38 protein-coding genes (2 of these 38 only partly in view) are annotated in these 57,671 nt (G+C 63.5%); 16 read left to right on the top strand and 22 right to left on the bottom strand.

What is annotated here, in order from left to right:
* Positions 1 to 10 carry the 3' end of an ABC transporter ATP-binding protein gene (locus RAS12_RS07645; RefSeq protein ID WP_306946882.1) on the top strand. The gene continues 1,733 nt to the left of window position 1, outside the view, so only the last 10 of its 1,743 coding nucleotides appear in the window; its start codon lies beyond the left edge, outside the window; its stop codon occupies positions 8 to 10.
* 36 nt (positions 11 to 46) lie between these two features.
* Here the strand turns inward: RAS12_RS07645 and RAS12_RS07640 are convergent, their stop codons facing one another.
* On the bottom strand, positions 47 to 8,776 hold the full coding sequence (locus tag RAS12_RS07640) for a glycoside hydrolase family 94 protein (protein WP_306946880.1): 8,730 nt from the start codon (positions 8,774 to 8,776) through the stop codon (positions 47 to 49).
* A 203-nt stretch (positions 8,777 to 8,979) separates the two neighbouring features.
* Between RAS12_RS07640 and pgi the strand changes: the two genes are divergently transcribed.
* The 4 genes from pgi to RAS12_RS07620 all read left to right on the top strand — a co-directional run bounded on the left by pgi (position 8,980) and on the right by RAS12_RS07620 (position 12,738).
* Positions 8,980 to 10,647, top strand: coding sequence for a glucose-6-phosphate isomerase (gene pgi / locus RAS12_RS07635; protein WP_306946878.1), 1,668 nt, complete (start codon positions 8,980 to 8,982; stop codon positions 10,645 to 10,647).
* An 81-nt stretch (positions 10,648 to 10,728) separates the two neighbouring features.
* On the top strand, positions 10,729 to 11,049 hold the full coding sequence (locus RAS12_RS07630) for a hypothetical protein (RefSeq protein ID WP_306946876.1): 321 nt from the start codon (positions 10,729 to 10,731) through the stop codon (positions 11,047 to 11,049).
* Between the two features lie 217 nt (positions 11,050 to 11,266).
* On the top strand, positions 11,267 to 11,995 hold the full coding sequence (locus RAS12_RS07625) for a Crp/Fnr family transcriptional regulator (protein ID WP_306946874.1): 729 nt from the start codon (positions 11,267 to 11,269) through the stop codon (positions 11,993 to 11,995).
* A 20-nt stretch (positions 11,996 to 12,015) separates the two neighbouring features.
* A complete protein-coding gene (locus tag RAS12_RS07620) occupies positions 12,016 to 12,738 on the top strand; it encodes a Crp/Fnr family transcriptional regulator (protein WP_306946872.1) in 723 nt (240 codons plus the stop codon).
* Here RAS12_RS07620 and RAS12_RS07615 read toward each other — a convergent pair.
* From RAS12_RS07615 to RAS12_RS07595, 5 genes are read right to left on the bottom strand one after another with little or no spacing between them, the layout of a single operon-like run.
* The gene (locus RAS12_RS07615; RefSeq protein WP_306946870.1) at positions 12,733 to 13,581 is read right to left on the bottom strand and encodes an ABC transporter ATP-binding protein; all 849 of its coding nucleotides are present in this window, start codon (positions 13,579 to 13,581) and stop codon (positions 12,733 to 12,735) included. The genes RAS12_RS07620 and RAS12_RS07615 overlap by 6 nt on opposite strands.
* Positions 13,578 to 14,579: an ABC transporter ATP-binding protein gene (locus tag RAS12_RS07610; RefSeq protein ID WP_306946868.1), complete on the bottom strand. Its 1,002-nt coding sequence runs from the start codon at positions 14,577 to 14,579 to the stop codon at positions 13,578 to 13,580. The genes RAS12_RS07615 and RAS12_RS07610 overlap by 4 nt, the downstream gene beginning before the upstream one ends.
* Positions 14,579 to 15,397 carry an ABC transporter permease gene (locus RAS12_RS07605; RefSeq protein ID WP_306946865.1) on the bottom strand — a complete coding sequence of 273 codons (819 nt, stop codon included), beginning with the start codon at positions 15,395 to 15,397 and terminating at the stop codon, positions 14,579 to 14,581. Before RAS12_RS07605 ends, RAS12_RS07610 begins: the two co-directional genes overlap by 1 nt.
* Positions 15,394 to 16,317: an ABC transporter permease gene (locus RAS12_RS07600; RefSeq protein WP_306946863.1), complete on the bottom strand. Its 924-nt coding sequence runs from the start codon at positions 16,315 to 16,317 to the stop codon at positions 15,394 to 15,396. Before RAS12_RS07600 ends, RAS12_RS07605 begins: the two co-directional genes overlap by 4 nt.
* Positions 16,318 to 16,324: 7 nt before the next feature.
* Positions 16,325 to 17,854 carry an ABC transporter substrate-binding protein gene (locus RAS12_RS07595; protein WP_306946862.1) on the bottom strand — a complete coding sequence of 510 codons (1,530 nt, stop codon included), beginning with the start codon at positions 17,852 to 17,854 and terminating at the stop codon, positions 16,325 to 16,327.
* Positions 17,855 to 18,045: 191 nt separating this feature from the next.
* Between RAS12_RS07595 and RAS12_RS07590 the strand changes: the two genes are divergently transcribed.
* From RAS12_RS07590 to RAS12_RS07555, 8 genes are all read left to right on the top strand, one after another.
* Positions 18,046 to 19,215, top strand: a complete 1,170-nt coding sequence (locus tag RAS12_RS07590; RefSeq protein ID WP_306946860.1) for a M20 aminoacylase family protein — start codon at positions 18,046 to 18,048, stop codon at positions 19,213 to 19,215.
* Between the two features lie 12 nt (positions 19,216 to 19,227).
* Entirely contained in the window at positions 19,228 to 21,516 is a 2,289-nt protein-coding gene (locus RAS12_RS07585) for a molybdopterin-dependent oxidoreductase (protein ID WP_306946859.1), read from the top strand.
* 184 nt (positions 21,517 to 21,700) lie between these two features.
* The gene (locus tag RAS12_RS07580; RefSeq protein ID WP_306946857.1) at positions 21,701 to 23,179 is read left to right on the top strand and encodes an ABC transporter substrate-binding protein; all 1,479 of its coding nucleotides are present in this window, start codon (positions 21,701 to 21,703) and stop codon (positions 23,177 to 23,179) included.
* A complete protein-coding gene (locus RAS12_RS07575; RefSeq protein WP_306946854.1) occupies positions 23,166 to 24,113 on the top strand; it encodes an ABC transporter permease in 948 nt (315 codons plus the stop codon). Before RAS12_RS07580 ends, RAS12_RS07575 begins: the two co-directional genes overlap by 14 nt.
* Positions 24,110 to 25,054 (top strand): ABC transporter permease, encoded by a 945-nt coding sequence (locus RAS12_RS07570; protein WP_306946852.1) that lies wholly within the window; start codon positions 24,110 to 24,112, stop codon positions 25,052 to 25,054. The genes RAS12_RS07575 and RAS12_RS07570 overlap by 4 nt, the downstream gene beginning before the upstream one ends.
* Positions 25,051 to 26,040, top strand: coding sequence for an ABC transporter ATP-binding protein (locus RAS12_RS07565; RefSeq protein ID WP_306946850.1), 990 nt, complete (start codon positions 25,051 to 25,053; stop codon positions 26,038 to 26,040). The genes RAS12_RS07570 and RAS12_RS07565 overlap by 4 nt, the downstream gene beginning before the upstream one ends.
* Positions 26,037 to 27,038, top strand: coding sequence for an ABC transporter ATP-binding protein (locus tag RAS12_RS07560; RefSeq protein ID WP_306946847.1), 1,002 nt, complete (start codon positions 26,037 to 26,039; stop codon positions 27,036 to 27,038). Before RAS12_RS07565 ends, RAS12_RS07560 begins: the two co-directional genes overlap by 4 nt.
* A gap of 25 nt (positions 27,039 to 27,063) precedes the next feature.
* On the top strand, positions 27,064 to 27,531 hold the full coding sequence (locus tag RAS12_RS07555; RefSeq protein WP_306946845.1) for a YybH family protein: 468 nt from the start codon (positions 27,064 to 27,066) through the stop codon (positions 27,529 to 27,531).
* A 391-nt stretch (positions 27,532 to 27,922) separates the two neighbouring features.
* Here the strand turns inward: RAS12_RS07555 and RAS12_RS07550 are convergent, their stop codons facing one another.
* A complete protein-coding gene (locus RAS12_RS07550) occupies positions 27,923 to 28,888 on the bottom strand; it encodes an alpha/beta hydrolase (protein ID WP_306946843.1) in 966 nt (321 codons plus the stop codon).
* 196 nt (positions 28,889 to 29,084) lie between these two features.
* Between RAS12_RS07550 and RAS12_RS07545 the strand changes: the two genes are divergently transcribed.
* Positions 29,085 to 29,675, top strand: coding sequence for a DUF4202 domain-containing protein (locus RAS12_RS07545; RefSeq protein ID WP_306946841.1), 591 nt, complete (start codon positions 29,085 to 29,087; stop codon positions 29,673 to 29,675).
* Positions 29,676 to 29,740: 65 nt separating this feature from the next.
* On the opposite strand, the gene RAS12_RS07540 is transcribed toward RAS12_RS07545, so the two are convergent.
* From RAS12_RS07540 to glgA, 11 genes are all read right to left on the bottom strand, one after another.
* Positions 29,741 to 30,517, bottom strand: a complete 777-nt coding sequence (locus RAS12_RS07540) for a ProQ/FinO family protein (protein ID WP_306946840.1) — start codon at positions 30,515 to 30,517, stop codon at positions 29,741 to 29,743.
* A gap of 134 nt (positions 30,518 to 30,651) precedes the next feature.
* A complete protein-coding gene (locus RAS12_RS07535) occupies positions 30,652 to 32,124 on the bottom strand; it encodes a hypothetical protein (protein WP_306946838.1) in 1,473 nt (490 codons plus the stop codon).
* A 27-nt stretch (positions 32,125 to 32,151) separates the two neighbouring features.
* Entirely contained in the window at positions 32,152 to 33,291 is a 1,140-nt protein-coding gene (locus tag RAS12_RS07530; RefSeq protein WP_306946836.1) for a metallophosphoesterase, read from the bottom strand.
* A 166-nt stretch (positions 33,292 to 33,457) separates the two neighbouring features.
* Positions 33,458 to 36,136 carry a malto-oligosyltrehalose synthase gene (gene treY / locus RAS12_RS07525; RefSeq protein ID WP_306946835.1) on the bottom strand — a complete coding sequence of 893 codons (2,679 nt, stop codon included), beginning with the start codon at positions 36,134 to 36,136 and terminating at the stop codon, positions 33,458 to 33,460.
* Complete coding sequence (gene malQ, locus RAS12_RS07520) at positions 36,133 to 38,256, bottom strand: 4-alpha-glucanotransferase (RefSeq protein ID WP_306946833.1); 2,124 nt, start codon at positions 38,254 to 38,256, stop codon at positions 36,133 to 36,135. Before malQ ends, treY begins: the two co-directional genes overlap by 4 nt.
* The gene (gene treZ / locus RAS12_RS07515) at positions 38,253 to 40,052 is read right to left on the bottom strand and encodes a malto-oligosyltrehalose trehalohydrolase (RefSeq protein WP_306946831.1); all 1,800 of its coding nucleotides are present in this window, start codon (positions 40,050 to 40,052) and stop codon (positions 38,253 to 38,255) included. Before treZ ends, malQ begins: the two co-directional genes overlap by 4 nt.
* Complete coding sequence (gene glgX / locus RAS12_RS07510) at positions 40,049 to 42,160, bottom strand: glycogen debranching protein GlgX (protein ID WP_306946829.1); 2,112 nt, start codon at positions 42,158 to 42,160, stop codon at positions 40,049 to 40,051. The genes treZ and glgX overlap by 4 nt, the downstream gene beginning before the upstream one ends.
* A 4-nt stretch (positions 42,161 to 42,164) precedes the next feature.
* A complete protein-coding gene (gene glgB / locus RAS12_RS07505; protein ID WP_306946827.1) occupies positions 42,165 to 44,372 on the bottom strand; it encodes a 1,4-alpha-glucan branching protein GlgB in 2,208 nt (735 codons plus the stop codon).
* Positions 44,369 to 47,725 carry a maltose alpha-D-glucosyltransferase gene (gene treS / locus RAS12_RS07500; protein WP_306946824.1) on the bottom strand — a complete coding sequence of 1,119 codons (3,357 nt, stop codon included), beginning with the start codon at positions 47,723 to 47,725 and terminating at the stop codon, positions 44,369 to 44,371. The genes glgB and treS overlap by 4 nt, the downstream gene beginning before the upstream one ends.
* 21 nt (positions 47,726 to 47,746) lie before the next feature.
* Positions 47,747 to 50,977, bottom strand: a complete 3,231-nt coding sequence (locus RAS12_RS07495) for an alpha-1,4-glucan--maltose-1-phosphate maltosyltransferase (RefSeq protein WP_306946822.1) — start codon at positions 50,975 to 50,977, stop codon at positions 47,747 to 47,749.
* Between the two features lie 11 nt (positions 50,978 to 50,988).
* Complete coding sequence (glgA, locus tag RAS12_RS07490; protein ID WP_306946820.1) at positions 50,989 to 52,560, bottom strand: glycogen synthase GlgA; 1,572 nt, start codon at positions 52,558 to 52,560, stop codon at positions 50,989 to 50,991.
* A 298-nt stretch (positions 52,561 to 52,858) separates the two neighbouring features.
* On the opposite strand from glgA, the gene RAS12_RS07485 reads away from it, so the two are divergent.
* Positions 52,859 to 53,197, top strand: coding sequence for an ElaB/YgaM/YqjD family protein (locus RAS12_RS07485; RefSeq protein WP_306946818.1), 339 nt, complete (start codon positions 52,859 to 52,861; stop codon positions 53,195 to 53,197).
* A 78-nt stretch (positions 53,198 to 53,275) separates the two neighbouring features.
* Positions 53,276 to 53,674 (top strand): PRC-barrel domain-containing protein, encoded by a 399-nt coding sequence (locus RAS12_RS07480; RefSeq protein ID WP_306946816.1) that lies wholly within the window; start codon positions 53,276 to 53,278, stop codon positions 53,672 to 53,674.
* A 44-nt stretch (positions 53,675 to 53,718) separates the two neighbouring features.
* Here the strand turns inward: RAS12_RS07480 and RAS12_RS07475 are convergent, their stop codons facing one another.
* The 4 genes in view from RAS12_RS07475 to clsB are tightly spaced (at most 39 nt apart) and all read right to left on the bottom strand, a layout consistent with a single transcriptional unit that may run on beyond the window.
* Positions 53,719 to 54,477: an alpha/beta hydrolase family protein gene (locus RAS12_RS07475; RefSeq protein ID WP_306946814.1), complete on the bottom strand. Its 759-nt coding sequence runs from the start codon at positions 54,475 to 54,477 to the stop codon at positions 53,719 to 53,721.
* Entirely contained in the window at positions 54,461 to 55,612 is a 1,152-nt protein-coding gene (locus tag RAS12_RS07470; RefSeq protein ID WP_306946812.1) for a DUF3182 family protein, read from the bottom strand. Before RAS12_RS07470 ends, RAS12_RS07475 begins: the two co-directional genes overlap by 17 nt.
* 39 nt (positions 55,613 to 55,651) lie before the next feature.
* Positions 55,652 to 56,653: a lysylphosphatidylglycerol synthase domain-containing protein gene (locus RAS12_RS07465; protein ID WP_306946810.1), complete on the bottom strand. Its 1,002-nt coding sequence runs from the start codon at positions 56,651 to 56,653 to the stop codon at positions 55,652 to 55,654.
* On the bottom strand, positions 56,650 to 57,671 hold the 3' portion of the coding sequence (gene clsB / locus RAS12_RS07460; RefSeq protein WP_306946808.1) for a cardiolipin synthase ClsB. The gene runs 181 nt beyond the window's last position; 1,022 of the gene's 1,203 nt are visible here — the last part of the coding sequence; the start codon falls outside the window, past its right edge; its stop codon occupies positions 56,650 to 56,652. Before clsB ends, RAS12_RS07465 begins: the two co-directional genes overlap by 4 nt.

Genomic DNA, 57,671 nt, shown 5'->3' with positions numbered 1-57,671 from the left:
GCAGCCGTGATGCGGACTGCAACCGCCGTGATGTGCAAGCCGGTCTTTAGCCGGGCAGCACAATCAGCACTTCGCGGTCTCGGCCGTCGTCCAGCAGGTCGAGGATGGCGTCTTCCTGCAACACGCCATCCACCGACACTTGCTGCGCGGTACCGGCCATGCCTTGCCCGCGCTGCACGGTGACGTAGTACGCGGAGCTGCCGTGCCGATAGCGCAGCGTGAACGCGGGCCAGTCCGCAGGCATGCACGGGTCGAAGCTCAAAGAGTTACCTCGCAGCCGCATGCCCAGCACCGATTCCAGGATCAGCCGGTACATCAGCCCCGACGACCCGGTGTACCAGGTCCAGCCACCGCGGCCTTCCTGCCCCGGTGTCGTATAGACATCCGCCGCCATCACATAGGGCTCGACCTTGTAGGTGGCGGCTTTGTCAGGGCTGTCGGCGTGGTTGATGGGGTTCAGCATGGGCAGAAGCCGTCCGATGCGCGTCTCGTCGCGCAAACCGCAAAACGCCATGGCCGTCCAGATGGCGGCATGGGTGTATTGGCCGCCGTTTTCGCGTACGCCCGGCACATAACCGCGGATATAGCCCGGATTCATCGGCGCGGTATCGAAGGATGGCGTCAGCAGCCGGATCAGGCCCAGATGATCGTCGACCAGACGGTCGTCTACTGCCTGCATGGCGATTTTTGCCCGGTCAGGGCGTGCAGCGCCTGACAGTACGGCCCAACTTTGCGAGAGCGAATCGATCTGGCATTCCAGATTCTGCGCCGAACCCAGCGGCGAGCCGTCATCGAAATAGGCCCGGCGGTACCAGCCCCCGTCCCAGCCCGCCTTTTCCAGGCTTGCACGCAATTGTCCGGCAGCCGCATCGCATTGCGCGGCGAATGGCTCGTCCGCCTGGGCGCGGGCCAGCCGGGCAAAGCGGATCAGGTTGTCGTACAGGAAGAAGCCCAGCCAGACGCTTTCGCCCCGGCCGGCTTCACCGACCTTATCCATGCCATCGTTCCAATCGCACGAGCCGATCAACGGCAGGCCATGGGCGCCCAGCGCGTTCAGCGACAGTGATAAGGCGCGCGTGCAGTGCAGGTACAGACTGGCGGAGTCACGCGACGGCGTGGGGTGATCGTAGTTGGACATCTCGCCGGGGTTAAGCGGGCGTGCTTCGATAAAGCCTGCTTCTTCGTCCAGCACGGCCATGTCGCCTGTCACGTCCACATAATGACTGACGGCAAACGGCAACCACAGGTAGTCATCCGAGCAGCGGGTGCGCACACCCCGGTTGGATGGCGGATGCCACCAATGCTGCACATCGCCCTGGACGAACTGATGGGCGGCGCTACGCAGCAGATGTTCGCGGGCCAGGGCAGGGCGGGCCACGGTCAGCGCCATGACGTCTTGCAATTGATCCCGAAAGCCATAGGCGCCGCCGGATTGATAATGGCCGCTGCGTGCCCACAGGCGGCATGCCAAGGTCTGGTAAAGCAGCCACCCGTTGGCCAGCGTGTTGACAGCGCTATCGGGGGTATCGATACGCACAACGCCCAGGGTTTCCCGCCAGTAACGCCTGACCGCGCGGAGTTCTTCCTGGGCTTCGCCTGCCTCGCGGTATTTGCGCACCAGCTCTCTGGCGTGTTCCAGACCCAGGGGCGACGCGCCCAGGTGAAACATCACTTGCGTGTCCTGCCCATCTTCCAGCGTCACGGGCACCTGAATTGCCGCGCATGGGTCCAGGCCCGCGCCGGAGCGGCCCGACAGCCGGCTGCGGCGCAGCGCGCGCGGCTGACGCAGCGTGCCGTTCCTGCCAATGAATTCCTTGCGGTCGCCGGTTACCGTTCGCGTGGGGCTGCGGGTGTCAAAGTAGGCCACGTGCTGGCCGAAGTCTGCATTAAAGGTGTTGCGCGCAAACAGCGCGCCCGTCTCGGGATCAATCTCAGTCGTGACGTGCATAGACGATTTGGCACGCAGATCACCCAATATCCATTCGACGTAACCGGTGGCCGACAGCCGCCTGCGGCGCCCGGACCGGTTGCGCACCGACAGGGTGTAGAACTTGACGGGTGAATCCAGGGCCACGTGGATGCAAAGCTCGGATTCGATGCCGTCCTCAATATGCTCGAACACCGTGTATCCGAATCCGTGGCGGGTCACGTAGGCCGAAGCGCCGCCTGCGGGATACGGCGTAGCCGACCAGCAATGGCCGCTGATTTCGTCGCGCAGATAAAAGGCCTCTCCGCAGGCGTCCGAGACGGCATCGTTAAGCCAGGGCGTCAGGCGGAATTCATGGGCATTGCCGCTCCATGTGTAGGCTTGCCCGCTTTCAGACACCACAGTGCCAAAGTTGGCGTTGGCGATGACGTTAACCCACGGCGCTGGCGTGCGCTGATCTCCGGTAGTGGTGATCACGTATTCCTCGCCATCTGGCGTGAACCCGCCCAATCCGTTGTCATGCAGCAGGCCCGGCGGGGCGGTTGCGCTGGGCGTCTCCGCGATGGGGGGCAGCGGCTGCGCGGAAATGACCAAAGGCGCGATGCGGTTTTCCGGCAGCGCCAAACGGTTGACCTGATTCGACAGGGTGCCCAGCGCATCACTGAGCGATACGCGTGAGACGGCCAGCAACAGGATGCGGTCTTCTTCAGAGATCTGGTCTCCGGGCCTGACAAAAATGCCGCCCGGGCGGTCGATGATGTGCGCTTCAACACCCGCGGAAATGAGCCCCACCATGCGGTCTTGCAGAATCTGCCGGTAGTTGCCTGTGTCTTCGTTCCAGATAACCAGATCGACCGCCACGCCTTTCTGGCGCCAGTACGCATGTGCCTGCACCATCTGGCGTACCAGCTCGAAATTGGCCGGGTCCTTGATGCGTAGCAAGACGATGGGCAGGTCGCCCGAAATGGCATAACCCCACAGGCCCGATTGTCCGCGCCGGTTCTTCAGCAAGGTGGCCGCGTCCGCACGCATGGTTGGGTTCTGGTAGATGATGGCGTTGGCCAGGCGGGCATACAGTTGGGCGTCGGCCTCTGTCACGTTCAGCTGGCGCACCGTCACTTGCGCGTGGGTCCAGGATAGTTCCAGCGCCCGGTCCGCCAGATGGCGGTCCTGGTATTTGCTGATCAGGTTCAGGCAGGTGTTGCGGCTATCGCCCACGCCCTGCACGAGGTCAACGATGACAGTTTCTTCGGGTTCAAGCGTGATCTCGCAGCGGATGGCGGCCACGGGGTCCAGCACGGACCCCTGGCTGTTGGACAGCGCGCCTTGGAAGGCCATTGCGCGTGGGGTTGCGACCGAGCCGCCTCGGCCCAGGAACAAGGCCCGGTCGGTTTCATACGACGCTGCGCCGGTCTGTCCGCCATGGATAGCCAGCAGCTGGAACATCCACGGCTGATTGTCTTCAGGGCTGCGGCCGCGCCGTGTGCTCAGAATGGCGCGCTCATCCGCCAGGATCTCGGTCTGCACAAACAGATTGCTGAAGGCCGGATGCAGCTCGTCGGCCATGGCGGGCGCGATCACGACTTCGGCATAGGTGGTGAATTCCAGCGTGCGGCGTTCGCGGCTGCGGTTTGTCAGCCGGCAGCGGCGTAATTCAATATCGTCTTCGGGCGACACGACAATTTCTGTGTGCGTGTCGATTTGGTGGTCCGTGCGTCGGAACTCCGCGCGTCCTTCCGAGAAGATGACCTCGTAATGATCGGGCCGTTTTAACGTCGGTTGATGGGACGTAGACCAGACCTTGCCGCTGCCCGTGTCGCGCAGATAGCAAAAAGTGCCCCAGTTGTCGCATGTGCCGTCTTCGCGCCAGCGGGTGACGGCCAGATCTTTCCAGCGGCTGGAACCTGCGCCGCTGTTGGTGACCATGACGTGGTAGCGCCCATTGGATAGCAGCTGCACTTCCGGGATCGGAGTGTCGGCCGTATCCAGCACGCGTACCGACACTTCGGCCTGGCCCGGCGCGATGGTTCGAATGACGGACAGTTCGGCCGCCTTGGCATAGGCGGCCGAGGCGCGCGGAACCCGTTCCTGCAACAGCAGCATCGTGGCCTGAAAGGACGGGTCTGCTTCGAAACGGGCTTGCATCGTGCGGCCCAGCAATACGCTGGCAATGGATAGAAAGCCCATGCCTTGATGGTGCGCCATATATGAGTACACGATGGCGCTGCTTTTGCCAGGCGGCAGACGGCGTGGGGTGTAGTCGACCGCTTCGTACAGTCCGTAGCGGCCCATCAGATTGTCGCGGGCCAGCCGTTGCAGGTTGCGGACGGCATCTTCGGGCGCCACCATCAGCGCCATCATGGACGCATAGGGGGCGACGACCACGTCATCACCCAGCCCGCGCTTAAGCCCCAGCCCCGGCACGCCAAAGGCGCGGTATTGGTAGTTCAGGCTGATGTCGTACAGGTTGTAGGCGCTTTCGGACATGCCCCAGGGAATGCCCAGCTTGTTGCCATATTCAATTTGCGCGCGCACGGCGGACTGGCAGGTCTGGTCCAGCAAGGTGTGGGCATAGGACGGCATGACCAGGCGCGGCATCAGGTATTCAAACATTGACCCGCTCCAGGACAGCAGCACCGGGCCGCCCGGGGAGTTGTTGAGCTGACGGCCCAGCGCAAACCAGGTTTCCTGCGGCAGTTGCCCCTGCGCGATAGCCACGAAACTGCCCAGCCGGGCCTCGGACGCCAACAGGTCGTATAGCCCTTCGTCGCGCCGGCGCTCGGTCAGGTTGTAGCCTATGGCCAGCAGGCGGCTGCCCTTGTCGTATAGAAATCCATATTCCGCGACTGCCATCTCGGCCAGCGTGTCGGCCAAGCGCAATAGCGCGGCACTGCGATCGGCTGCCCGTTCGCCCGCCACAACTACCGCAAGCTCTGCACCCAGCAGCCAGGCTCGTTCTTCTTCAGACGCATCAGGGTCCGCCATCCGTGCGCGTAACTCGGGCAGCAAAGTGGCGCGCTGGCTTGCGACCTGTTGCAGCGTGGGCATGGCGCGCAGTTGCGGGAAGTCTTGCCAAGGCGCGTCGGCCGGCTGATCGTGCCAGGGGGCCAGCAGCGCCAGCTCGTCACTGGCATCTTCGCATTGGCGCAGCAGTGCCCGGCAATGCCAGAGCGGTTCGGCGTGGGCCGGGGCAGAAAATTCTTCAAGCAGTCCGTAGGCCAGCGTGCGTATCTGATCCAGATGCTGGCGCGTTTGCGCCAGCGTCATGGGATGGGGCAACGCGTCATTCAGGGATGCTTCAAGCTGATCCAGTTCAGGAAATTTATGGCCGGCCACGCTTTCTTGCAGTACCGCCAGTGCGTCCGCCATGCCTTGGAACGTGCGCGGATGCAGGATTGGGGCCTGTGCCAAGGCCAGCAGGCCAGGGCGCAGCGTCAGCAGATGGCCGGCAAGATTGCCGCTGTCCACCGTCGAGATATAAAGCGGCGGCAGGGGCTTGAGCGTAATCGTGTCGTACCAGTTGTAGAAATGCCCCAGGTAGCGCTCAAGCTTGCCCATGGTGCTTAAGGTTGCTTGGGTCCGCTCCAGCAAACGGCCGGTTTGGATGTAGCCAAAGTCGTAGGCCGTCAGATTGGATAGCAGAGCAAGGCCAAGATTGGTGGGTGACGTGCGATGCGCGGTGAGGGGCGCGGGCCGGTCTTGGATGTTGTCGGGTATCAGCCAGTTGTCTTCCGCGCCGCCGTGCCCGTCAAAGAAAGACCACGTCTTGCGCGCCAGCAGCCGTAGAAACTGTTCCTGGTTGGGCGACAGATTTACCTTGGCCGCAACCGGCGCGCGGCTTAAACGCAGCGCGATCAGGGGCATCAGCATCCACAACGCCAGGATCGGCAAGGCGGCAGGCCAGGCGGACGGGTTTACGCTCAAGACGCATGCGCCGATCACGAGCGCCAGGACCGGTGATCCCCAAATCGACTGTAGCGGCGGACCGCCGCGCTTGGCGCCGTCGCGGTTGGTAATGCTGGACGGCTTCCATTCCAGCAGCCGCCGTCGCGATATCGTCAGCCGGTACAGCGTGCGCAGGATGGCGTCCAGGCTGTAGAGGGTTTCGTGTGCCAAAGTGGCCAGCGCAAACGCGGCCCGGGAAAACTGCCGCAGGGTCGCAGGAATCCATCCGACCAGATGCTGGGCCAACACCACGTTCTCTTCTTTTCTGACTGCGCCCATGGCCGATGCAAACAAGGCCGGCAGAACCAGGATCAGCAGGGCAGCCGTCGTCCAGACCCAGGGATAGGGCGATAGCGTCCAGCCCAGCGTCAGGAGCAGAACCAGGGCGGGCGACACAACGCTACGGCGCAGATTGTCCAGAATCTTGCAGCGCGCCAGCCACGACATGGGGGGGCCGCCGGCCGTGCCCGGCACCTTGGGCGGTCGGCCAAACAGCCAGCCCAGCAATTGCCAGTCGCCGCGAATCCAACGGTGGCGGCGGCTGACGTCCGCCGTATAGCGCGCGGGATGCCCCTCGATCAGTTGCACATCGCTCAGCAAACCCGAGCGCGCGTAGCAGCCTTCCAGCAGATCGTGGCTGAGCACCCGGTTGTCAGGAAAACAATCTTTCAGCGCCGCTTCAAACGCATCCACGTCGTAGATGCCTTTGCCGACAAAGGAGCCTTCTTTGAAGATGTCCTGATACACGTCGGACACGGTGTTGGTGTAGGGGTCGATACCGGGGTCGCCGCCATGCAAACGGGCGTACGCGGATGCCGTCAGATCGGCCAGGCTGACCGCCACTCTGGGCTGCAAGATGCCGTAGCCGCGCGTGACTTTCTGAGTGGCCGGATCGAACTGCGCCTGATTCAGCGGATGGGCCATCGTGCCGACCAGTTTCCAGGCGGTCTCCCGGGGCAGATCGGTATCCGTGTCCAGCGTAATCACGTACTTCACATCGGCCAGCGTATCGGCCTGACCGACCACGCAGGCAAATGCGCCGGCGCCTTGGCCGCGAAGCAAACCATTCAGGTCGGCCAGCTTTCCTCTTTTTCGCTCATAGCCCATCCAGACGCGCTCTTGCGCATTCCAGCGGCGCGGCCGATGGAACAGAAAAAATGGACTGCGGCCAAGGCGGCGGTACTTATGATTCAAGGCCTGAATGTGTGCAGTGGCGCGTTCCAGCAACAGGGCGTCCGCCGGCATATGTTCAGTGGGCGCATCGGCAAAATCCGTCAACAGGCAAAAGCTGAGGTTTTCCCCGGGGTTGGCCAGAAACCGGATTTCCAATGCTTCGCTCAACTGTTCGCCGTCGTCGGAGTCGATCAGCATGGATGGCACGGCGACCAGCGTGCGGGCGGAGTTGGGAATGCGCTTTGCGTAGTCCATCCGAGGCAGGCGCTGCGGCCGTATCAGCCAGGTCAACGACCAATTCAAGATCGCCACGGCCAGATGGCTGGCCGCAATCACCGACAACACTGCGAAACCCACCAGCGGCCAGAATCCGATATCTCCCGCCCGGGCTATCAGCACCAGTCCGGCGGCCAGCGCGCCTGTCAATAAGACAATCGCGCCTGCGTAACCCGCCAATGCAGCACGGGGTGATAAGCGGGCAAGTTTGTCCTTCAGGCTCAAGCGCACTTTTGCGAGCTTTACCAATTCCGCCTGGCCTTGATCGATCAAATAAAAACCGACGTGTTGCCTGCGCGGATCTGCGAGGGGGGCATCGGCGGCGGCCGCGCTGGCGGCCAGCTCAATGGCCATGGACGCAAGCTCTATTTCCGTGCGCTCAGATTTTCTGGCCAGCCGTTCGACCCGATGGCGATAGCGGTCGCGCGTGGGGAAGTCCATGTCGGCGTAGACCTCAGCCGGGTCCATCCGCAACGTCTGCTCCACGATGCTGATGCCTTCAACGAATTCATTCCAGTTCGTGGTCGACAACGCGCGCAGGCTGCCGATGCTGTTGCTGATGGACACCTGATCTGCGGCTTGCTGCTGGTTTTCTGCAACCACCATCTGTTCGATGGTCAGGTTGGATTGGGCCAGACGCTGCTCAAACCACGTCAAAGGCAAGGCCAAGGCGGGCCCATGGCCCTGAAGCCGTCTGGCCAGTTCGGCGACAAATGCCCCGTCGATCGGAGGATTGGAGCGCGCCATGTTGGCAATGACCAGTATCAGGCCGGTCGGATCTTCTTCGGCCGACTGCCGCATGGTGTCGGCCCAGGTGTCCGCCAGACCCCGGTTCTGGTTGGCATACGCCAGCCGGATGGCGACGCGGCGCAGGTTTTCGATCAGCGCCAGGCGCATCATGATCGGGATGGCCCATAGTTCGCCCAATTGCAGCGGCTCGATCCGCTGATAGGCGGCCACAAACGCGCTGATCCCCGCGGAATCTATCCGCGCATCGCTGTGCGAGATCATTTCCAGCGCAATGTCGTAGACCCGTGGCAGCCCTGCGGAAGGGCCTTCGGCCAGTTTGGGCAGGCTGCGGCTATAACCTTTGGGCAAATGCCGTTTGGCCAGCCGGATCTGCTCTTCAATCAGGTAAAAGTTGTCCAGCAGCCATTCGTCCGCCGGCGTGATCTGGCGGTTCTGCCGCATTGACTCGATCAGCAGCGCGCAGACCTGGGCCAGCAGCGTTTGGTTCTCGGTCAGGCGCGGCAACAGGCTGTCCTGCATGCGAGACGCGCCGATGGCATGACCATGCGCCAAGGCTTGGCCATGCTGTTCCATCTGCAAGGCGCTGAAAAGCTCCGCGCGCAGCGGCGGTTCACTTTTGGCGGAGCTGAGTGACGCTTTGCTACGTGCGAACAGGTCGATCCACTCGGGCGCAGCCTCGAGTGAGGGCCAATCTATGCGTTTCATTGATTCTGGGCCATGGGGGATTCGTTGCGACAAGGCGCCGCCCGGGCTGGCGGCGTCCCCCTATAGATTGACCATGAGCGCGCTTGCGCTCTGTACGCTACCGCACGGACGGGGGCGGCCTGCTTATGCAATAACCACCCGAACCGCGACATTCCGAGGCGCGATCCTGCGGCGCCTCAAGAGCCGGTTGGAGGTCGATTGCAATGGATAGGCAAGAATCAGAGCAGCAGGGCGGCTTATTGAGCACGCATGCCTGGGAGGCCTTGGCTGGCCACCTGGAAGAAATGCGTCATTTGCATTTGCGGGACCTGTTCATGGATGATCCGGCGCGTGCCGAGCGGATGAGCCTGAACGAGGCGGGCTGGTATTTGGACTACTCCAAAAACCGGGTATTGCCCAGAACGCTTGAATTATTGGTGCAGCTGGCCAAGGAATGCCATCTGCCCAACCAGATTGACGCCATGTTCAACGGCGGCAAAATTAACACCAGCGAAGCCCGGCAGGCCTTGCATGTCGCGCTGCGCATGCCGCCGGGAAACGGCGTGCAAGTTGATGGGCATGATGTGCTGCCTGACGTGTTGCGGGTGCTGAGGCGGATGGAAGCGCTTGCGGAAAAACTGCATAGCGGCGCTTACACGGGCGGTACCGGCAAAACAATACGAAATGTCGTCAACCTGGGCATAGGCGGGTCAGCGATCGGGGTGTCGATGGCTAGCGCGGCGTTGCAGCACTATGCGCGGCAAGATATGCGTTTCCGGTTTGTCTCCAATGAGGATGACGCCGATTTTCTTCAAGCCACGCGGGATCTGGACCCCCGGGAAACGCTGTTCATTGTGTGTTCAAAGACCTGGAATACGGCCGAAACGCTGCACAACGCAGCATCCGCACGCGCCTGGTGTTTGGATGATCTACAAGACGAGGACGCCATACAAGCGCATTTCGTCGCGGTCACCGGTAACCGCGAAGCAGCCATTAAATCGGGCATCGCGGCAGAACGCGTGTTTGAAGTCTGGGATTGGGTCAATGGCCGCTATTCCCTGTGTTCGGCCATGGGGCTGGCGCTGATGGCGGCGATTGGGCCAGCGGGGTTTCGCGAGATGCTGGCCGGCTGCCACGACATGGACACCCATTTCAGGAGTGCGCCGCTGGAACGCAATCTGCCCGTTTTGCACGGCTTGATGGCCATTTGGAACAATAATTGCCTGGGCTCGCGCACCGCTGCGGTTCTGCCCTATGACCACGCGCTGCGGCAGTTTCCCAGCTATGTGCAGCAGCTGATGATGGAAAGCAACGGCAAATCCGTGACCCAGCATGGCGATGCGGTGCGGTTGCAGACCAGCCCCGTCTACTGGGGCGCTTGCGGTACGAATGGCCAACACTCATTCCACCAGCTCTTGCACCAAGGCACGCAAGAAGTGCCTTGCGATTTCATCGGATTTCTTTCCCCGCTGGCGGCCTCGCCAGCGCGGCACCGGGACTTGCTGGCGAATATGTTCGCGCAAGCCGAAGCCTTGGCGTTCGGCCAGTCATTGGCGCAAGAAAGCGCCGGCATGGGGGCGGCGCGGCATCGCCATGTCCCGGGTAACCGGCCCACCAATACGCTGCTGGCTGCACGTCTTACGCCTCGCAGCCTGGGCGCGCTTGTCGCGCTTTATGAGCACAGCGCATTCACGCAGGGCGTGATCTGGAACATCGACTCGTTTGACCAGTGGGGGGTGGAACTGGGTAAGACGCTGGCGCGCCGCATCGCTGGCGAACTGGACACCGGCGCCGACAGCATGAAAGAGCACGACAGTTCCACGCGCGCGCTGATGCAGAAGTACCTGGACGCCAGAACCGGCACCCTTATGTGCGACGCCGCACAGACCTGAGTGCCAAGCCCGCCTACCGTGATGTTTCTTGCTGGCCGCCTCGCGCCAGCGCATCACACTGCGCCGCCAAGGACCCCAGCCATGACATCCCATCTGAAAAAGAGTTATTCCCGGCTTGAGCCATTCAGTGCCCACGTCCACGCATCCATCCTTGATTTCCAAGGGACGATGCCCTTCAGCACCTATGGTTCGCGGGCGGTCGATGCGCGGCAGGGCCGGGAGGGATCGCATCCCGGCTTGCCCATTGGCGATAGGGGGCCGGTCGGGCAGGCCGTGTCGTTGTGGGAGGCCGAAGGGGGCAGCATTCTGAGCTTTGCCGGGGTGTCGCGGCCCTTCGTATTGGGCAATGACGGTTCAATGGTGCATTGGCCAGTGCTTGCCTGGAAGAGCGAAGAGTCATGATTGTGTGCGAGCGCGGGTTCGCGCTGGCTCAACAGCCGTGGCCAAACGGGGGACATGGGCGGGCGCTGATAATGCGCTACCCTGGAAGATCTCCGTTCGGTAGCGCACATAAGCCCTGCCGATTACCCCCGCCGAGGGGGTAAGGCCTGTCGGAGCCCCTTCGGATTGCGGCCCCGCCTTCAGGCGCTGCAATGACGCGTGTTGCAGGGAGCCCACCATGGCTGATTTCTACGAACCCACCCAGAATCATCTGCTGGCGGCGCTGCCGCCGCAAGAGATGGACCGGCTATTTCCCCAACTGGAACGTGTTTCCTTGCCTTTGGGCAAGGCGTTGTACGAATCGGGCGGCCGCATGCGGCACGTCTATTTCCCGGTGGATTGCATTGTTTCCTTGCTGTGCGTCATGGAAGATGGCGCCTCTACAGAAATTGCCGTGGTCGGCAAGGAAGGCATCGTCGGCATTTCTTTGTTCATGGGTGGAGAAACCACGCCCAGCCGGGCAATCGTGCAAAGCGCCGGGTCGGCCTACCAACTGAAAGGCCAGGCCCTTAAGGACGAGTTCGACCGGGGCGCCGCGATGCAGCACCTGCTGCTTCGGTACACGCAGGCGCTGTTGACGCAAATGGCGCAAACCGCGGTGTGCAACCGGCATCACTCTTTGGATCAGCAACTGTGCAGATGGCTGCTGCTTAGTCTGGACAGGCTGCGCTCCAATGAAATCGTCATGACCCAGGAGCTGATCGCCAACATGCTGGGCGTGCGGCGCGAAGGTGTGACCGAGGCCGCCGGCCATTTGCAAGAAGACGGGCTTATCCGATACCGCCGCGGCCATATCGAGGTGCTCGATCGTCCGGGCCTGGAAGCCCGGGTCTGCGAGTGTTACACGGTGGTCCGGCAAGAATATCTACGTTTGCTGGGCCAGCCCGCCGAAGCCATGCGCGTCTGAGACAGAACCAGGAGTACAACTTGTTGAATTCCCATCCGGTGCTTGACGGCGGAACCAACCGCTTGCTCAACGCCATGCCCGACCACGAGCGGCCCGGCTTGCTGGCGCGTTTTGAACCAGTCGATCTGATCTTTGGGCAGTGCCTGCTGCAACCCGGGGAACGCATGAAGAATGTTTACTTCCCAACGCAGAGCTACATCTCTCTGATACTTCCCATTAAACGGGGCACGTCGCTGGAAGTTGGGCTGATTGGCAATGAGGGGATGTGGAGCGTGGATGTGCCGCTGGGTACGGATACGTCGCCGTTGCGGGCGGTGGTGCAGGGGACCGGCGCGGCGTTGCGGATGACCACAGCGCTTTTTCGCCAGGAGATGCTGGCAAGTATGGCGCTGCGCGAGCTGATCAACCGCTACACCGTGGTGATCTTGCAGCAGCTGGCGCAAAGCTCCGTGTGTATGCATTCCCATCTGGTCGAGGGACGGCTTGCCCGATGGTTGCTGATGACGCAAGACCGCGCCCACGCGGACACCTTCCATCTGACGCATGAATACCTGGCTCACATGCTGGGCGTGCGGCGTGTGGGCGTGACGGTGGCAGCCTCGGCGTTGCAGCAACGCAAGCTTATCGCCTACCACCGCGGCAATATCGAAATCCTGGACCGGCGGGGGCTGGAAGTCGCTGCATGCGACTGTTACGAGGCAGACCGTCTAAGTTATTCCCGGATGGGGGCCGCAGCGCTATAGGGCTGACAGCGCCGGCTCTTGCTGGCGGACTGCTGATGGCCGTCCCTGAACCTCAAGCACTGACGCGAACAGCCGTTGCGTGTAGGGGTGTTGAGGGGCGTCGAACACCTGCGCCGTGGCGCCGTCTTCCACAACTTTCCCATGCTGCAATACATACAGCCGGTCCACCATGTGGCCGACTACGCCCAGGTTGTGGCTGATCAGCAGCAAGGCCAGGCCCAATTCCTGACGCAGGTCCTGCAGCAAGTTCAGAATCTGAGCCTGCACCGACACATCCAGCGCGGACGTGGGTTCGTCGCAGATCAAAAGCTGCGGCTGAACAGCCAAGGCGCGTGCAATGGCGACGCGCTGCCGTTGGCCGCCCGACAGCGCATGCGGGTAAACGCCGCGTGTGCGCGCTGGCAACCCCACCTGTTCCAGCAGGCGAGTGGTTTCCAAAGGGATATTCACTGCGCTGCCCCGCGCGGCGCGTAAGCGCAGCGGCAGGGCAAGCAAGCGTTCGACGGTATAGCTGGGATTCAGCGAGCCGTACGGGTCCTGAAACACCGGCTGCACGATGCGGGCAATGCGTTGGCGCGGCAGGGCGTTGATGGAGTGGCCCGCCAGCTGGACGGTGCCTGCGCTGGGCGCGTCCAAACCCAGCAAGAGCTTGGCCAGTGTGCTTTTGCCTGAACCCGATTCACCCACGATGCCCACGGCTTCACCCGCATCAACATGCAGTGATACAGAGTCCAGCGCGGTGTGTACCTGCGGTGCACGCCAGAAAGCGGCGCGGTGGGTATAGCGGCGAGTCAGGCCATTGGCCTGCACCAAGCGGGGGGCTGCTGTGTCGATTTGGGTCATACGAGCTCCTCGAACGGTGCGTGGCAGCGGCGCTGTCCGTGCGTGCCATAGGGCAGCAGCAGGGGCGGCGCGCCCTCGCAAATATCCGCGGCGTGGCGGCAACGGGGCGCAAATACGCAGGCTTCTGGCGTCTGCGTCAAAGCTGGGACTACGCCCGGAATGATGGGCAGCCGCTGCGACGCTGTGCGATGCGTCACTTGCGGAATGCTGTCCAGCAAGCCGCGCGTGTAGGGATGCCCGGGTTGAGCCAGCACGTTCGCCGTAGGGCCGGCTTCCACAATCTGGCCTGCGTACATCACCGCCACATGGTCCGTGTAGTGCGACACCACGCCCAGATCGTGCGTGATCAACAACACGGCCAGGCCCATTTCCTGTTGCAAGGTCTTCAGCAGTTCCAGAATCTGCTTCTGGATGGTGACGTCCAGCGCGGTGGTCGGCTCGTCGGCCACGATCAGTTCAGGCCCGCACATCAGGGCCATGGCAATCAGCACCCGCTGCCGCATGCCGCCAGACAGTTCATGCGGATACTGATCCAGCCGCGCTGCGGCGTTGGCGATGCCGACGCGGTCCAACAGATACAGCGCGCGCGCCCTTGCGGCTGCTGCGCCATCGGGGCGATGGCTGCGGAACACCGTCATCAGTTGCTGGCCGATGGTGAAGGTGGGATTGAGCGCAGTCATCGGTTCTTGAAACACCATGGCGATGCGGTCGCCACGCAGCGCGTTCATGCGGCGGGCGCTGACATTGCGCAGGTCTTCTCCGTCAAACGCCAGCTTGTCCGCCGCCACGCGTGCGCCAGCCGGCAGCAAGCGCAGCAGGCTCAGGGCCGTCAGAGACTTTCCGCAACCGCTTTCACCGACCAGACCCAAGGTGGCGCCGCGTTCGATGCGCAGGTCGATTCCGCGCACGGCTTGCAACATGCCGGAACGGGTGGGCAGCGTGATGCGCAGGTTCTGCACGTCCAGCACCGGCGCCGGGGCGTTCGTGTTTGGCTGCATCAGGATTCCCGCCGCGTGCGCAGGCCATCGCCCGTCAGATTGATGCCCAGCACCAGCAATAACAGGGCGGCGCCGGGCAAAGCGATCAGCCAGGGGCTGAAGAACATGAACGACTTGGCTTCAGACAGCATCAAGCCCCACGAGGGATACGGCGCGGGTACACCCAGCCCCAGAAAGGACAAGGCGGCTTCCACCAGGATGGCGTGCGCCATCTCGACGGTAGCGATGACCAGTAGCGGGCCGCGGATATTGGGCAAAATTTCGCGGACCAGAATATGAAAGTGGGTGCAGCCCAACGCGCGCGCAGCTGTCACATAGTCTGCGCGGCGCAACTGCATGGCGGCGCTGCGCGCCACCACTGCAAAGTGATCCCACAGCAGCAGCCCCAGCACCAGCACCACGGTCGTCAGCGAATTCCCCGTGACGGACACGATGGCCAACGCGGCCAGCACGATAGGCATGCTGATGCGCGTGTTGATGATGAAGCTGATGATGGCATCCGGCACGCCGCCGGCGTAACCCGCGATCAATCCTAGCGTAATGCCGATAAAACCTGACACGAACACCACCGCAAAGCCGATCGCCAGCGAAATCCGCGCGCCGTACACAAGCCGCGCCAGATAGTCGCGGCCCAGCTGATCGGTGCCGAGCAGGTGCGCGGGCAGCGTCTTGTCATGCCAGAACGGTTGGGCCAGGCGCTGGCCCAATGATTGCGTGAACGGGTCGTTGGGCAGAAGCATCGGCCCGAACAGTGCGATGAGCGCCAGCGCGGCAATGATCGTTATGCCGAAATAGAATCCAAACCGGCGCGGCATCATGAGGCCGCCCGTTTCAAACGCGGGTCCAGCATGGTGTTCAGTACATCGGACAAAAAGGTCAGCACGATATAAGTCAGCGAAATCATCAGGACGACGGCCTGAATGACGGGCATGTCGGAACGGATCATGGACTGCCACGCCAGATAACCGATGCCGTGAATGGCAAAGATGGATTCAATAACGATGGAGCCGCCCAGCATGAAACCGAACTGCACCGCGCCCAAAGACACGACGGGCAGCAAGGCGTTGCGCAAGGCGCTCTTGAACAGGATGATGCGGGCAGGCAGGCCCATCGCGCGTGCCGTGCGGATGTAGTCAGACTCCAGCGCTTGCACCATGCCGCTACGGGTCAGCCGGGTCAGTGCCGGCAGCGCGTACAGACTTAGCGCAATGGTAGGCATGACGTAGTGCGCCAGGGTGCCGCTGCCCGATATCGGCAGCCACCGCAGCTTGACGCCAAAGAAGATGATCAGCAGCAGCGCCGCCCAGAAGCTGGGCATGGCTTGCACCACGGCAGTGATGAACGAAACCACCCGGTCTGTCCATCCGCCGCGATGCGCCGCCGCCATCACCCCGGCGGGCACCGCAATCGCAAGCGCGACGAGAATCGCCGTGAGCGCCAGAAGCGCGGTCACGCCGACCCGGTCGCGCAGCATGTGCGACACGGGTTCGCCCGTCAGCTGCGAGGTGCCCAGGTCGCCCGCCAGAAGACGCCCCAAATAGGCCGCGTAGCGTTCGGGCAATGGGCGGTCCAGCGCGTAGCGCACGCGCAGCGCTTGCAGATCGGCTTCGGTGGGGCTGTCTCCTGCCAGCGCCAGCGCAGGATCAACCGCAACGTTGGACAGCACAAAACACAGCATGGAAACGGTAAGCGCGACCATGACCGCCAGGCCGGCGCGCCGCAAAAGCAGAACAAGCATGACAGCCTTACTTACCGGACCAGCCGACCTGATAGAAGCGCGGGATGCCATCCGGCGACGGCTGATACGCCAGGCGCTTGTCCGTGGCGTAGCCGACGACGATGGTGTGCATCGGCACGAAGTACGCGCGTTCCGCCGCCAGCTTGATGGCGCGGGAATACTCGGCGCGGCGTTCCTTTTCGTCGATGGCGTTGTCGGCGCGCTTCAGGATGTCGCGCAGTTCGGCATCTTGAAAACCGTCTTGCGGGCTGAAGTTGAAGAAGGCGCTCAACGATGCTGACGTATCGAACATGGACGACGAGCCCCAGTCGCCATACCAAAGGTCCAGCTTGCCTTCGCGCCATTTGCTGAAGCTGGCGCGGGATTGCAGCATTTCCAGATTGGCGTCGATGCCAACGGCGGCCAGATAGGCTTTGACGGCTTCGGCGCGCGGACGGTCGCGGAAGGACGATAGGCTCACCTTGAAACCCTTGGGGTAACCGGCTTGTGCCAGCAGTTCGCGCGCACGGGCCGGGTTGTAGTCGTACACGACGGCTGACGCTTCGTCGCAGCCAAACTGCAACGGGTGGCACAAGGTGGCCAGCTGTTTGCCTTCGCCGCCCAGCAGGGTGTCTACGATTTTCTTGCGGTCGATGGCGTGGTTGATGGCCTGGCGCACGCGCACGTCTTTCAACGGGCTGTTTTCACCGCTGGCGCGTCCGCGCGCATCCAACAAGATGGTGGCGATGGTCAGCGTGGATCCGAATTGGGCCTGAATGGTCGGTACGGCCTGAAGCTGCGGGATCTGGTCGGCGGACAGGTTCCACGTCCAATCGACGCTGCCGCCTATCACTTCGGCGATACGCGTGGCCTCGTCGGGAATAATGCGGACTGTCACGCGGTCAAGCTTGGCCAAGCCCTTGGCGCCGCCAAAATACGCCTTGTTTTTTTCCAGTACGTACTCATTGCCGCGCGCGGCCGCCAGTTTGAACGGGCCGGTGCCCACGGGCTGCTTGCCAAAAGCCTGTTGCCCGACCTTTTCAAAATACGCCTTCGGGAAGATGGCCAGCGAGCCGGAAACGAATTCCAGCGCTGCGGGGAACGGCGCCTTGGACGTGATGCGCACCTGATGGTCGTTGACCTTCTCAACGCTTGCAATCCAGTCCAGCCAATTGGCCGAGCGTGCGCCCGATTCCGGCTTGCTGTAGTACTGCAACGTGAAGACCACGTCATCGGCCGTAAAGGGGTCGCCGTTGTGGAAGGTGACGCCAGGGCGCAGATCGAATTCCCAGGTTTTGGCGTCGATACGGCGCCAGGCAGTCGCCAGCGACGGCTCGTACTCGCCCGTGGCCAGATTGCGTTCGATCAGCGTGTCATACAGTTGCCGCGACGCCACAATGCCTTCACGCGCGGTACTCAGGTAAGCGTCGAAGCTGGGCATCTCTTCAGTCAACGCAATGACGGCCGTGTTGTCTTTCGGGCCTGCGTAAGCGGGGTAACTCAGAACGAACGCAGCTGCGAGCGCACAACGAACTGCCGACTTGCCTAACGAGAACATGAGACTGACCAGTTGAATTTTTAAGACGAGCGATGATAGAGGAGCCTGCGCGCGCGTCTTAGCTGCATTTGCTATGTCCTTATGTCGAATCAATCCGCTGGCTTTCCTGTGGTTCAAGACATAATCCGCGTCTTGAAAAAATGCCGGGGCCGTCGTGTTGCACGGTCCGCAGGGCCAATGAAGGAATAAGCATGTACGCAGTTGGAGAGACGCTGGACGAGGCAGTTGCCGAGGCCGGCGTGTGGCGCCGTCACTTCCATGCCGCGCCAGAGTTGCGCTATGAAGAGCACGCCACGGCGGCATTCATTGCTGAAAAGCTTAGGGAATTCGGCTTTGATCGGGTGGAAACCGGGATCGGAAAAACCGGTGTCGTGGGCCTGTTGACCGGCCGGCGTGCGGGCCCAGGGCGCAATGTAGGCTTGCGCGCAGACATGGATGCCTTGCCAATTCACGAAGCCAATGACGTCGCTCACAAGTCGCGCCACAAAGGCATCATGCACGCCTGCGGCCATGACGGACACAGCGCCACCTTGCTGGCGGCTGCCCGGCATCTGTCGGTAAGCCGGGATTTTGCCGGTACCGCCGTGTTCATTTTCCAACCGGCGGAAGAGGGCGGCGCGGGCGGCAAAGCCATGATCGACGACGGGCTGTTCACGCGCTTTGACGTGGACGAGGTGTATGGCCTGCACAACATGCCCAACCTGGCCTTGGGTAAATTCTCAACAACCGTCGGCCCGGTGACGTCGGCGTCCGACCGCTTCACGATCGATATCGAAGGCCGCGGCAGCCATGCGTCGCGGCCGCAAGAAGGCGTGGACACCGTTATCGTTGGCACGCAGATCGTCAATGCGTTGCAGACCATTGTGTCGCGCAACGTGCATCCGCATGAAAGCGCGGTGGTCTCGATCACCATGTTCCATGCGGGCGAGACCGACAACGTGATTCCGCAGAAGGCGCAACTGCGCGGCACGGTGCGCACCTTCAACCCGGTGATCCAGGATACGGTGCAGAACCGGATGAAAGAGGTGGTGGCTGGAATCGCGGGCACTTTCGGCGCCAAAGCCACCTTGACCTATCTGCGCGATTACCCGGTGACCTTGAATCACGCCGAAGAAACTGCGCATGCCGTGCGCATTGCACGTGAGCTGGTTGGTCACGACCAGGTTGTCGACAATATGAAACCGGTGATGGGCGGCGAGGATTTCTCCTTTATGCTTCAGGAAAAGCCCGGCGCGTTCCTCTTCTTTGGCAACGGCCCATCGTTCGGGCTGCACACGCCCAATTACGACTTCAATGACCATGCCATCAGCTTTGGCGCCGCGTTCTGGGTCCGGCTGGTCCAGGACCGCACCGCTCCTTAAGCGGAGCGCGCCATGACCCGTACCCGCCACCCCTCGCTTGCGCACTGGGGCGCTTTTACTGCCGTGGTCGATGAGGGCAGGGTGGTTGACTGTGAGCCATTCGGCCCGGACCCGTCGCCATCGCCCATGCTGGGCTCGATTGCAGAGATGCTGCATTCGCCGCTGCGCATCCAGCGCCCATCCGTGCGCAAAGGCTGGCTTGCCGGCAACCGTGACCGCGAGGGCGACGAATACGTCGAAGTGTCCTGGGACCATGCCCTGGATCTGGTGGCAAAAGAGTTGGCGCGGGTGCGTGAAGAGTCGGGGCCGGCGGGTATCTTTGGCGGGTCGTATGGCTGGTCGTCTGCGGGCCGTGTGCATCATGCACGCAGCCTGATCCGACGCTTTCTATTCCAGGGCGGCGGCTGCGTGGACCAGGTAGGCAACTACAGCTGGGGCGCAGCGCAGTTCCTGCTGCCGCACGTGATTGGCACGACCAGCCCGGTCAGCGGCGACGTGACGGACTGGGAAAGCGTGCTGGCAAACACCCGGGTCATCGTGGCGTTCGGCGGCATGCCCATCAAGAATAGCCAGGTCACGTCGGGCGGCGCGGGTCTGCACAATCTGCCGGGTTGGCTTGAACGCGCCCAGGCGGGGGGCATCCGCCTGGTCGTGGTCAGCCCGACGCGGGCCGACATTCCGGAAGGTATAGCCGCCGATTGGATTCCCATCCGGCCGAACACCGACACCGCTCTGATGCTGGGCATGGCGCATACCTTGCTGGCCGAAGGGCTGCACGACTCGGAATTTCTGGACCGCTATTGTCAGGGGTTTGCGCGTTGGGCCGCATACCTGACGGGCGCCACGGACGGCCAACCCAAAAACGCGCAGTGGGCTGCGGCCATTACTGGCGTTTCCGCCGACACCATCGTGTCGCTTGCGCGCAGCATCGCACGCGAACGCAGCCTGCTGACCGCAGCGTGGGCCTTGCAACGGGCGCAGCACGGCGAGCAACCGTACTGGGCAGTCATCGGCCTGGCGGCGATGGTGGGGCAGATCGGGTTGCCGGGCGGCGGCTTTGCTTTTGGCCACGCCTCGTTGAACAGCATCGGCCAGCCGCGCCGGCAGGTGCCCGGCCCCGAAGTGCCGGTGCCGAAGAATCCCGCGCAACTGGCCATTCCGGTGGCGCGCATTACAGACATGCTGCTGGCGCCGGGCGCTGAATATGAATTCAACGGCGCGCGTCACACCTACCCGGATATCAAGCTGATTTATTGGGCGGGCGGCAATCCCTTCCATCATCATCAGGATCAAAACCGTTTTCGGCAGGCGTGGCGTAAACCCCAGACCGTGATCGTGCATGAATCCTGGTGGACGCCGCTGGCCCGCCGCGCCGACATCGTGTTGCCCGCCACCACGTCGCTAGAGCGTTGCGATGTGGGCGGATCGGCACGCGACCCTTACGTATTCGCCATGCACCGCGCTGTGGCGCCGCAAGGCGAAGCCCGCAACGACTTCGATATCTTTGCAGAACTGGCACGCCGCGCCGGGTTTCACGAGGCCTATACCGCCGGGCGCGACGAGATGGGCTGGTGCCGTCACGTGTACGAGGGCATGCGCGCAGGCTGCGCCGAAAAGGGCGTGACACTGCCTGGCTTTGACGAGTTCTGGGCAAATGGCCACGCGGAGCTGCCGCCGCCCGATTCCCAGTATGTGCTGTTTGAAGCATTCCGGCGCGACCCTCAGGCGCATCCGCTGCGTACGCCATCGGGCAAGATCGAGCTGTATTCGCAGGAGATAGCCGGCTTTGGCTACTCGGACTGCCCCGGCCATCCGGTCTGGCTCGCCCCTTCGGAATGGCTGGGCGCGGCGGGCGCCGGGCAGTGGCCTTTGCACTTGCTGACCAACCAGCCACGCCACCGGCTGCATAGCCAATTGGACCCGGCGGCCTTGTCGCGTTCGGGCAAGATTCAGGGCTGTGAACCCATTGCCATGCACCCCGATGATGCTGCCGCCAGACAGATTCAGGACGGCGACCGGGTGCGGGTCTTCAATGCGCGCGGCGCGTGTCTGGCAGGCGTGAAGCTGGATAGCGGGCTGATGCCGGGCGTGGTCGTGATGTCTACAGGCGCCTGGTCCGATCCGGATGGCGATCTGGACCGGCATGGCAATCCCAATTCCTTGACAGCAGACATCGGTACGTCTCGGTTGGCGCAAGGCCCCAGCGCACAGACGGCCCTGGTGCAAGTCGAGCGCGACACCGGTCCGGCGACTCCTCATCGCGCATGGGAAAGCCCCTTGGTGCATGCGGCTACGGCCTAGTGGCGGGGCGCGGGCGGTGCTCGCGCCTTATGACTTTTCGCATCGATAAACGCCGCGTCAAGTATTTCCAAGGCATATGAATAGAACGGCACGTTCTTATTTCTCGCGGCAAACTTCGGATTCCTAAGTTACCGACTGCGACATGGTTTCCCCTTGCGCATGTCCCTTTGATCCGGAGTGCGCAATGATTCAGAAACGCTACCTAGGCTTGGTCCTGTTTGCGTCCGTCTTCACCGCCGCTCACGCGGCCGATATCACGTTGGCGCTGGGCACCGAGCCCTCGACGCTGGACCCGCAGACCGCGCAAGATGGCTCCGAACGCGCCGTGTCGCGCAACATCTTTGAAACGCTGATCACCCGCACCCCCAAGGGCGAGTTGGTGCCGCAGCTGGCTACCGCCTTGCCGCGCCAGATTGACGCCGCCACGTGGGAAGTCACGTTGCGCCCCAATCTGAAGTTCAGCGACGGCCAAGCACTGGACGCGGCGGCGGTTGCCGCCAGCATCAACCGCATCGTCGACCCCAAGACCGCATCGCGTCAGCGTCCGTTCTTCTTGGGCATCAAGAGCGCCGAAGCCGTCAACCCCACCACGGTGCGCGTGCTGACCAATGGCGCGGACCCCGCCTTGCCCGCGCGCCTGTCGTGGCTGACCATTGTGTCGCCCGCGGCGGCCGCAGATGGCAGCCTGGGCCAGAAGCCCGTAGGCAGCGGCCCGTATGTGCTCACGGAATGGGCCAAGGGCAACCGTATCGTCCTGAGCAAAAACCCCAATTACTGGAACCCTTCGGCCGTCGGCAATGTGGATCGCGCCACGTATCGTTTCGTGGCGGAGCCGGGCACGCGTCTGTCGGGCCTGCGCGCGGGGGATTTCGACTTCATCACCAATGTGCTGCCCGAAGACACCAAGCGGGTCGCCAAGGCGGTGACCTTGCAAGGCACCGATCTGCCGTTTGTGTCGCTCAACGCCCTGAAAGGCCTGACGAAAGACGTGCGGGTGCGCCAGGCGTTGAACTATGCGGTCGACAAGGAAGCCCTGGCCAAGGACCTGTACGGCGGCTACGCGGCGGTCTCGCACGGCCAATTGCTGGCGCCGGGATGGTTCGGTTATGACGCCAGCATCCAGCCTTACGCCTATGATCCGGCGCGCGCCACGGAACTCTTGAAGGCGGCGGGCGCCTACGGCAAGTCCATCGATCTGTATGCGCCGTCCGGCCGCTGGTTGAAGGACAAAGAACTGGCCGAAACCATTGCCGCCTACTGGGAAGCAGCGGGCCTGAAGGTCAACTTCCGCGTGCTGGCGTGGTCCGAATACCTGGACGCCATCAATAAAAACCGCGTGCCCACCGAGGCCCAGATCAGCAGCAGCCATTCCAATCAGCTGCTGGATGCAGACCGTACGCTTAGCGCCTATTACGCCGATGGCGGCGTGGCCGCGGCCAATGACAACGCCGAACTGAAGACGCTGATCGAGCAAGCGCGCCAGGAAGCCGACCCCGTCAAGCGTCAGGCGCTTTACAGCAAGGCGTTGAAGATTGGCCGTGACGAGGCGTACCTGGTGTTCCTGCTGGAAGGCGGCGAGATCTTCGGTTTGTCCAAGCGTATTGACTTTGCGCCGCGCGTGGATGGCCTGATTCCGGTGAAGGACATCCGTGTCATCGAGTAATCAAGCCGGGCGCGGCTTGCCGCGCTTCTTGCTGGGCCGGGTGCTGCAAGGGTTGCTGGTGGTGTTGGGTGTGACCACCATCGTGTTCATCGTGACACGGTTGGTGGGCGACCCGGTACAGGCGATGTTGCCGGTGGACGCCTCTGCCGCTGACCGCGCCGTGCTGGCGCAAGCCTTGGGCATGGACGGCCCGATCTGGGCGCAATACCTGCACTATCTGCGTGACATCGCGCTGTTCGACTTCGGCAATTCCATCTGGCAGCAGCGGCCAGCGATGGACATCGTGATGGAGCGTCTGCCCAGCACCTTGACCCTGTGCGTGGGCGCGCTGGGCCTGGCTGTAGTGGCGGGGGTGCCGCTGGGCATCATCGCCGCGCTGCGGCCCGGTCAATGGGCCGACCGCGTGTCGGTGGTGCTGAGTCTGGGCGGCTTGTCGCTGCCGCAATTCTGGCTGGGGCTGCTGTTGATCCTGCTGTTTGCCGTCACCCTGAATTGGCTGCCCTCATCGGGTTCGGACGCACCGGGCAGCGGCGTGTTGCCCATGCTGACGCTGGCGTTGCCGGCCTTGGGCCGTATCGCCATGATGCTGCGGTCCGCGCTGATCGACGAATTGAATTCGCTGTATGTCAGGACGGCGCGGGCCAAAGGCTTGCGCTCGGGCCGCATCGTGCTGGTGCATGCCCTGCGCAATGCTGCCGTGCCGACCGTGGCGCTGCTGGGCTGGGAATTCGCCGGCATGCTGGCCGGCCACACCGTCGTCGTCGAAACCGTATTCGCGTGGCCCGGGCTGGGCCAGACCGCGGTGCAGGCTATCGAACGCCAGGACCTCGTGCTATTGCAGGCCGTTGTGTTCTTCATTGCCTTTCTAATCGTGATCATCAATTTCTGTCTGGATATTCTGTATCGCGTGCTGGACCGGAGGATCGCCGTATGAGCGCCGCTCCTGCATGGATGGGCGACGCGATTGCGCCGCAGGCCAAGGCCGCGCCGCGTGGTTGGCGGGCATTGTCGGACCGGCAGCGGGGGTGGATTCTGGCCGCAGTGCTGCTGACTCTGCTGGCTGCGGTAGCCATCGTGCTGCCTTGGCTGGCGCCGTACGATCCCGCAGCGATCAAGCTGTCTGCGCGTTTGCGCCCGCCGGTATGGGAGGCGCGTGGCACCTGGTCGAATGTGATGGGCACCGACAATCTGGGCCGTGATGTGCTCAGTCGAGTGCTGCATGGGGCGCGCCTGTCCATCCTGATCGGCGGGGCAGTGGTGGCGTTGTCAGCGACGTTCGGCGTGCTGGTCGGCTTGATCGCCGGTTTTGCGGGTGGACGCGTGGACGCCGTGCTGATGCGTTGGGTCGACGTGCATGTCGCATTCCCCGGCTTGTTGCTGTCGCTGGTGATTCTTGTGATTCTGGGGCCCGGCCCCGGCACGGTCATCCTGGCGCTGGCACTGAACGGCTGGATGGTTTACGCGCGGCAGATCCGCAGCGTGGTGCTGTCTGTGCGTCAACTGCCCTATATAGAGAGCGCGGAAATGGCAGGCGCACGGGCCGGCCGCATCCTGTTGCGGCACATTCTGCCCAATCTGGCGGCGCCATTGATCACCTTGATGGTGCTGGAGTTTGCGCGGGTAGTGCTGGCGGAAGCCGCGCTGTCTTTCCTGGGCGTAGGGGTGCAACCGCCTGCGGTGTCGTGGGGGCTGGACGTCGCAAACGGCCGCAACTATTTGACGAGCGCCTGGTGGCTGGCGACGTTCCCCGGTCTGTCGATTGCGTTGACGGTCTTGGCCGTGAATCTGGCCGCAAGCCGTCTGCGTCTGGCCTTGGACCCGCGCGAACGCGAAAAGGATTTCGCCCGCCGTCTGCTTGCAAAGGTTCGCCGATGAACGCGCAGCCCTTATTGAGCGTGCGTGGCCTAAGCGTCGAATTCCTGACTCGCCACGGCAATGTCACGGCCGTAGATGCGGTGTCGTTCGATCTGCGCGCTGGCGAAACGCTGGCGCTCGTCGGCGAGAGCGGTTCCGGCAAAAGCGCCTGTGCGCTGGCGTTGATGGGGCTGACTACCTTGCCCGGCCGAGTGGCGGGCGGGCAGGTGTTGTTTGAAGGCCATGACCTGCTGGCCGCGCCCGCCCGGGTTCTGGAAGACCTGCGGGGCAATCGCATCGCCATGGTGTTCCAGGACCCGATGAGCGCGCTGAACCCGCTCTTGACCATCGGCACGCAGATTGACGAAGTGCTGGTTCGGCACACGCCATTGAAAGCGGCACAGCGGCGCGACCGCATCGTTGATCTGTTGGCTCAGGTCGGCATCCCGAAGCCCGCTGAACGGCTGGACCGCCTGCCGCATGAGTTCTCTGGCGGCCAGCGCCAACGCATCCTGATCGCCATGGCGCTGGCCTGTGATCCGCAGATTCTGATTGCCGACGAACCGACGACCGCATTGGATGTCACGATTCAAGCGCAGATTCTGGAACTGCTGGCGGAATTGAAGCAACGGCTGGGCCTGGCGATGCTGCTGGTGACGCACGACCTGGGCGTGGTGGCCAAGGTTGCCGACCGTGTGGCGGTGATGTATGCCGGCCGCCTGGTTGAACTCGGCGATGCCGATGCGCTGTTCGCGGCGCCTGCTCATCCCTATACCGCTGGGCTGCTACGGGCAACACCCAGGTTGACCGACACCCGCCACCGCATGATCGCCATTGACGGCGTGCCGCCCGATCTGCGCGTGCGGCGCAGCCACTGCGATTTTGCGCCGCGATGCCCGGTAGCAGACGCCGCCTGCGCCCAGCAGCCTGCTTTGCGCGATGTGGGTAGCGGGCGCGTGGCCGCTTGCGTGCGCCCGTTTGCCCCCGTCTGGACGCAGGAACCATGACCGATTCTTCCCCTCTGTTGCAAGCGCGCGATATCCGCGTGCATTACCCCGTGCGCTCGGCGGGCTGGTTCAGCAAACCCGTGCTGGCGCGGGCCGTGGACGGCGTATCGCTGGAAATCGCACGCGGCGAAACACTGGGCCTCGTCGGCGAATCCGGTTCTGGCAAGACGACGCTGGGCCGCGCCGTGCTGCGCCGTACGCCGCTGGCCGGCGGCTCGATCCACTTCAAGGGCCAGGACATCACCCATGCCGGCAAGGCGCAACTGCGCGAACTGCGCCGCCATATGCAACTGGTGTTCCAGGACCCGTCCACCAGCCTGAACCCGCGCCATACCGTGTTCGAGGCTATCGCCGAACCCTTGATCGTGCATGGCTGGAACGCGGGCCGGGATGCACTGCGGCGGCGCGTGGCTGAATTGATCGATCAGGTGGGTTTGCCTGCGGACGCAGCAGAGCGTTATCCGCATGCCTTTTCGGGCGGCCAGCGCCAGCGCGTGGGCATTGCGCGCGCACTCGCGATTCGGCCCGACCTGATCGTGGCCGACGAACCCGTATCGGCGCTGGACGTATCGGTGCGGGCGCAGATCATCAATCTGTTCCAAGACCTGCAACAAGAGCTGGGTCTGTCCTTCCTGCTGATCGCGCATGACCTGGCGGTGGTGCGGCACGTGTCGCACCGCATCGCCATCATGTACGCAGGGCAGGTGGTCGAGACCGGCTCGCGGGACGACATCTATGAACGTCCGCTTCACCCCTACACACGCGGTCTGTTGGCCGCTGTGCCGGAACCCGAACGAGGCGCCTCGCTCCGGCAGGTTTACGCGGTGGCTGCGGGCGAACCGCCCAGCCCGATGTCGCCGCCCTCGGGTTGCCGGTATCACCCGCGTTGCCCCCAAGCCGTGGAACGTTGCCGCCTGGCCGCGCCGCCGCTGGAACAGCGCGCACCGGGCCACGCTGCCGCCTGCTGGTTCGCCGAACCCATTCCTGCTACACCCTGATTCACGACCCTAAATGGAGATCTCCATGACTGTGCAAGCCCTCGCTCCCGTTGATACCGCTGACGCCGCCGCCGTGCGCAATTGGTTCAAGGAACTTTCCGACCACGTGCAAGCGGTGGACTTTGCCGCCGCGCGTCATCTGTTCGCCGATGACTTTGTGGCCTTTGGCACTTACACCAACTTTGTCAGCGGCCGCGAACACGCGGAAAAGACGCAGTGGCGCAACGTCTGGTCGACCATCGACGGCTTTGTGTGGCGCCTGGACGACGTCCAGAGCTTTGTCTCGCCGGACCGCTTGTTTGCCGTTGGCCTGGCGGTGTGGGATTCGACTGGCTACCACCCGGACGGCAAGCCGTTCGAGCGCCCGGGCCGCGCCACCGTGTCGTTCGCACGCGAGAGCGTGGGCCAACCGTGGGTTGCCACGCACACCCACATGTCGCTGTTCCGCGATACGCCCAGCGTGTCGCACGGCAAGAAGCCGGCGCGCAGCTGATGTCGCGCAGCAGCTGAACCGGTCCTTCGCAGACTGCCTTTACGGGGCGGATTTGCGAAGGAGGGCTGCTGCTGACCTGCCCAGTGGGCTTTTCGTCCAATTACTGAAACTGCGCAGCGATGCCATTACAAGGCGTACACGAACGTGGCACTAAAAGAGACTTATGGCCCTTTGGCATATTTTCAAAAGTCTGGCGCTCTGGGACACATTAATAGTCTAGTTTGGCTCCATTCAACATGTCCGTATGGACAGAGCGGTCTTGAAAAAGACACGAAACGAGCCGCCTCCTATGACCGCCTTGTTGCGGGCGGGTAGAGCTGATTCAAAGGTGCGCTTCCCCGATCTGGCCACCCGTTGCCCAATACCCCTTCCGCCCCCAACTTCTATCCCCTCAAACTAAATTCCGCTTAAGCGCCTGCACCAGATCCGTACGGGCTTCCTGCGCTTGGGGCAGGATGCGCGTCATGCCGATGAAGCTGTGCGGCACGCCGGAATAGACGATGAAGGTGGGCGCGGCGCCCGAAGCGAAGAGCTTGTTGGCCAGGTCCAGCGTGTCGTCCAGCAGCGGGTCCAGCGCCGCGGCTTGCAGGATCAGCGGTGGCAGTCCGCTTACATCGGCATGCAGCGGCGCGACGCCGGGGTCGGTCAGTTGGGCGGCATCCGACACGTATTGCTGCCAGAACCAGTCGAGCTTTTCGGTCGACAAGCCAAAGCGCCCATCGCCAAAGGATTCGTGCGACGGCGTATCGCGCCGGGCTGACAACATGCCGTAGATCACTACGCCGGCTTTCACGAAAGCATCGCCCTCGTCGCGCAGCCGTTGCAGGGCGGCCAAGGTCAGGTTGCCGCCAGCGGATTCACCGCCCACGGACAGGCGCGACGCATCCAGGCCCAGCGATGGCGCTTGGTCACGCAACCAGCGCAATGCGCCCAGCACTTGTTCCAAGGCCACGGGATAGCGGGCTTCCGGTGACAGCGCGTACGACAGGCCGGCGGTAACGATGCCGGCTTCGGCAGCGATTTCGCGTTTCCAGCGGTCCAGGGTGTCCAGATCGCCATGGGCGAAGCCGCCGCCGTGCAGGTGCAGGTACAGCGGCAGCGGGGCGGCTGCCGCGCCTTCCGGGTAGTACAGGCGCAGGGTTGCCGGGACCGGGAGATGGTCCAGGCGGTGCTCCACCACGCGGCCGACAGCGGGCGCGGGTTCGCTCAACCATTGTTGGTAGGCGCGGCTTTTAGCGCGGGTTTCGGCGACAGGCGTGGTCAGCACGTTGGGCGTACCGACGCCGTGTTCTTTGGCCAGGGCTTGCGCGGCCAGAACGTCAGGCGCGAGGGCAGGGGTAGAGGAGGCGTTGCTCATGGTCAGTCCATTACTCGTAACCCGCCAGTATGCCGCGCCTGCGGCCAGCCCGCTAAATAACCTTTATGTATGTCGATCCAACTTGCGGACGTTTTCAGCCAGGCGCGGCGCAGTGTTGGCGGTATCATGATTTTCCGTGGCGCAAGCCATCGATGCCAGATCGTCCACCAACGATCTTTTTTGGGAAACTCCACGCATGAGCGACCGTCTACAACAGACGCTGCATCGGTTTGATCATTACAACGGGGCCGACCCCACGGTGTTCTCGTGGCAGGGCGAGACCTGTCCGCAGGAATTATTTCTGGCGCAGAAGCTGCATGAATGGGTGGTGAAGCTGGCGCCGGATGCGGCTGAGCCGCTAATTCTGGCATCTCGTTGCCAGCACATCGGACGATGGGAAATTGCCCGCAAGAGTTATCCCGAGGGCCGGATAGGCTATCTGACCTGGCGCAAAGCCTTGATGCGGCACCACGCGGAGATCGCTGCGGGCCTTCTGCGGGAATCCGGTTATTCCGATAGCGATATCGAGCGCGTGACGTCCATTGTCATGAAGCAGGGCATCAAGCAGGATGCGGATGTGCAAGTCATGGAAAACGCATTGTGTCTGGTGTTTTTGCAATACCAGTACGAAGACTTCCATCCGGCCCATGGCGACAAGATCGTCGGCATTCTGAAGAAGTCGTTGCTGAAGATGGACGAGGCAGGACATCGCTGGGCGCTGACGTTGCCGTATTCGCCAACGGGCCTGGGGTATCTGGAACGGGCGCTAGCCTCGGATGCGGCATAAATAACGGCAATCGGCGGCACAGAGTGCCGCCGATTGTGTTGTTGCCATCTCTGGCCGGGCGAGAATTACGCCGGCGTGCCGGACGACGTAGCGTCGGCCGATTCAGGGGCAGCAGGAGCCTCGGATGCCGCAGGGGCTTCCGGCGACGCCGCGGCATCCGCAACAACAACGGGCGATTGCACTGCAACCGTGGTATCCGGAGCCGCAGCGGTATCCACCGCGGGAACCGCATCCGTGGTCACGGAACCATCCGCCGCGGCAGCCGTTTCAGCAGCAGCGGACGCTTCGGCCTTCTTGGCCTTGGAGCGGGCTGCGGCATTCTTGGATGCACTGCGCGAGGCCATGCGCTTGGCATGCTTGGACTCGTTGGTGGTCACCGTGCCGACAGGTTCGCCGTTCAGGTCCACGCGCGCAGCGTTTTCCACCATACAAGCCCAGTAGCGACGGCCGTCGCACCAAGTCTTCACGGCTTCCTTGATCTGCGCCTCGTCCAATTGCAAGGCCTGGGCGTGTTGCACCAGGTCTTCCAGCACGCCCAGCTTCAGGGGCACTTTGGGAGCAGGATTCTTCGGGAATGCCTTGGGGAACTGGCGTTGCAGGCGCGAAATGGCGACGACAACGGGGTCCACAGGCGATTCACGCCGCTCGGCGCGTTGCGGGCGTTGGCCCTTTTCGCCCTGCGGACGAGCATTCCTGTCGCCACCCTGCGGACGCGCGCCCTTATCGCCACCCTGAGGGCGCGGGCCTTTGCCGGCGCTGGGCGAACGAGGTCCTTTTGCGCCGGGCTGCGGACGCGATTCTTTCTTGGGTGCCGGCTCTTCGGGCGCCTTCTTGGTAATCAATGCCCGAATCGCGGCTAACTGTTCTAGTCCCATGTGCTACACAAAAAAAAGGTTGAGGCCGTGAGCGTAAGCGCTACGTCGCCATCGGGCATCGTTGCTACTCGTTTTTGTTGCTTTTTAGCCCAGGCCTGTGGCTATCCCGACAGCACGACAAGCAGTGCCAGGACTAAAAGAATGCCAAACGCGGCTAAGGCAAACGGCAGTAGTAGAACATACACGCTGCGTTCTTGCCCTCTGCCATGTGCCAAACCGGCTGCAATCGACATTCTGACAGGTGAAAATATGCCCATGCAGGTGCCGGAAACGTGTAACAAGGCGGCTGCGGCAGGCACATTCAGGCCCGCTTGAAGCGCCAGTGACAGTTGTGACGGCATGAAAAGGCTATTGGGCGCGTTGCCGCTGTTGGCCAGAATACCAAAAGCGCCGGCCAAAATGGGTGTAATCAGGATGGTCCAGTCTTTCAGGCTGGCGAACAGACCATCCGCAAACGCCTGCGAGATGCCGGCGCCAGCCAGCACTTCGGCCAACATGGCAAATAAAAACACCGACATTACCGCATGGCGGCCCGTCATCCAGGCTGACCGGGCCTGGGCGGCCAAGGCGCCGCGCTGCCGGTAGCAGGCGGCCATCAGCAGCGCGCCGGCGATCAGCCAGCTGCCTGCATGCAAAAACGGCATCCAGCCTGGCAGGTCCGTAAAGGGACGGAAGGCGACCAGACCGGCCAGTTCCCGATTCAGAGCGGGGACGAGGCGCGTGGCTACCAGGCAGGCAATGATCAGGATGTAGGGCAGGGCGCTGCGCGCAGCTTCACGCAGCCGGGTCTGGTCCGGGCGGCGGTCCAGCACAAAGCGCAACACGATCAGCGGGCCATAGGCTGCCAGTAGCGCTGTCTCAGGGCCCAGCAGCGCCGTGGCGGCTGTCAGCAGACCCAGGCTAGCCGCCATCCAGACAGCTTCGTGCCGGTGCTCGGCAGCAGTGGCGCGCAGCCCGGCTGAGTGAGCGGTGCGCCAGTACAAAGCCATCCAGATGATCATCAACAAGGCGACAGCGACCATGCTGTAGAGCGCCAATTGGGCGGCAGGCACGCGGGCATAGGCGGACGCCAGCAGTGTGCCGCTGCCCATTGCGCCCCAGGGGATCAGGGTTTGGCTCAACAGCGCGAAGACCATGATTTCGCGAGGTTTCAGGCCTAACGGCCGGATCAGCAGCACGGTGCCCAGCATGCCGACACCGAAACCGGTAGCGGATTCCGCGAATGGGCCAATCAGGAAACAGGCAAAAAACAATCGCCTGCGCCTGGCCAGCGGATCGGCCAATTCGGCAGCGTCTGTACGGGCGTCTGAACCGGCCGGCAAGCGGCCTTGCGAGGCCATCTGCCAGAAGAGCAGCCCGCCCAGAATGTAAGGCGTGATGATCCAGCCGATCCACAGCCCCCGTTCCAGCGCTAGCGCCAGTTGCGCGCCCATGAAGGGCGCGGGAGAGGTGAAGAGCGCAACGGGAATTGCCGCCACGAGGCCGAGCACGGCCGCGACTGTGGTGTTGACCCGCCCGCTGGCGATAGCGCCGATCACGGTCAGGGCGGGCAGGGACCACAGAAGATACGTCATGGCGCGGCGGCAGTTTTTTAGGGACGCCTATTGTGCCGTTTTGGGCGCGGCACGCAATATGATCTGCGTGATTTCCGACGGCCGGCCCAGCCGGATGGGAAATCCATTCCACAAACCGGTGCCGTTGCTGACGTAAAGACGCATTGCGCCCACCTGATATTCGCCCGACACAAATCCTTCGTTCGCCCACTGCGCCAGCAGATGCGCGCCCAGAATCTGGCCGCCGTGGGTATGGCCGGACAGTTGCAGATCAGCGCCGGCGCGGGCGTTGATGGCCGCGCCCGTCGGACGATGGCTCAGCAGAATGACGGGGTCGGCTGGGGAAACGCCTTCCAGCGCCTTGGCGACATCGGGCAAGGGCTGGCTGAAAGTTGCGGCAGTGCTGTCGGTGATGCCCGCCAGCACCAGGTTTTTCCCGTTGGGCGCAAGCGTCACATGCTCATTCAGCAACAGGCGCAGGCCCAGTTGCTTTAGCGCTGCCATCCAGCGTTGATATTCCACATAGTATTCATGGTTGCCGGGGATGGCGTAGACGCCGTATTGGGCGGTCAGCGCTTGCAGCGGACGCACATCGGCCGCACGGGCCTCCGTTGTGCCGTCGACCAGATCCCCCGTGATGACGATCAAATCGGGATGCAGGGCGTTGGCCTTGTTGACGACGGCTTCGATCCAAGGCGCTTGCAAAAGCCGGCTGGCGTGCAGGTCGGTCAGTTGCACCAGGCGAAAGCCGTCCAGGGCGGGCGGCAGACGCGGCAGGGCGATTTCAATGGTTTTTACGTCCGGCACGCGCACGGCCTGCCAAACGCCGATGGCGGATAGCGCCACGGCGAGCACGGCGGCCCCGTTGCCCCAGGAGCGGGCGCCCCAAAGGCAGCGCGCACGGGCGCGCGCAAACACAAACAAAACCAGCCCGGCGAGATCGCGGATGGCCAGCAGCATGGCCAGCAGGATCACGCTGCCGAACAGCCATCCCAAGGCAATCAACACTGTGCCGGGAATTTCGGGCGAGGCCATGGTGCCGAAAAACGTGCGGGTCACCAGATGGTGTTCCGCCGCCAGCACCACGGCAATCGAGAGCAGCGTTTTGCCGGTTTTGGGTAGGGACAGGCGCCAGACGAAGCGCCAGATTACGTAGAGACTGATAAGTCCCGTGATGACATGAAACACGCGTTGATTCCTACTGAAAGCGGCGGTAGATGTTGGGTGGCCAGCCCGCGGGCATGCGCACTCGTCCCCGCGTAGTGGCGGCCAGCGACATTATGACGAGGTGTATCGGGCCACACAGGGTAAGCCTTGCTTTCGTAGGGATAAAGCGCCAGCGGCGCGCTTGCTGCTAGACGCTGACGCCCAGCGCGACCGGGCAGTCGTGCAACAAATCGGCCAGCAGGACCTCGCCTGCGGCCGTCATGCGCAGGTGGCGGCCGGACAGCACGTCGCGCAATCCGGCTGCCGCTACGCCCGGCGGCAGCCGCAAGCCGGTGTCTTCCCAGTAGCGCCGCGCCATCTCAGGCTGATCTTGCGTATAGGGCGCCAACGCCGTTGAGCAGAGCCGGGGCGCAACGACCAGTACGTCCCGCCCCCCGTGGCGGCGCAGGAAGGCAAACACGTTTTCGGCATGAGCGCCGTGCGCTTGGACCGGCGTGCAGCCAGCCTGGCTGAACAAGTCGGGATAGCGGGCGCGCAGGATTAGCGCACGCTGAATCAGCGCCTGTTTGACGGCACCGCTACGCCAGGCTGTGGCGGAGGTATTGATAGGGGTCTCCACGTCATCGGTGCGGAGCAGCGCGGCGCGCGCCTCGTAATCGACGGGGCGGCGGTTGTCGGGATCGACCAGACTGAAATCCCAAAGATCAGTGCCCTGGTAAAGATCTGGCACCCCGGGCAAGGTATTGCGCAGCAGCGTTTGCGCCAGGCTGTTGACCAGCCCCGCCGGTGCGACGCGAAGCGCAAAGGCTGCGATTTCGCCAAGCAGGGCGAGGCCGTCTGTCGTATTGACCAGTGAGTCCAGGCAATCTTGCGCTGCTTGTTCGTAGCTGGCGTCGGGGTCGGTCCAACTGGTGTGCAGTTTGGCTTCCCGCAAGGCTTTTTGCTGCCATTGCGCAATGCGCTTCAGAAAAGCAGAGACATCCTGGGGGCGGGTGGCCACATCTTCCGCAGTCAGTTCCAACGGCCAGGCGCCCACCAAGGTTTGCAGCAGCAGATAACGGTCGGCGGGCGTGAATGCGTTGGCAGGCGCCAGCCGCGTTATCCAGGCGCTTGCGGTTTGAATCCAACCGGTGGGGTCTTCGCTCAACACGGCCAGACGGGCGCGGCTGTCTTCGCCGCGCTTGTGGTCGTGAGTGGCGGTAGCCAGCATGGCATGGGGGTGGGTGCGGGCGCGGGCGGCGCATAAGGCGTGGAAGGCGGCGGCGGACAGGGCGAAGCGAGCGGGGCTGGAGCCCACTTCGTTGCGCGACAGCAATGGGCCATGGCGATAGAACAGCGTATCTTCCAAGGCCTTGGCGGCCAGCGGCGGCGTCAGTTGCTGGAAGCGCCGCAATGCGCGCTCGCGCGCGCCATGCAGGGCATGAGTCGCGCCCGGGCCATGCGCAACCGCAGGTGCGCCATCCAGCCAGTCCTGCAATAAGGACAGCAACTGATCGTCGGCACTTCCATCGTGCGCGCCCAGCGCGGCTCGCGCAGCGCTTGCCGCTACTTGAAACCACTTTTGATCGGCGACGCTGCGTCCGCCGTCGTCGGCGTAGGTTCGATATACAGGGAAAGCCGCCAGCAAGGCAGTCAGCACGCGGTCGATCGAGGCGCTTGTCCAATCGCGAGTGCGCAGATCCTGCCGGGCAATGCGTGTGAGCGCCCGTACAAGCGCTTGGCGTTCGGCGGGAAAATGCCGGGCCAGCATCCGATGGCGCGCCAGCAATAGTTGTTCCGAAACGCTGCCAGTGCCGCCGCTTACCGCCCGCCAGAATGCCTCCAACTGGGCTTGCGCGCTGGGCGCATGCAGCAGCGCGCCGACTTGATCCATGAAGTCATAACCGGTGGTGCCGTCGGTTTCCCAACGCGGGTCCAGGGTTTCATCATCGGCCAGTATTTTTTCGACAATCAGATAGGTGTCGCGGGACAAGCCGGCTTCGACACGTGCGGGACCCGTCTGGAACAACGCCCGGCGCAGACGCCGCAGATACGCGCCCGGCGCAGCCAGACCATCAATGTGATCGATGCGCAGGCCGTCCAGCACGCCATCGCGCACCAGTTGCACAGGCAAGGCATGCACGGCGTCAAAGACCGCGTCGTCCTCCACCCGCACGCCCACCAATTCACTGATCTCGAAGAAACGGCGCCAATTGATCTGCTCGGGCGCGGTGCGCCACCAGGCCAGATGGTAATGCTGACGTTCCAGCAGCTCGTGCAACCGCCGCCTGCCAGCGGCCGTACGGGCGTCGTGCTCGGCGCACACGGTGGCGGGCGCGTGGGACGTGGCGCGGCTGAAGTCGCCCGCGACCGGTAGCCGCAAATCCCCCACATCTATCGCGTACGTGTTGTGCCGCGGGTCGTGGGTCAAGGCGATAACGCCGGTTTCCAGGCTCACACCGTAGGCTTCAGGCAGCACTGGCAGCAGAACCTTGCCGCGCAGCGCAGGATCGGGCGTATGCCAGTCAATATCAAAATAGCGGGAGTACGGGCTGTCTTGGCCTTGCCGCAGTACGTCTGCCCACCACGCATTGGACGGGTGGGCCGCCATGTGGTTGGGCACAATGTCGGCGATCAGGCCCAGCCCGTGCGCACGGGCGGCGGCGGCCAGGCGTAGAAGCGCGGCATGCCCGCCCAGATCGCTGCTGACGTGCCCATGGTCTATGACGTCGTAGCCGTGTGTGGACCCGTCGCGTGCCTGGCTGATGGGCGACAGGTACAGATGGCTTGCGCCCAGCCGCGCATAGTAAGGAACCTGCGCGCAGGCGTCGTCCAGCGTGAAGCCGGCATGCAATTGCAGGCGGGCAGTGGCGCGCGGGATGCTCATTGGCGCCCCCGCTGCGCCAGCACCGGTTGCAAACGAGCCTGGCTCTCTGGCGTGTTCAGGCAATCCGATACCGATAGCGGCAGCCGTTGACGCCAGTTCGGATGATTGGAAATGGTGCCGGGCAGGTTGGGCTGATCCAGTCTGCCGGCGATGTCTTCCAGCGGCACCAGCATCAAGGGGCAGGGGGAAGACGCCACATAACCCAGCAGATCGGCGCCCGGGGTTTCACGGGGCATCGTACGCATAGCCGCCGTTGCAGGGCTGGCCTGGACAGCGCGCCAGAGGGCTTCTCGGTCTTCAAGCCTTGCCAGACGCAGAAGAGACTCGTCCTGATCGTCGCCAAGCAGGCCCAGCCGGGTGCGCCAGCGTATGTCTTGCGCGTGCCACCAGCCCTCCAGGGTCGGAAGATCATGGGTTGTCGTCATGGCGACGGCATGCGGCGGCCAGTTCTGCGGGGGGATGAAAGCGGCCGGTCCGGTGGCGCCCGCGCCCGGTTCGCGCATGAACCACAGCACGTTCATGCCCAGCAGGCCATGGGCATGCAGTTCGTCGTCGAAGCCCTCAGGCACCGTGCCCAGGTTTTCACCGATGATGAGCGCGTCGTGCAGCCAGGCTTCCAGCGCCGTCAGGCGCAGCAGGTCTTTTAGCGGATAGCGCAGATAACCGCCGTCTTGGGGACCTGCGCCGTCGGGAATCAGCCACAAGCGTGCCATGCCCAGAATATGGTCGATGCGCAGGCCGCCCGCGTGCGCAAGGTTGGCGCGCAGCATGGCCAGAAAGGCGGCGTAGCCAGACGTATTCAATGCAGCGGGCGACAGGGCGGTCAAGCCCCAACCCTGGCCGCGGGGGTTGTGCAGATCAGGCGGCGCGCCCACGCCGGTGCGTTTCATCAGGTCCGCTTGACGGCTCCAGGCATGGCTGCCCAATGGGCTGCCGCCCACGGCCAGGTCCGCGACCAGACCGATCCGCATGCCGGCGTCGCGGGCGGCCTGTTGCGCCAGGGCCAAACTCTCGGACGCCAGCCATTGATTGAACATATGCACGTTGACGTCATCGGCCTGCGCGTCGACATACCCCTGGGCTGCGGCCGATCGCGGATCGCGCAGCCCGGCGGGCCACGCTGTCCAGGGGGTGGGGTCTCCGTAGGGCGGCGCTTGCGCCGCATGCAGGGCTTCAAACAGCGCGTGGTCGCGCAAATCCTGCCCGGCCGTCAGGCAATAGGCGGCAAAGGCCTGACGCTGTTGGGGCGGGGCATGGGCTGCGAACTGTCCGTACAGGCTGCGCAGCAATTGCTGGCGCAATCGGCCGGCCTGAGGCCAGTTGATCAGGGCTTGCGCATCCAGCGCGTGCAACATGTGCTGATCCATGTCCGCCAGCGCACTGCGCACCGCATCGTGGCCCAGCACTGCGGCCGGATCGGCGTACAGCGTATTCAAGAACAGCCGGCTTGATGGCGAATAGGGGCTGGATTGCCCGGGGTCGGCGGCGAACATTGCATGCACCGGACTGATGGCCAGCGCGTCCGCGCCAGCGCATCCGGCCGCCGTGGCAAGTTCACGCAGCGCGCCGAAATCCCCAAAGCCATGGGTTGAGTGAGTCAGGTCAGGCGCCGGGCGGCGCAGGCTGTAGACCTGCGCCGCCAGCCCCCAGGCCCGGGCGTCCTGCGTCTGCATCAGGTCGTCCATCGTGGGGGCGTGCGGTGGCGCAACCGCCAACGTCGTCATGCCTGCGGGCGTGGTCAAGGTGTAGTAGCCGGGCGTGTCCGGGGCCGGAAAGGACGGAAATCCGTCGGTGTCTGTCGTGCTGATGCCGGTCAAAACCGCCCCGGACTCCGCGTGAATTTCATAGCGCCCGGCGCATTGCACCGGCAGCGCGACGGGTTCGCTGGTGACGGCGATCAGCATCGCGGGCAGACGCTTGCGGCCAGAGGCTGCGCTCAGGCGTTGCCGGCTGTCACGGATGTCTTTGTCCGTCCCGGCAGGCAGGTCCATCGCGGCCAGCAGGGCTCGTAAGGTGTCGGGCTTGACCGTTTGCGGGCGCTGGTCTGCGCCGGTCCACTGCTCGGCGATCCCGGCATCGGCGGCCAAGGCAGACAATTCGGTGGGAGCAATAGCGTTCATGCGGAATCCTCCAACAACCAGACTGCACTGTTCGCGCAGAGGCTGCCAGCGCACAGGGCGTCCAGCGAGCCGGCCAATGATTCGAACAGCAAATTCCCGAATGCATCCTGCGTGGTCACCAGGTCGTCCGGCAATGATTGCCGGGCGTCGCCCAGATTGGCGTAGAGCGTGAGCACTGTGCCGTCATTCAACCGCCACCGCGCATGGACGCTGGCTATGCCAACGGCGTGTGCGCCCAGACTGTGGGCGCCCGCCAATCGCGGCGCGATGACGCGATTGCGCAGATTCAACAGCGCGCTGTAGTGGGTTCTCCAGGCTTTGGCGTCGGACGGGTCAGGCATGACCCAGGGATCGCTTTGACGCCAGGTGTTGACGTCGTTGGGGTCCGCCACCTTGGACGCATTGACGCCGCTGAACGCAGGAAAGGACGCGAACTCGCGCTGCCGGCCTTGGCGCACTGCCTGCGCCAAGGCCGGATCATCATGACTGGTGAAGTACAGGAACGGGGCGCGGCTGCCTTCTTCTTCGCCCATGAAAATCAGGGGAATTTGCGGCGCCAGCAATTGCAGCGTGACGGCGGCCCGCAGACGATCGGCGGATGCAGTCAAACTGATCAGCCGGTCGCCTTGCGCACGGTTGCCCGTCTGATCGTGGTTCTGCAAGAACAGCACAAACGCCGAGGGCGGTAGGTCGCTGCTTGGCTCCCCGCGCGGCGCGCCCTGCCGGTAGGGCGAGGGCTGGCCCTGGTACAGCCAGCCAGATTGCAGGCACCGGGCCAGGGCCTTGGCCGGCTCGGTAGCGTAATCGGCGTAGTAGCCATGGGCTTCGCTCGTCAACAGATGATGCAGCACATGGTGCGCGTCGTCGTTCCACTGGGCGTCATAACCCTGGGTCAACAGGCTGGCGCGGTTGTCATCGTTTTCCAAGACCAGGTGAATGTGGCGCGGTTCCGGTATCTGGCCCCGCACGAATTGCGCCAATTCCACCAGCCATTGCGGATCGGAAATTGCATGCACGGCATCCAGCCGCAGGCCGTCAAAGCGGAATTCCGTCAGCCAGTACAGCGCGTTCTCTTCAAAGAATCGGCGCACGGGCGCTTGCCGGAAGTCGATGGCGGCGCCCCAAGGCGTTTGGATATCATCGCGGAAAAACGGGCCTGCATAGCGCGACAGGTAATTGCCGTCCGGGCCGAAATGGTTGTAGACCACGTCCAGCATCACGCCCATTCCCAGGCCGTGCGCGGTGTCGATCAGTTGCTTCAGCGCGTCAGGCGTGCCGTACGTGGCGTCTGGCGCGTAAGGCAAGACGCCGTCGTAGCCCCAGTTGCGCGGGCCGGGAAAATCAGCAATGGGCATTAATTCGATCAACGTAATGCCCAGCTCGGCCAGCGCAGGCAAACGCGCTTCCAGACCCGTGTAGCCGCCCGCCAGTCCGGGGTGTACTTCATAAATGACGGCTTCTTCCCAAGGCCGCCCCGCCCATGACGGGTTGCGCCACTGATAGGTATTGGCGGCCGTCACGATGCTGGCCCCATGCACATCGTCCTCTTGCAGCCGGGATGCGGGGTCGGGAACGGTCAGGCCGTTGTCCAGTTGATAGCGGTAGCGCGTGCCGGGAGGGCACGGCACATCAGCCTGAACAAAGCCTTGGGCGTCAGGCTGCAAGGGAATCGGCGCGTGCCCGTCGACCAGCAGCGCCAGGCCCGGCGGCGCGGAGGGCGCCCACAGACGGAATCGCGTGCGGCCATCGGGCAGCGGCAGTGCGCCGTGGGTATACGGTTCGGGCAATACCGTCATGACGAGGCTCCGTTGACGTTGGCTGCGGCCAGCAGCGTCAAGCTGTTGCCTTCGACGGTGATGGAGCCTTCCGATACGGGGGCGGCAGGGGAAAGCGCTGCCGAGTCCAGCTCTCGTATCCATGACTGAGCGGGTTCGGGCAGGGTAAAGCCCAGGGCTTCGGGGCCTGGATTCAGCAGCAGCAAGGTCACGTCGACGCTGCCGTCTTCGCGCAGCGCCGCACGGCGCAGCAGCATGGCGCGGCCTTGAGGGTCGTCCCATGCGCCCTGATCCATCGGCTTGGCCTCCGAATCAAACCAGCTGATCGCGCTGATGCCCGGACACAGCTCTTGCGAAGCATCGCCAAACCTCGTCGCCCGCAGGCTGGGATGCGCGCGCCGCAAGGCCAGGACGCGCGCCAAAAAATTGCTCAATGCCCGGCCTGAATCGCTTTGCGCTTGCGTCCAGTCCAGCCAGGACACGGCGTTGTCCTGGCAATACGCATTGTTGTTGCCGTCCTGACTATTGCCGAATTCGTCGCCCGCCAGCAACATCGGTGTGCCGTCGGACAAGAACAAGGTTGCCAGTAAGGCACGTTGCACACGCTGGCGGCGCAACAGAATGCCTTCGTCCTGCGTCGGGCCTTCGGCGCCCCAGTTGTGGCTGTAATTTTCAGAGTGGCCGTCGTTGCCGCCTTCGCCGTTCGCTTCGTTGTGGCTGCCGTCATAGCTGACCACGTCTTGCGTGGTGAAACCGTCGTGCGAGGCCACGAAGTTGACGCTGGCCCAGGGACGGCGGTGGCGCCGGTCGAAGATGTCGCGCGATCCGCACAGACGTGCTGCCATGTCGCCGCGCATGCCCTCGTCGCCGCGCCAGTAGCGCCGCACCGTATCGCGGTAACGGTCATTCCATTCCGCAAAACCGGGCGGATGACTGCCCAACTGGTATCCGTCCGGACCGATGTCCCAAGGTTCTGAAATCAGTTTGACCCGAGCCAGGTCGGGGTCCTGGCCCAGAACATCAAAGAAGCCCGAGCCAGGATCAAAGCCCGTACCTTCACGGCCCAAAGTCACGCCCAGATCGAAGCGAAAACCGTCCACCCCATAGGACTGTACCCAGTAGCGCAACGAGTCCGTCACCATCTGCAAGACACGGGGATGCGACAGATTCACTGTGTTACCGCAGCCGGTGTCGTTGATGTAGTAGCGTTCGTCGCCGGGCACCAGCCGGTAATAGCTGGCGTTGTCCAGCCCCCGCCACGACAAGGTCGGGCCAAGCTCACTGCCTTCGCACGTGTGGTTGTAGACCACGTCCAGAATCACTTCCAGGCCGGCCGCATGCAGACGGCGGATGGCCTGGCGCAGATCGTTGGGGCCGCGCTGTAGATAGGTGGGCTCCGGGGCAAAGTAAGACAGCGTGTTGTAGCCCCAGTAATTGCGCAAGCCGCGTTCAAGCAAGAAGCGGTCTTGCAGAAATGCGTGGACCGGCATCAGCTCAATGGCGGTCACGCCCAGGCGTTGCACGTGTTCGATAAATCGCGGGTCGGCAAGCGCCGCGCACGTGCCGCGTAGCGGTTGGCGCAAGTCTTCGCGCTGCATGGACACACCGCGCAAATGAACTTCATAGATGGTCGTGTCCGTCCACGGAATATGGGGAGCCTTGCTGTTGCCCCAATTGAAGGGCAGGTCTTCGGTGACAACCGCCTTGGGCATGGCAGGAGCGCTGTCGCGGCGATCCATGGCCAGATCGGCGCGGGCATGATTCAGGCGGTAGCCGAACAGGGCGTCGCTCCAGCTGACCGGCCCCGTCAATTGGCGCGCGTACGGGTCCAGCACCAGTTTGTGCGGGTTGAAGCGGTGGCCGTTGCGCGGGTCATAAGGTCCATGGGCGCGGTAGCCGTAAATCAGGCCGGGTTGCGCGTCCGGCAGATAGCCATGCCAGACTTCGTCGGTGCATTCTGGCAAGTCTATCCGGCGTAATTCCTTGCGGCCGCGCGCGTCGAACAGGCACAGTTCGATCCGCGTGGCATTGGCAGAAAACACTGCAAAATTCACGCCTAACCCGTCGCTGACGGCTCCCAGCGGGTAGGGCTGTCCGGGGCCAAGACGGTTCAATTGAGAGGGGTCCATAGGGTCAGCCTTCGTGCGTGAAGAGTAGGGTGGAAAGCGGCGGCAGCATCAGCGGCAGGCATTGCGGGTGACCATGCGCAGATTCGGCCAGACTATGCGCAGCGCCCTGATTGCCTTGGCCCGATCCGCCGTAGCAGCCAGCATCGGAGTTCAGGGTTTCGGACCAGCGGCCGGCCAGCGGCACGCCGACGCGGTAGCCGTGCCGGGCGACGGGTGTGAAGTTGCTGACCGCCAGCATCGCCGGCCCGTTGCCCAGCCGTAAGAAGGCCAAGACACTGTTGTCGGCATCGTCAAACACCACCCAGGCAAAGCCCTCGGGGTCGGCATCGTGTTCATGCAGCGCGGGGGACGCCTGATAGATCCGGTTCAAATCTGCGACCAGACGCTGCACGCCCTTGTGACCGGGGTTATCCAGCAGATTCCAGTCAAGCACCGCGTCGTGATTCCATTCCGCGGGCTGGGCGATTTCTCCGCCCATGAACAGCAGCTTTTTGCCGGGGTGCGCCCACATAAACCCCAGATAGGCGCGCAGGTTCGCCAGCTTGGCCGCGTGATCGCCGGGCATTTTGTTCAGCAAGGAACCCTTGCCGTGGACAACTTCGTCATGGGAAAGCGGCAGGACGAAGCGCTCGGAATAGGCGTACACCATGCCAAAGGTGATGTCGTGGTGGTGGAATTTCCGGTAGACGGGATCTTCTTCCACATAACGCAGCGTGTCGTGCATCCAGCCCATGTTCCACTTGTAGTGAAAGCCCAATCCGCCCTCGGACACCGGGGCGGTCACGCCCGGCCAGGCGGTGGACTCTTCTGCCACCACAATGGCGCCGGGCTGCCGGTCGCGCACGGTGGTGTTCAGCTCACGCAAGAACTCCACCGCCTCCAGGTTTTCGCGGCCGCCGTAACGGTTGGGAATCCATTCACCGGGATTGCGGCTGTAATCGCGATACAGCATGGATGCCACGGCATCCACGCGCAAACCGTCGATATGGAAGTGATCCAGCCAGTGCATGGCGCTGGCGATCATGAAGGCTTTGACTTCGGTCCGGCCCAGGTTGTAGACGAGCGTGTGCCAGTCCGGGTGGTAGCCCTCGCGCGGATCGCTATATTCATACAGGGCGGTGCCGTCCATCAGCGCCAGCCCGTGGGCGTCGTCGGGAAAATGGGCGGGGACCCAATCCAGAATGACGCCTATGCCAGAGGCGTGGCAGCGGTCGACGAAGCGGGCGAAGGCGGCTGGCGGTCCAAATCGTGCGGAAGGCGCAAACAGGCCCAGCGGCTGGTAACCCCAGGAACCGCCGAACGGATACTCCATGATGGGCATCAGTTCTACATGGGAGAAGCCCATGGCGAGCGCGTAGGCGGGAAGCTTATCGGCAAGCTGGTCCCAGGCGCAGCGGCCGCCGTCGTGCGCAACCCATGAGCCTGCGTGGACTTCGTAAATAGAAATAGGGGAAGACGGCGTCTGCCGCCCGGCGCGTGATTGCATCCAGGCGTCATCGGTCCAAGGGTAAGGTGCCGGGTCGTCCACGACCGAGGCGGTCGCAGGCGGCATTTCTGTGCGGCGGGCCAGCGGGTCCGCCTTGAACGTAATGACACCGGAGCCGCTGGTAATGGCAAATTTGTAGCGGGCGCCTGCGCTCACGCCGGGAATAAAGAGCTCCCAGACGCCTGCGGCGTGGCGCAGACGCATCGGGTGGCGGCGGCCATCCCAACTGTTGAAGTCGCCAACGATGGCGACGCGGCGCGCATTGGGCGCCCAGATCGCACAGCGCAGGCCGCTTATGCCGTCCACACTATCCAGCCGTGCGCCCAACAGATCCCGGGCGGCTTGCCAGTCGCCGCCGGCCAATGCCTCCAGGCCGGTATCCGGCAACAGGGGGCCGAAGGCGTAGGGGTCGGCGGTGATCTGTTCGCCCCCAGGCCACTGGATGGCCAACTGGTAGGAGCCTGGCTGGCCCGCCCGTGCGGCGCAGGCCGCGCCGGTATACAGGCCTTGGACTTGCTCTTGCAAGACGGCGCGGGCGCCATCGGGGTACACCAGGGAAACGGCAGATGCACCGGGCGCCATCACACGGACGACGCCGTCGTGCGGGCCCAGAATGGCGAAGGGATCGCTGTGCGAGCCGGATGCAAGCGCGGTCAAGTCGGGCGCAGCGACTTCACCGGGCGTGAACTCGGGCGATTGCTGGAATGGAACGGCGCGGTGGTTCATCGGGCTTTTTCCTCGGCATCTATTGCCGCGCTTTGCAGCAGTTGGCGCGCCAGCCCGGTCAAGGCGCACAGCGGAATCGAAATCCAATCGGGCCGGTGCGCGGCTTCGTAGCTGACCTCATAGGCGGCCTTTTCCAGTTGCGCCAACGCCAACAGCGCCGCTTCCTGATCGGCCCGCAATGCAATCGCGGTTGATGCGGCATCGCGATAGCCTTGCAGAAAAGCTTCCGAGGCGCGTGTGTTGAACCGTGTGAGCAAAGCGTCGCGCAAGTCTTGCGGCACGCCCGGAGCGGACGGCGAGTCGGATGCCCCCGCGTTGGCGTCGGTGGGCGCACCGCCCAGCGGGTCGGTGCGGGCGATGGATGCCGCGGCGTAGTCAAATGATCGCAGCATGCCGGCCACGTCCTTATAGGGTGTGGTCAGATGGCGGCGTGCTTCCAGCGACTGAATCGGTTCGCCTTCAAAATCAATCAGATAGGCATCGGTCTGCGCGACCAGAACCTGACCCAGATGAAAGTCTCCGTGTACGCGGATAAGCGGCGCGCCGGTCAGGGATTGCGCCATCGCGCCAGTGCGGTCTGTCAGCCGGCCGCGATGTTCGAAGAACCACTGCGCGCAGGCGCGCGATGGGGCTTCCAGCGTATCCAGGACCGCATGCAGATCTTCTGCTGCCCGATCCAGCTGGGCGATGATGCGCGTGGCGTGCGCTTCTGCGTCTTCGGCGGTGGCGATCTGCGCCGCGAAGGCGGGATCTTCGCTGGGCTGGGCCAAGACATTGTGCAGCTCGGCCAGCCGGCGGCCGATGGTGGCTGCCACGACGGCATATCCTTCAAGACTGGCTTCGAACTCGTCGGGGGTGTCGCCGCCAAGCAGGGCCGTGCCCAAGGTGCGTTTCAGATAGTCCAGCGTCCAGCCCCAGGCGTCGCCTTCGTTCGTGACATAGGCGTGCAGCACCGCCAGCGTGTGCGGCACGCCTTCGGAATCGACCCGCAACACCTCGCCCAGCAGCGCGGGAATATTGGCGTAGCCGGACCGGGTCAGATGCCGCGTAAGTTCAACCTCGGGCGACAAGCCGGGTTGCACGCTGCGGATCAGCTTCAATATGGCTGATCCGTCAATGATGACGGAGCTGTTGGATTGTTCTCCCGTGATCCATTGCAGGACGGGTTCGGCGCCCAGTTCAATTGCGCTCAAGCCCTGTTCAGGCAGATAGCGGATAAAGCCGGGCTTGTCGCCCGGTTTGCCGCCTTCGCGGCCATCCAGTTCGCGGCTGGCGCGCAAGGCTTCCACGATGCCCAGGACAAAGCCCGGTTGCAGGAAGGCGTCGGCCAGAATGCCCACCTCCGGGCCACGGCGAACTCGAGCGATGGGGTACTGCACCTGGGCCGTTTCGTCCCACACCAGCACGAACGGCGCTTGCGCGCGCAAGCCTTCCGGTCCGCCTTCGGGTTCGATTTCGGCCCAGTAGTATTCAGCGCCTGCGGCATGAAATGGCGTGGCATAGGCCAGCCGCGCACGGGCGGGCGCCTGCGAGCCTGGAAACCAGCGTTGCCGCGCCAGATACTCTGGCAGCACTTCGTTTTCCAGCGTGGCGCGAGAGGCGTCGGTTAGCGATGCGCCGCCACGCGATTTCAAGACCAGCGTGGTCAATTCGGGCATTTGCGCGGGGCCGCTGGCATGCCATCCGGGCGGTGCGGCGTCGGCGCTCAGGTCCATCCAATAAAAGCCGTAGGGCGGCAGCGTCAGCAGATAGGGCAGTTCGCCGATGGCAGGAAAGGGCGTGCCGCCCAGCATCTCCACCGGCACGCGGCCGTTGAACTCCTGCAACTGAAGCTCGACAGGTTGCGCGGCATTCGACAGATTGGCCACGCATAGAATCGTGGTGTCGTTCCACTGGCGCAGGTAAGCGAGAATCTTGCGATTGCCTGCCAAAATGAACCGCAGCACGCCGCGTCCAAAGGCCCGGGTCTGACGGCGCTGCGCCAACATGCGGCGCGTCCAGTTCAAGAGCGAATGCGGGTCGCGCTGCTGGGCTTCGACGTTGACCGCTTCGTACCCATACAACGGACCCATCAGTACCGGCAGCGGCAGGCGTTCCGGATCGGCGCGCGAGAAGCCCCCATTGCGGTCGGGGGACCATTGCATGGGGGTGCGCACCCCGTCCCGGTCGCCTAGATGCACGTTGTCGCCCATGCCCAGCTCGTCGCCGTAGTACAGCACCGGCGTGCCGGGCATGGACAGAAGCAGGCTGTTCATCAGTTCAACGCGGCGGCGGTCGCGCTCCAGCAAGGGCGCCAGCCGGCGCCGAATACCCAGGTTGATGCGGGCGCGCGGGTCGGCGGCATAGACGCTCCACAGGTAATCCCGTTCGCGGCTGGTCACCATTTCCAGCGTCAGCTCGTCGTGATTGCGCAGAAAAATCGCCCATTGGCAGGTCTCGGGAATGTCCGGCGTCTGGCGAATGATGTCAGTGATCGGGAAGCGGTCCTCCTGCGCGATCGCCATGTACATGCGCGGCATCAGCGGAAAGTGGAATGACATATGGCATTCATCGGCGTTGCCGAAATATTCCTGCGCGTCTTCGGGCCATTGATTTGCCTCGGCCAGCAGTAGACGGCCGGGGTACTCGGCATCGATCACCGCCCGGATCTGCTTGAGCACCTGATGCGTTTCAGGCAGGTTTTCATTATTGGTGCCTTCGCGCTCGACCAGATACGGCACGGCATCCAGCCGCAGCCCGTCAACTCCCATGTCCAGCCAATGGCGCATCACGGACAGCACTTCCTTGAGCACTTGCGGGTTGTCGTAGTTCAGGTCCGGCTGATGGGAATAGAAGCGGTGCCAGAAATAGGCGTTGGCAACCGGGTCCCACGTCCAATTGGATTTTTCGGTGTCGCAGAAAATGACGCGAGTGCCGGTGTAGGCTTTGTCGTTGTCCGACCAGACGTAGAAGTTGCGGGCCGCCGATCCCGGCCGGGACGTGCGGGCGCGTTGAAACCAACGGTGCTGGTCAGACGTATGGTTCACCACCAGCTCTGTAATGACCCGCAGGCCACGGGCGTGCGCCTCGCGGATCAGCTTGCGCACGTCTGCCACGGTGCCGTAGTCGGGATGCACCCCGCGGTAATCGGCAATGTCATAGCCGTCGTCTCGCCGTGGCGACGGATAAAAGGGCAGCAGCCAGATGGTGTTCACCCCCAGGCTGGCGATGTAGTCCAACTTGGATATCAGGCCGGGCACGTCGCCCACGCCGTCGTCGTTGGAGTCAAAGAACGACTTCACATGCAGCTGGTAGATGACGGCGTCCTTGTACCAAAGCGCGTCGTCCTTAAAGGTCTGGTTTTCACTGATCATGGTTTCGGGCTCCGGACGGGGTCAACCGTTCAATGACAACCGCCAGATGCGATAGGGTTGATCGGGGGTCAGGGTGACGGCGCGCGCGGGCTCGCGCCAGGTATCACGGGTATCCGCAAGCAGGTCTTCCGCCATCAGGTGGCCCGGACGGGGTTCGCCAAAAAACCAGAACGGCGTGTCGAGTTGCGCCGTTTGGGCATGGAAGGGGTCCAGGCTGATGGCGGTCAGCACTACGTTGCCCCGGCCGGGTGTGGCCTTGATAAAAGCCAGCACGCGGTCATTGCCAGTGGCCGCCACGGTCAGGCCCCGATGGCTTTGCAGCGCGGGGTTGGCGCGGCGGATCAGATTCAGACGCGTGATCTCGGCTCGGATATTGCCGGGCTGTCGCCAGTTCCGCTGCCGGATCTCGTACTTTTCGGAGTCCAGATATTCTTCTTTGCCCGGCACCGGCGCGGCCTCGCAAAGTTCGAAACCGCTGTACATGCCCCATAGGCCAGAGCCTGTCGCGGCCAGCGCGGCGCGAATCAAAAAACCGGGACGCCCGGATGTCTGTAAAAACACGGGGTTGATATCCGGCGTGTTCACAAAAAAGTGCGGGCGAAAGAAATCGGCCGGGGGCGGCTGCGAGATTTCTTGCAGATACTCCTGTAGCTCCACCTTGTTGTTGCGCCACGTGAAATAGGTGTAGGACTGCGTGAATCCCACCTTGGCCAGCCGGTACATCATCTTGGGGCGTGTAAAGGCTTCGGACAGAAACAGCACGTCGGGGTGCTGGCCGTGCACTTCAGCGATCAGCCATTGCCAAAAAGGCAGTGGCTTGGTGTGGGGGTTATCTACGCGAAAGATCCGCACCCCGTGATCCACCCAGAACAGCACGACATCGCGCAGGGCGCGCCACAGAGAAAGCCTGCGCGCGCGCCGTGGCGGTGATCCATAAAACGACACGTTGACGATGTCTTCATATTTCTTTGGCGGGTTCTCGGCATAGCGCAAGGAGCCGTCGGGGCGCCATGAAAACCAGTCCGGATGCTGCTTTAACCAGGGATGGTCGGGGGAACACTGAATGGCAAAGTCGAGCGCCACTTCCATGCCATGGTCATGGGACGCCTGCACCAGACGCAGAAAATCCTGCAACGTTCCAAGTTTTGGCTCGATTGCGTCGTGCCCGCCGTCGGGCGATCCAATGGCATAAGGGCTGCCGACATCGCCGGGTCCCGCTTGCAGGCTGTTGTTCGGCCCCTTGCGGTTGCGCATCCCAATGGGGTGTATCGGCGGCAGATACAGCACGTCAAAACCCATTTCCTGAATGTCGGGCAGCCGTTCGATAACATCGTCGAACGTACCGTGGCGGCCAGGTTCCTGCGCTTGCGAGCGCGGAAACAATTCATACCAGGCGGCATGGCAGGCCTGCTGCCGGTCTACCCACACGGGAAAGGGCGCCGGGGTGACGGATTCAAAGGGATGGGGGTCCAGATCCCGCATGGCCAGTGCCAGGTCTTCAGCTACGAGCTGGGCGATAAGCTCGTTCCCGGGCGCTTGGGCGTCTTTTGCGGTGGCAGCCTTGAGTGCGCGTTCAACCCATGAGGCGCTGTCCGGGCGGTGCTCCGAACGAACTGCTGAAGTACCGGGCTGGGCGGAACGCTTTTGCGCCGCCGACAGCAACTGCACCGCCTCTTGCACTTCCAGCCTTACGTCGACGCCCGCCAGATGTTTGACCTCAATGTCGTGCCTGAGGGTCTGCCAGGCATCAAACCACGCCGCGATCTGAAATTCGTGCGGGCCAATCCGGCGCGGGCGGAAGCTGGCCTGCCACCGGTCGTTCAGCCCGGCTTTGAGCGGGACGATACGCCACTTGGATTCGTCGGCGGCGCGCCAACGCAATTCCCCCGCCATCTGATCGTGGCCATCCATCAGCAGGTCGGCTTGAACCACAATGCGTTCGTGCACGGTGTATTTGACGGGGTATGCCCCGCCGTCCACGGCAGGGGAAACGCGTTCAATGGCGATACGCAGACTGGCGCCGCCTTCGGTGCGTGGGCCTGGATGCAATGAGGCCTCGCGCACTGGGGACATCGGCGCTACGGCTAGCAGCGCGCAACCTGCGGGCGGCAGTTGTTCTGCCGCGAGACACGCGTCGTCCACTTGACGATGCGGCGCGATTTCGCCAGGCGGCAAGCAAGTGGCGACGGCATCCCAATCGATGGCCGCAGGCGTGACGGTGCTGAAGTTCAAGGCCAGGATGGCAGCGCTGTGATCCGCTGCGTCCCGCAGCACCAACGTCGCTCTTGCGTCCCGGCCGCCCAGTACGCGCGGCAATCCGGTCAAGGGGTGGGCGACGAGCCATTGGTTGATTTCTTGCGCCTCGCCCAGCGGCTCAATGTCGTCGTCGGCAGCCATCCAGCCTTGCGCGCTGACGGCTGCGGCCCAACCGGTGCGGCGATCAGGCAGCGGCCTGCCAATCTCGACCCCGTCCAGCGGAGATGTGCTGGCCATTACGGGCGCGACGCGGCGCAGACGCCAGGCCTCGTCTGCCAGCCAGGCAGCCTGATAGTCCCACCAAGGCAGGGAAGAGAACACGCCGTCAAAGCCCGCCGGTCGCAAGCCGTCCAGTTGGCTGGGGCTAAGTCCTGGAGTCCATGCCAAAAAGCGGAGCGCAGGCGCTTGCTTACGCATAGGCGCAAGCAGCGCCTGCCAGGCGTCGGCGGACAGGCAATCCGGGGCCTCAAACAGAAAACCCGACACACCGCAGGCTGTCCAACGGGTCAGACGCTCGGACCACGCCTGTACGAACGCCGCTGGCGGGCTGTCGAGTAGATGCAGGATTCGGCCTTCGCCCGCTGGCAGGCGCGGGTCGCGCGCCGGATCATCCGCGTGGGCGCGATGCCAGCCCGGTGCGGCAGTGGTTTCAGGGGCGCCAACGGCCACACGGTCCAGCGTGACGCGCACAAACAGGTCCAGCCCTTGTGCAGAGACGGCCTTGGCGGTTCGGGCCAGCCGTTCGGTAATGGGTTGAACCGTAGCGCCCGATGCGCTCAGGTCAGCATCCAGAGGCGCGAGCGACAGTGCATCCTCCGGGCGCAGCCACGGCGCGGGAATCAAGACCGTGTCAAAGCCCCATGTCTGGATACGTTGCACGCGGGCGTTCAAGCTTGCCAGGCCACCGGTTCCGGGCGAGCCGTCCGGCAGTCCGGCGCGAGCGTGAAATATCCGCCGCGGCGGCGCCAACTCCGTGGACTGAAGTGCGTCCGTCATGGCCAGCCGCCTCATCGCGGCATGGCCGCTGAACCGCCAGCTTGACGGGTGCGCCGAAGTTGGGCGGCGGCAAGTGCGTTGACGGGCTCGGGCAGTGAGGCTGGCGCCTCGAGCGCGGCAGGCGCAACCAGTGAATCGAATAGCTCTTGATACGGACCCACGGCGCCAAGCCAGCTGAAGTCGCTAGCCATGGCATTGCGTTGCATCGCACGCCACAGGGTGGGGTGGCGCCGCAAGTGCAGCGCGCGGGAGATCGCGTCTGCCATCGCTTGGGCGCTGTCGCCATCAAACAGCAGGCCGTTGGCGAACGCCATGTCAGTCAGCGGCGCGGCGGCGCCTGGATCTTGAATGGTGTCGGCCATGCCGCCCACGCGTGACCCGATGGGCAGCGTGCCGTAACGCATGGCATAGAGCGGCGTCAGGCCAAACGGCTCAAAACGGCTGCCGTGCAACAGGACATCGCCGCCGGCGTGCAGTCTGTGCGCGCGCGCCTCGTCATAGCCGATATGTATGCCGCACCGTTCGGGGTAGCGCTGTGCAAGGGCTTTAAGTGCGTTTTCCAGACGGCGGTCGCCCTGGCCCAGAAAGGCTACCTGCATTTCGGGGTGCGCGTCCAACACAGCGGGCAGCGCTTCCACCGCCACATCGGCCATCTTTTGTTCGGTCAAGCGGCTGCCCGACACAACGAGCGTGGCTTGCGGGTCTGGCCGCAAGCCAAACTCGCGTTGCAGCGCGGTCTTGCACAAGCGCTTATTGGATAGGTCGCCCGCGTGATAGCGCAGTTGCCCCAATTGCATGTCGCGGGACGGGTCCCACAGCTTGGTGTCGATGCCGTTGGGAATGGCCATCAGATCCGCGCCGCGTTCACGCAGCAAACCATCCAGTCCGCAGCCAAACTCCGGCGTCAGGATCTCGCGGGCATAGGTGTGGCTGACCGTGGTGACCCGGTCGGCGTAGCGGATGCCCGCTTTCATGAAATTCAGTTTGTCCCAGGCCACGGCGGCGTGTTCACCGCAGCAGGAAGCGGGAATGCCGAATGCTGCCGCTTCGTGTAGGGGAAATTGCCCATGAAAGGCAAGGTTGTGGATAGTCAGCACGCTTTTCACGTCGTGCAGGCCAGCTTCGCGCAGCAGCATCGGCGTCAGCGCCGCGTGCCAATCGTGCGCATGCACCACATCGGGGCGAGCAATGCCAGGCAGGCCGCGAGCAATGCGCACCGCGGCGTGCGACAAGGCGGCGTAGCGCAGCCCGTTATCCGCAATCTCCTGTCCGTCGTCCGCTTGGTACAGCCCGCTGCGGTCAAACAGCGAGTCGTTTTCCAGCAGCAGGAAAGGCAGTTCAGATTGCGGGCAGGTGCCCGCCAGCAGGCGCGCATCGCCACCGGGCAAATCTTCCAGCCGAGCCGCGACGCGCGCGCCGGGCAGGCGGCGGGCCACGCCCCGATAGGCGGGCAGCAGAATAGTTGCGGCAATACCGCGCTCAATCAGTGCGCGCGCCATGCCAGTAATGGCGTCGCCCAATCCGCCTGTTTTGGCCAAAGGGAACGCCTCTGCTGCCACGATCAATATGGTTGTGTTCGCCATGCCTTGCTCCCGGTAGGGGCAGAGGGCCGATGGAAAAAAGGGTGCCCGATGCCATAGCGCCTTATGCGCAAGGCGCGTGCCCAAAGCCACATCACGAGCACAGGCGCGCCAGGCAGGGGGGCTGGCGCGCCACGCATCGCGCCGAAGCGTCGTTGTTGCAGGTGTTTGTAAATTTGGGAGCACCGCAGCAAAAACAGGCGACAGGTCAGATTCCAGCCTTGCGGCACGGCGCTTGCGGATAGGGCGGTGGATGAGCGCGAAACGCGCCTATCGAGTGTTATTTATTCAAGGAGGTGTCATGAATACAGAGTCCAGATTGCGCGACATAATCAAGTCCGGCGACGAAACCCGTAGCACACTGCGCGACCTTATCGCCGGCACGGAAAGCTTGTTGCGCAGCACGGCCAGCCAAGCAGGTTCTGAAGCCGAGGCAGCCCGGGATCGGCTCAAGCAACAGCTGGATGCCGCTCGCGAGCAAACGCGGGGTTGGGAGAAGCACGCATGGCGGCGCGCCCGCGAGGTCTCGCAGGCCACTGATGGCTATGTGCACGAGAACGCCTGGAAGACCGTTGCTGGCGCCGCCTTGGTGGGCGTGCTGGTCGGTATGTGTTTCATGTCTGGCAACGGACGCGATTGAACGCGCACGGCAGGCCTAGCAGTTCTCACATCCACGATACGCAAACGCAGGGCTTACGCCCCGCATAGGAGATAGACAATGGAAAATCAAACCAATATCGTTGGCGGCCCCAAGAGCAATCCGGCCGGTCCGGGCCCGCAGGTCATGGCCGCAGACACGTTGGCGGGCAATGACGTGTACAACTCGGCGGGTGAAGAGCTGGGTTCGATCAAGGACATCATGATCGACGTACCCCGTGGCCGCGTGGCGTATGCCGTGTTGTCGCGCGGGGGTCTGCTGGGAATGGGCGACACGCTGTATGCCATCCCTTGGGGGGCGTTGACGCTGGACACGGATCGCAAGTGCTTCGTGCTGAACGTGGACAAGGAAACCCTGAAGAACGCGCCGGGCTTTGATAAGGACAATTGGCCAAAGATGGCCGATGAGACGTGGGCTCGCAATTTGCACACGTATTACAAGCAAGACATTTATTGGTAGTCCGATGGCAAAGCCAGGGCCGCTAGGCCCGGGCTTGCTGTGGATTACGGCACCGGCCGCGGATCTCCGATGCGCGCGCCGGTGACCATTTCCGTCACCCAGTTGACCAGGACTGACGTGTAGGCGCGCTGCGCCGACTTTTCGGTAAGCGCGTGATCCGCCCCGTCGATGATGCGATGCGTCATCGAATGAGCTCGGCGGAATGCCGACCGGTAACTCATGATTGTCGAGTGCGGGATGAACGTGTCGTGCTCGGCCTCCACAATCAGTACGTCACCCGCGAACGCCGCGCAGGCTTTCAAGGCGCGGTTTTCTTCCGGCGACACATACGTGTTGCGGTAAGCGCGCAGGGTTTCACGGTTGAGCTGGTTCTTCGGCAGCAGCCATTCATCGTCGCGGTACAGCGCGGGCACGTGCAGCCCCAGCCAGCGCACCGGCCGCAAGCTGCACAGCAGGGCCGCCAGATATCCGCCGTAGCTGCTGCCCACCACCGCCACTGAACCCGAATCCAGCGACGGATGGCTGGCCAGCCTGTCATACGCGGCTAGCACGTCGCGCAGATTGTCTTCGCGGGTTACTTGAAGTTGTTGCGCCTGGGTGGCGGCATGGCCACGCAGATCAAAGGTCAGGCAAACACAGCCCAGCGCGGCAATTCCTTTGGCACGCGACAGGTCAAAGGTTTGACTGCCGCCCCAGCCATGAATGAACAACACTCCTGGTACTTTGTTTTCGGGTGTCAGGAACGTGGCGTCCAGCGTTTGGCCGTCGACGGAAAGCGCGATCGGATCACTGTGGGCCGCCATCCGCGTTCTCCTCATCCGTCTCCTGCAAGACGCCGCCCGACTTGCTGATATGGCCCACGGACGAATCAACCCCGTGAAATACCAAACGTTCCGGATGCGGCGCGGGTTCTTTATGGCCATAACGTTCGCGGGTGGCGGCACGCACCGACGCCATGACGGGCGACTGGGCGAAGGACTGCATAGCCGCAAGCTCGGCCAGGCTGGCGCCGCCAGCCCGCCAGGATTGCTCCAGAACGCCTGATCGAATTTCGCCCGACGCGGCAAGGCCAAACGCGACGTCATAGTTCCTGCGGGATGCGAATAGTGCCGGGTATGCCGTGGAGACAGCCGCGTCGTAGTGGCACGCCAAGTCCACCGCCAATCGTTCGTCTGCGCTCAAGTCCAGCGCGCGCAACGCGTCAAAGCCCCCTCGGGCCAGCCGCAATTCGGAACCGCCATAGACGGAAGTGCCCTGATTGTCCGGGGTCAGGGACTGCGTGCCGACGTAGGCGATTTCCATCTTGCCCACGCGCGCCCAGCCCACGCTGTAGGTCACCACGTCTTTCAGGTCTTCTTCCAGCACCAGGCCCAGCCTGCGCATCACCGGGGCGGATTGTTCAGCTAAACCGGCGCGCAGCTCGGCCGCATTGCGTGCCACTACCTGTCCGCGTCCCGCAATGCCGTCCGCGGGCTTGATGCGGACAGCGCCTTGTTTCAATAATTTCAATCCCGCCGCTTCGGCGTCTTGCGGCGTGAATGCTGTGTAGCCACTCAGCACCACATCGCGAAGCGTATTGGCCAATTCGCGCACCCAGGCCGCGGGGGCTTTGGCGTGTACGTCAATCAGCCCGTGAGTAATGGATTTTCCTGCCACGAAGGAATGCGGGGCCACCCCGCCGTACAGGTCTGCGGCGCGATTGATGCCCAGCCGTCCTGCCCGGTCGACGCCGATGAGCGTGCGGTCTGGCACGAAATAGGGCGGCGGTTCGCCACGGCGCCGGCTGGGCCGGTAGCTCGGGTCAAAGCGCCTGCCCAACAAGGAGGCCAGACGCCCGGCCAGCGCTTCCTGAGATGCGATTTCGTGTTCGGACGCATCCGCGCGCCGCGGAAAGGCGACCACCAGGTCGGACGAGGGAGGGGGGCTGGGAGGTGTCATGCCTGCCGGCGCAGCAAGCCGCGTGCCCACAGCATGCTGCTATAGAGTCAGCTTGTCTGTAGGCTGTAGCGGTTGCGGCGACTGCCGCTTGCGCCAAGCCAGCAAGGCTTCGGCAATCGGAAACGCCAGCAATGCCAGGCAGAGCGGTGTCAGCGCGTAAAACGCCCGGTAGGCCAAGGCGGCGCCCAGCACCTCGGTGGCTGGCAAGGGTGGAGACAGCACCGCGACGAAGATGGCTTCAGTCGTGCCCAGACCGCCAGGCACGCGGGTCAGCACAGCCGCGAAGCTGGAACACAGCAAAATGCCCAGTACCACAGGGTAGGGCGCCTTGCCTTGCAGCAGCACCCAGGCGACAGCGCCCATGCACATCCACGACAGCGCGCCGATCAGGCTTTGCAACAGGGCCATGCGGCCGCGCGGCAAATGGATCTTTTGCCCCAGCCAAGTGGCAGAACGGCGCTTGGACCGGGCGCAAAGCCATACATAAGAGGCAACAGCCGCCAGCAATACCGCGCCGATCCCGCGCAGGAGTCCACTGCCGATGTCCCACCCCGAGGGCACGGGGATGGCGCCACTGACAAACACCACCCCGGCGACCCATCCATAGCCTATCCAGTTGGACGCCGCCGAGAACAAGGCGACCCGGGTCGCGATTGCCTTGCGGCAGCCCAGCTTGGCGTAAAGCCGCAAGCGCGCCCCAAGGCCGCCGACCAGCACGCCCAGGCTCAGGTTTAGCGCGTAACTGACCATCGCTACCCCCAACACCGTGGGCCACGGCAATTTGTGCCCCGTGTAGCGGCGCCCGAGCAGGTCTAAAGAGCCATAGATCAAATAGCCTGATGCGACAAGGCCCGCTGCGATCAACACCGATTCGCGCGGAATGCGGCGCATGGCCAGCCAGACCTGCGGCCAGTCCACCGAACGGCCAAAGTAAAACAGCAGGCAGGCGACGACAGCAAGAATCAGCCACGGCAGCACTTTCTTGATGCGCGGCCAGCGGTGGCGCAGCGACCGCATGAAGGATGTGCGAAAGATCCTCATGCCGTCTCGCTTTCGCTTGGGCTATCGGCCTTCACGGTGTGCAGGCGCGGCTTGTGGGCGGGCAAAGATCCCGCCCAGACGGGAAACCGTCGTAAGAAGTGAAACACCACCACACCCAGCCAGAACCGCCGCAGTCCGCGCGTGGGTTTGGACGCCGCAGGCACGGGCTTGCAGTCCTGGGCAATCAGCCGTTCCAGGCTGGCTCGCAAGGCGCTGTTCAGCGAGGCATCCCGCGCCACGACGTTCGCCTCAAGGTTCAAGGCCAGACTCAGAGGATCGAGATTGCTTGAACCCACGGTGGACCAGTCGTCATCGACGCAAGCTACCTTGCCGTGCAGGGGCCGTTTGCAATATTCAAAGATCTCGACGCCGGCCGCGATCAAATAGTCATACAGCATGGTCGCGGCCAACCGGGCCACCAGCATATCGGGTTCGCCTTGCAGCAGCAGCCGCACCCGTACTCCGCGCCTGGCGGCTTTGACCAGGTCCCGAAGCAGCCGGTAGCCAGGGAAGAAATAGGCATTGGCAATCAGCACATCATGTTTGGCGGACCGCAGGCCGGCCCGGTAGTAGCGTTCAATATCCGTCGTATGGCCCAGGTTATCGCGTACCACCAGACGCCCGCCGCCATCGCCGTCGGGCATGGAGTCCCGGTCGCCGCGCCTCCAGCGGCGCGGGCGGTGACGCGCCAGCGCCGCACGCGCATAGTCTGCGATGTCGGCCGCCAGCGGCCCGTCAACCTGCACGGCGTAGTCTTGTTTGGCCTGCGGCCCGAAGTCTGGCAGGTGGTCGGCCGAGAAATTGATACCCCCAACGAGCGCGCAAACGCCGTCCACGGCCACAATCTTCCGGTGCATACGGCGAAATACATTCGTGCGGATACCCAAAAGCCTGGGGCGCGGGTCAAAGATGTGGAACCGTACGCCGCTGGCTGTCATGGCAGCGACGAACGCTTCAGACAGTTCGTCCGACCCGTAGCCGTCCACCAGCAGGTCCACGTTGACGCCGCGCTGTGCCG

The sequence above is a fragment of the Achromobacter seleniivolatilans genome, assembly GCF_030864005.1.
GTDB lineage: Bacteria > Pseudomonadota > Gammaproteobacteria > Burkholderiales > Burkholderiaceae_B > Achromobacter > Achromobacter seleniivolatilans.
The sequence above is the reverse complement of the archived record's forward strand: the minus strand, read 5'-3'. Positions and strand labels throughout refer to the sequence as shown.

Excerpts from the sequence above, each read along its gene's own strand:
- RAS12_RS07550 (WP_306946843.1), bottom strand. The coding sequence starts at position 28,888 with ATGAGCAACGCCTCCTCTACCCCTGCCCTCGCGCCTGACGTTCTGGCC.
- RAS12_RS07565 (WP_306946850.1), top strand. The coding sequence starts at position 25,051 with ATGAACGCGCAGCCCTTATTGAGCGTGCGTGGCCTAAGCGTCGAATTC.
- RAS12_RS07545 (WP_306946841.1), top strand. The coding sequence starts at position 29,085 with ATGAGCGACCGTCTACAACAGACGCTGCATCGGTTTGATCATTACAAC.
- treY (WP_306946835.1), bottom strand. The coding sequence starts at position 36,136 with ATGAGCATCCCGCGCGCCACTGCCCGCCTGCAATTGCATGCCGGCTTC.
- RAS12_RS07610 (WP_306946868.1), bottom strand. The coding sequence starts at position 14,579 with ATGCAGCCAAACACGAACGCCCCGGCGCCGGTGCTGGACGTGCAGAAC.
- RAS12_RS07615 (WP_306946870.1), bottom strand. The coding sequence starts at position 13,581 with ATGACCCAAATCGACACAGCAGCCCCCCGCTTGGTGCAGGCCAATGGC.
- RAS12_RS07535 (WP_306946838.1), bottom strand. The coding sequence starts at position 32,124 with ATGACGTATCTTCTGTGGTCCCTGCCCGCCCTGACCGTGATCGGCGCT.
- malQ (WP_306946833.1), bottom strand. The coding sequence starts at position 38,256 with ATGAACGCTATTGCTCCCACCGAATTGTCTGCCTTGGCCGCCGATGCC.
- RAS12_RS07585 (WP_306946859.1), top strand. The coding sequence starts at position 19,228 with ATGACCCGTACCCGCCACCCCTCGCTTGCGCACTGGGGCGCTTTTACT.
- RAS12_RS07580 (WP_306946857.1), top strand. The coding sequence starts at position 21,701 with ATGATTCAGAAACGCTACCTAGGCTTGGTCCTGTTTGCGTCCGTCTTC.
- RAS12_RS07600 (WP_306946863.1), bottom strand. The coding sequence starts at position 16,317 with ATGCTTGTTCTGCTTTTGCGGCGCGCCGGCCTGGCGGTCATGGTCGCG.
- RAS12_RS07555 (WP_306946845.1), top strand. The coding sequence starts at position 27,064 with ATGACTGTGCAAGCCCTCGCTCCCGTTGATACCGCTGACGCCGCCGCC.
- RAS12_RS07465 (WP_306946810.1), bottom strand. The coding sequence starts at position 56,653 with ATGAGGATCTTTCGCACATCCTTCATGCGGTCGCTGCGCCACCGCTGG.
- pgi (WP_306946878.1), top strand. The coding sequence starts at position 8,980 with ATGGATAGGCAAGAATCAGAGCAGCAGGGCGGCTTATTGAGCACGCAT.
- RAS12_RS07630 (WP_306946876.1), top strand. The coding sequence starts at position 10,729 with ATGACATCCCATCTGAAAAAGAGTTATTCCCGGCTTGAGCCATTCAGT.
- RAS12_RS07605 (WP_306946865.1), bottom strand. The coding sequence starts at position 15,397 with ATGATGCCGCGCCGGTTTGGATTCTATTTCGGCATAACGATCATTGCC.
- RAS12_RS07560 (WP_306946847.1), top strand. The coding sequence starts at position 26,037 with ATGACCGATTCTTCCCCTCTGTTGCAAGCGCGCGATATCCGCGTGCAT.
- treS (WP_306946824.1), bottom strand. The coding sequence starts at position 47,725 with ATGATCAGTGAAAACCAGACCTTTAAGGACGACGCGCTTTGGTACAAG.
- RAS12_RS07470 (WP_306946812.1), bottom strand. The coding sequence starts at position 55,612 with ATGACACCTCCCAGCCCCCCTCCCTCGTCCGACCTGGTGGTCGCCTTT.
- glgA (WP_306946820.1), bottom strand. The coding sequence starts at position 52,560 with ATGGCGAACACAACCATATTGATCGTGGCAGCAGAGGCGTTCCCTTTG.
- RAS12_RS07485 (WP_306946818.1), top strand. The coding sequence starts at position 52,859 with ATGAATACAGAGTCCAGATTGCGCGACATAATCAAGTCCGGCGACGAA.
- glgX (WP_306946829.1), bottom strand. The coding sequence starts at position 42,160 with ATGGACCCCTCTCAATTGAACCGTCTTGGCCCCGGACAGCCCTACCCG.
- RAS12_RS07640 (WP_306946880.1), bottom strand. The coding sequence starts at position 8,776 with ATGAAACGCATAGATTGGCCCTCACTCGAGGCTGCGCCCGAGTGGATC.
- glgB (WP_306946827.1), bottom strand. The coding sequence starts at position 44,372 with ATGAACCACCGCGCCGTTCCATTCCAGCAATCGCCCGAGTTCACGCCC.
- RAS12_RS07595 (WP_306946862.1), bottom strand. The coding sequence starts at position 17,854 with ATGTTCTCGTTAGGCAAGTCGGCAGTTCGTTGTGCGCTCGCAGCTGCG.
- RAS12_RS07590 (WP_306946860.1), top strand. The coding sequence starts at position 18,046 with ATGTACGCAGTTGGAGAGACGCTGGACGAGGCAGTTGCCGAGGCCGGC.
- RAS12_RS07495 (WP_306946822.1), bottom strand. The coding sequence starts at position 50,977 with ATGACGGACGCACTTCAGTCCACGGAGTTGGCGCCGCCGCGGCGGATA.
- RAS12_RS07570 (WP_306946852.1), top strand. The coding sequence starts at position 24,110 with ATGAGCGCCGCTCCTGCATGGATGGGCGACGCGATTGCGCCGCAGGCC.
- treZ (WP_306946831.1), bottom strand. The coding sequence starts at position 40,052 with ATGACGGTATTGCCCGAACCGTATACCCACGGCGCACTGCCGCTGCCC.
- RAS12_RS07475 (WP_306946814.1), bottom strand. The coding sequence starts at position 54,477 with ATGGCGGCCCACAGTGATCCGATCGCGCTTTCCGTCGACGGCCAAACG.
- RAS12_RS07480 (WP_306946816.1), top strand. The coding sequence starts at position 53,276 with ATGGAAAATCAAACCAATATCGTTGGCGGCCCCAAGAGCAATCCGGCC.
- RAS12_RS07625 (WP_306946874.1), top strand. The coding sequence starts at position 11,267 with ATGGCTGATTTCTACGAACCCACCCAGAATCATCTGCTGGCGGCGCTG.